Below are 57,671 nucleotides of genomic sequence, written 5' to 3' on the forward strand. Positions count from 1 at the left end.
CTTTCAGATATTCTGCTATACCATGCTGCATGGCCGAGTTAACACTGAATACCAAATACTGATGCACTTTTTTAAACTCATGCATTAAATAAGCAGGGGCAAGGCAATAGCCTATTTTCCAGCCGGTTGCATGCAATAATTTACCAAAGGATGCGACTATAAAACTACGCTGCTGTAATTCGGGATAACGGGCCATGCTGTGATGAACTTCGCCATCATAGATCAAATGCTCATAAACCTCATCGCTCAATATTAATATATCCTGGTGTTTTACAATAGCGCTTAAGGCATCAATATCTTCCTGGTGCAATATGGTAGCTGTGGGGTTATGCGGCGAGTTTAGTATAATAAGCTTGGTACGGTTGTTTATCAGCTTTTTAACCATGTCCCAATCAATGCGATAGTTATTGGCAGGCTCCAGCTCCAGCGACTTTACAATACCGCCCGCCAGCTTTATAGCCGGGGCATAGCAATCAAAAGCCGGTTCAAACACAATCACCTCATCATTAGGATTTATAACAGCTGTAATTGCGGTAAATATAGCTTGTGTGCCACCGGCAGTAACAGCTATTTCTGTATCCGGATCGTAATCGGCATTATATAGTTTTTTTGTTTTACGGGCTATCTCATCGCGCAGGGCCTTTACACCAGCCATTGGGGCGTACTGGTTATGGCCGTCTTTCATGGCTTTGTTTACCAGCTCAATTAATTCGGGCGAGCAATCATAATCAGGGAAACCCTGCGATAAATTTATTGCACCAACCTCTGCCGCCAATGCAGACATGGTGGTAAAAATGGTAGTACCTACCTGGGGTAGTTTAGATATAATAGTAGTCATGCACTGCTAAAATATGTAAAAACTATGTTAAACTGGTTTGAAAAGGGAATAATGACACTATTTACATATCCCAAACAGGGGTGACTGAAACAGCTAACCACACTACCTATGCACCTTATAATTCACCAATACCTAAGATGTTTAGGCGTGTTTCACTTCAGGTGTTTCACTCTAATTATTCAAAAAGTACGAAATAAACATAATTAGCTTATTTACATATAGTTAAATATATTCAGCTAAAGTATTTGTACTGTCGCAAAGTGTTTCACTTTGTTTTTTAAAGTATTGTATTTCAATTACTTATCAAAAAGAGTGTTTCAAAGTGTTTTACTTTTTAGTGAAACAAACACAGTTTTCAACGCTATTATTTACCTTAGTAAAATGAAAAGATACCTGCCATTTATTTTAGTAGCCTTTATTATAGCAGCCTGTAATTCGCCCAAACCTAACGAGGCGCCGGTAATTGGATTTGTTGATGCTTTTGAAGATGCAACCATAGCGCAAGCAAGGGTAGGTTTTACCGATGCACTTAAGGAGAATGGCTTTAGCGAAGATAAGAATACCATCCAAATACAATACCGTAATGCGCAGGGTAATATCCCTACACTAACACAGATCGTAAATTACTTTGTATCAGAGAATGTGACTTTGCTGGCAACCTGTACCACGCTGTCGTCTGTCACCGCGGTACAAAACACCAAAACCATCCCAATCTTCGAAATGGTGTCGCCAACGCCCGAGCGGATGAAGGTTGTTGGTGCCGATGGTAAGGCGCCTGCCAATTTATTTGGTGCTGTAGAGGATCTGGAATATATCGACACTTCGTTTTCTATCATTCCTAAACTACTAAAGCCAAAAGGACCTAAGCTGGTAATCGGCATGATCTATAACCAGGCCGAGCCGCAATCGGCCGACGCGATGCAACGTATTAAGGGATTAGCTGATAAATTGAATGTTACGTTGATAGCCTTGCCGTTAAATTCTTCTGCCGACGCCCAACTGGTAACCCAGGCCTTATTAGGCAAGCATATCGACGCCTTTTTTGCCAACCCTGATAATACCGTGTTTGCATCATTTGAAACTATCGTTAAAAATTGTAACCAGGCCAACGTACCCATCTTCACCAGCGAGGCAGGCTTGGTGCAACGCGGGGCTGTAGCTGCCTTTGGCGCCGATATCTATCAATGGGGGTACCAGACAGGCCTGCAAGCCGCACAGTACCTTAAAACGCATAAAACAGATGGACTGAAGCCAGAGATGGTGAAGATCAGGAAACGGGTTTATAACCCCGCTGCTGTTAAGAGGTATAACATAGCCATACCTTCAAACTTTGAAGCTGTAAAATAATGGATTTTTACCTTACCGCTTTATTGCAGGGACTTTGTTTTTCGGGGATAGCGTTGGGGATCTATATCTCCATGAAGATCTTTAATATCCCTGATATTACCAGCAATGGCAGCTATACCTTAGGCGGTGTAGTAACTGCAATTTTGCTTACGCGACATGTACCTGGTTACCTGGTGTTGCCTGCCGTAATATTTGCCGGCGGTTTATCGGGTGCTATAACTGGTGTTATTCATACCAAATTAAAGATCAATCCACTGCTCGCCGGTATATTGGTAATGACGGCATTATATTCCATTAATCTAACATTGATGGGCCGATCTAATTTACCGTTGATAGGGACCTGGTCGGTATTTACATTTATGCAGATAGTTGGAAATGTTAATCAAAATACGCTATTGCTATTAGGTTTCATCGTATTAGCCATTATGCTCCTGATAGGATACTTGCTAAAGACTGATTTTGGCATCGCCATGCGCGCTACGGGTAACAGCGAATCGATGATAAGAGCGTTAGGCGTTAATACCGACCGAATGAAGATCATCGGTTTAGCACTTGCTAATGCACTTACTGCTGTAAGCGGTTATTTGATAACCCAATTCCAGGGCTTTGCCGATATTAATATGGGCATAGGCGTCGTGATAATAGGGTTGGGGTCGGTTATTATTGCTGAGGTATTGATTAACTGGTTACATGTGGTATCTATTTGGGTAATTTTGGCGTTAGTTTTGGCAGGTGCGGTCATATTTCAGTTAGTATTGGCTATTACGTTGAACATAGGTGTTGATGCAAATTTGTTACAGCTGGTAACTGCAATTTTTGTATTGTTAATTGTAAGTTTACCACGATTATACCGAGTTAAAGATTAAACCATCCAATAAAAATGAAAGTATTATATAAAAATTGCCCTGCGGTGCTTGTAGCACTTTTTGTGTTTGTAACTTGTTTGTTTTCCGGCCTTTATGTCCGGGCTGCATCACAGTATTATTACCAGATAAAGATCTATCACTTTAAAACCGCAGCACAGGAAGCCCGCTTAGACGCCTATTTCCAAAACGCTTATATACCAGCCTTACACAAGGCAGGTGTTAAAAACGTAGGTGTTTTTAAAGTATTAAAACAGGATAGCCTGGATAAAAAGATCTACGTATACATACCCTACAAAACCTGGGACGCATTAGAAAACACTGATCAAAAGCTATTGAAAGACCAGGAATATCTCGAGGCAGGTAAAGATTATCTGGAAGCACCATCTAACAATTCAGCCTATACCCGAATAGAAACTATCGTGCTCCGCGCGTTCCCGGGAGCACCGGAACCCGGTATGCCAAATCTAACGGCAAAGAAAGCTGATAGAATCTACGAGTTGCGCAGTTATGAAAGCGCCACCGAAAAATATAATGCCAGTAAAGTAAAAATGTTTAATGTGGGCGATGAGATAGGCATATTTAAAGGCTACAACTTTAACGCCATATTTTATGCCGAAGTTATAGCCGGTAGCCATATGCCAAACCTGATGTATATGACCACATTTAACGGTTTACAGGACAATAAAGATAAATGGAAGTTATTTTTCGCTGACGAGAAATTTAAAGCATTAGGAAAAATGGCCGAGTACCAAAAGAATGTATCGAAATCCGAAAGCTTGTTTCTTTATCCTGCTGATTATTCTGATTATTAAATCAGTTTAGGAAATAACACAACAAAAAAAGCGCCGCATACATTAGTGTGCGGCGCTTTTTTGTTATTTTGTGATCATTATGAGACCGGTTAATGTTAGTATGAATAAAAATAGGCTTGAGGCTTTTAGTGATGGCGTTATAGCCATCATCATTACCATAATGGTATTGGAACTAAAGGTACCCCAGGGACACGACCTTGAAGCTTTAAAGCCAATGTGGCCTGTATTTGCCAGTTATGTAATGAGCTTTGTATACGTTGGTATTTATTGGAATAATCACCACCATATGCTGCACGCCATAAAATCAATAAATGGGTCTGTACTCTGGGCAAATATGCACTTACTATTCTGGCTATCGGTAGTGCCATTTGTAACTAACTGGCTTGGCGAAAGCCATTTTAGTGAGATATGGCCCGTTGTTTTATATGGATTTGTACTTTTAATGAATGCTATAGCCTATTCCATCCTCATGGTATTATTAGTTAAACATGAAGGAGAGAAATCTCTGCTTGCTGACGCAGTAGGCGGTGATTGGAAAGGAAAGATCTCCATTGCTTGCTACTTTTCGGCTATCGCATTGGCATGGATAAGTACCTATTTAAGTTTGGCTTTATATATATTGGTAGCCTGCATGTGGTTTATCCCCGACAGGAGAATAGAAAAAAGACTGGCGGATGATCAACATAATCATTAATCAACCTTTAGTATGTTTTATATTGTCCCCTCCAATACTGGTCGGCTATCTCTGGTGCCACCATTATTAGCAGTTATCCCTGCCAGAAATTTTATGCTGATAGCGTTGTTTTCAAAATTGCAGATTATCAGGTCGGAGTTTGGTGTTTCATAATATTGTAAGGTAATTACGAATGTTTTATCAGTGGTCCAAACACCGGCAGCGACAATCTTTCTGGCTGTATTATTTTTAGTTGATACGCCAGGTGTTGGAGTCTCGCCTTTTATCCATTTGTTTAGTCCGCAGGTTATATTTTGTTCTGTTTGGGGACCTTTTAATACAAAGCTGCACACATCAGCATTAAATGTTATTAATGCCTGGTTTATAGTAAGTGCGTTGTCTTTAATATTAAAAATTTTACCTGATACCTGTGCTTGGGTGTTTTGCCCGAAATCAGTCTTAGCCGGTAATAATGTTAAGGTGGCCAATTTTTGTTTTAAAGCATTTTGGTTAGCGATATCGGCAGGCAAAGTTGAGGGCTTTATACCCGGGAGTAAATAATCCCACACGTAGTTAAGTGTTTTCTGCATGTCCTGGACTTCGCTGGTTATAGCTATTACCGTATTCAGGTCGCGCGATACCAAACAATACTGACCCTGCGCGCCATCACCACGAAAGAAGTTATGCCTGCACCGCCAAAATTGGTAACAATAACCCTGCTGCCAATCGCTAACAGACACATCCTGTCCTTTCACAGGCGTATTTGGTACTTTATAAGTTGTAGCCTCATGCGCCCAAGTTGCAGGTAATACCTGTTTACCGTTCCACATTCCGTTTTGCAGGTAAAGCATACCTAACTTAGCAATATCCTCTGTTTTTACACGCAAACCAAAGCCACCGGTGTTAATACCCTGCGGACTAACTTCCCAATCGATCCCGCTTATTCCTAATGGTTTAAACAGCCTTGGGGTTAAATAATCAAATAAGGTTTTGCCGCTAACTTTAGTTATAATGGCCGATAGCATGTAAGTTGCCCCGGTATCATATAAAAAGTAGGTACCCGGCTGATGCGTAACAGGGGTTGACAAAAAGGTCTTTGTCCAAACTCCATTCTCACGGCGCATAGGTCCCGCGGTATCTGCATCGTGCCCGGTGGTCATGGTAAGTAGGTGTTTTACCTGCATATCTATTAAATATGGTGCAGGGTTTGCAGGTATATCATCCGGGAAAAATTTGGTTATTTTATCCTCTACACTCAATAAACCCTCGCTCACGGCAAACCCTATGGCTGTTGAGGTGAAGCTTTTGCTTAATGAATTCAACACATGTTTTAGATCTGGTTTGTAGGGATCCCACCAGCCTTCGGCAACTACATTGCCATTACGGATAACCAATAAGCTATGCAGCCCAAGTTTACCTGCCTCTGCTTTATTAATAAACGCTAATATGCTTGCCGAACTGATACCCTGTTGCTCGGGCGTACTTTTACGGAAAGTGTAAGCTGCCGGGGATGCAAATAAAGACTGGCCAAATATAGGTGCCAGGCTAAGCCCGGCAACACCGATAGCGGTGTTTTTTAAAAAATCTCTACGTTGAATGGACATGATAATAGGTTTATTAATCGGTTTTTAAATTATGCCATTGAATAGCCAAATAATAACATTGTTGGTTATTGTTATTTATGGGACGGTGCAAGCTGCCCGATGCCAGGTAAATACAATCGCCTGCATGTGCATCTTTCAGATCCTGATTTATAGTTTCTAATACGCCGCCGGTTAACATTAGTATTATTTCTTCAACACGGTGAGTATGTGGGGCATGGCTTGCATAGCCAGGGTTTAGCGCTGTCGCATGTATTTCAAAACGCTCAAACATAGATGTTGGCCTGTCAAACAATGATCTTGTTTCGCCTTTCACAGATTTATTGACCTTCAGCAGATCCCAGTTTTTAATAAATGACGGACCTGCATTGTAACCACGTTGGATATTTACCGGATTTGTTGACTGATAACCTAAAACAAACCAGCTTACAGGTTTATCTGAATGATTTTTAAAACTGATCTGATCACCAGCTAAAACTAATGCAATACTGCCGGGGCCAACTGTTTGTGCGGTATCTTTAAGTATTAAACTAACTGTACCATTTTTTACAACAATTAACTGTTCAAGGTTATTGTCAACCGGCAGGGTATAAGTTTTACCCGCGTTAAGCGTTATTGTGTAAATATCAAGTGTCTGCAGGTCTAAAGTTGTGCCTTTTAATACCTGGCTTTCCTCTACATCGCTACTAAGTTTTATGGCTTTTGCCGGGCTGTAAACACCAGACGGTAACATATTGGTTTGCGCTATAGCACATACCGACACAGCCAGTATAAAAACAGTAAGTAAAAGCTTCATTTATAAGGTTATAATTAACTTATAAATGTAGCATAATTATCCAAAAATTGAGTGAGTGCAGGTACTTTAGAAAAAAGTACATTAAATAAATTGATGCCCAGTATAGCAGTACAGATCCCCACCAAAACATCTAAAATATAATGATGACTGGTATAAACAGCGGTAAGCCAAATACCTACCATAACGGTGGCCAAAATAAACTTACCAAAGCCTACATGATTTTTAAACGCATAGTAAACCACGATAATAGGATAGGCCGAATGCAGCGATGGCATTGCTGCAAATACATTTGAGCCCTTTTGGTAGATCGACTGGAAGATATTAACGTTAAAGTAGTGATCAAACCTTATCAATCCACCGGTACTGCCTGGTGTGTGCGGAAGAAAAACAAAACCATGTTCCTGGATATACCAGGGCGGTGCAGCAGGGAAGGAATAATATATTACAAATCCTAAAAGGTTAACCACCAAAAAAGTCATGGCGAAAGAAAGGAACTCGCGCCTGTTCTTGAAAAATAAATAAGCGCCAAAGCCAAGCGGTACGGGGATCCAGCAGATATAAAACAAGCCGGCAATGATATCCAATATAGTTGTAGCGTTTATCTTCCAGTATTCGTTAGGGGTAAGCAGGTGCCCCCGGTAATTTATTCCGAATAGATGTTTTTCGAAATTATAGAGGTCGGCAATATGTACGGTGCTTACGTTATAATTAGGGAATGCTTTCATGTAATCGAACAGGATCCAATACACAATAAAAACACTGAAACCCAAAATAAACTTGCGGGTAATGGCAGAAAGGTAGAAGCATACGTTAAATATAACCAGCAATACTACCTGATCTGATTTAAAACCGACAACCCATGAAGAAAGTAATAGGTAAGCAACAGATAAAAGCGTAACGGTTATTATTGATCTGGCATTTACAACCGGGCCATGATTAACCACTGCACTCATTATTATTTCTTAACAAAGTCTGAACGGAAAATTTTATCCCAAAGCGGAGAGCTTACACCAAAGCCTCTTTCCGGGGCTTGATAGTGGTGCAGCATATGGTGCTGTTTTATTTTTTTCCAGATGTTACCTTTAAAGTTAAAATGATGTATAGCATAGTGCGATATATCATAAAACAAATAACCCAATATAAAACCCGGGAAGAAACCAAATATGTAATTAGCAGGCAATATAGCGTCAAACAAAAAGTAAAACGCGGTAGCCAAAGGTATACTAACTGATGGGGGTAATACCAAGCGTTTTGCGTCGCTTGGATAATCATGATGCACACCGTGGAAAATAAAGTGCAAACGTAAGCCCAGTTTGTTTTTTGGAACATAATGGAATACAAAGCGGTGCATAATGTACTCTGTAAATGTCCACACAAAAAGGCCGATCAAGAAAAACTCAATATAAGTTACTATGCCAATGTTTTTTACAAAGAACGCTATGTAAGTACTGGCCAACATAACCGGTACAAAAATAAATACCGGTACCAGGTAATGAACTTTTGATAAAGCTTCCAAAAGGTCGCTTTTAAACATTCTTGTTGATTCCTGTGAATTTGATATGAAATTTTTTGCCATAGTAAATCAGGGTTTAAAACGTTCTATAATTTCTCTGCCTGTGTTTTGATCTGTTCCTCTTAGCTCTACATATACCACGTTTGGTAACCAGAAAGAGCCTCCTTCTATTTTTACAAATAAGCGGTTAAGCATCATTTGTTTTTGCGCAACTGTTGCGAAGATATGATATTTTCCGTCGTTTGCCTTCATCAAAAGCAATGGAAATTTTTTGTATGATACAAATCTGACATCAAATTGATCGTTCGCCAATTTCTTTGTTATTACGCCATAAGCAAATTTACGCTGTATATAACTCAGTTCTTCTTTTTGCCCTTTTTCTGCATATCTTATCCAATATACATGTAACGGATTTTCGTCATCTATCTTACCACCGGGTGCATTTAATTCATAAATAATGGTATTGGTGTTAGCAGTACGCTGCATATAAAACAACCTGCCCACGCTTTCGGCCGGTATAGGAAATTTATCCTCAGCATCAGTAATAACTGTAGTGGATTTGGTTGCTGGTTTATCAACGTTTTTGCTTACCGGTAAATAAGAACAAAAAGCAGTTAATAAAAATATAACAGATAATTTCATCAATTGGTAACGTTATTTTTTTCTTGCGACTCAAGGCTTTTTTTTGCGTCTCTTAACCTGTTAAACGCGGTAATATTTGTTAATGCAGCCAGTATGGTAATAGGAATAGTAAAGATAGACATGGTTTCAAAAACATGATACTTTATGCCGGGCGCATATAATTTATAATTACCACCAATATATTGTGAACTGACACCGCATATTATGGCAAATAAGCCAATAGTAACCACACGTTCTGGCCGTTGCATTAAACCGCCTTTACATTCAATGCCCAAACCTTCTGCACGGGCTCTTACATAACTTACCATCATTGAACCAATTAAGGCTATAAAAGCAAATATCGAGCTTAAAAAGTAGTGCTGGGCAACCAGGTAATAACATATGCCAAAAAACATGATCAGTTCGCTATACCTGTCTAATACTGAATCATATAAAGCGCCGAATGTCGATTTCATATTACCCAAGCGCGCAACCTGCCCGTCAAGCATGTCAAATAAGCCGGCAAATAAAATAAGCGCGCCTGCCCAGCCTATATAGCTCAGATCGCCACGATTGCCTTCTTCGCCACCTATAATAAATATTACAGCAACACCAATGTTTAATACAAAACCGATTGAGGTAACCGCGTTAGGAGTAAGGCCCAGTTTTATTAAAACTTTAACAAAAGGGTCTATAACCTTATAGATACCTAACTGCAGGTTTGTACGTATGGATGTTTGTTGTTCCATTATTAAAAATCAAATTTTGCTCTTACCCGTATACCAAATGGCGACACGTTTGGATGATCCAGATAATTAAATCTCTTAACCGCATCAACCCGTATAAATTTAAATATATTTTCGACACCAACGCTACCCTCAACATATGGCGTACTGCCTAATGAATAAGTAATCGGTTCGCCGGTGCTTGTTACCGGGAATTGATATAATGAAGGATGAAGCACCGGGTTGTTGTTGTTGCTTAATTGCCCATAAATAGCTTTAAATGATGCAACTTCGCGTAGTTTAAGCGCCTTTAACAACGGGATCTTGTTGAAAAAGAAACCCATAAAATGCTGATCAAGATTTATTGATATGTATTGGTCACTCACAAACTCTAAAAAGTTCATTAAGTTGTATGAGTACAAGTCGTAGTTAAAGCTTTGATTAGCACGGAAAATGGTTAACAATGGGTAAGGCACCTGGCCAAAAGTTTTTCCACCTTCGATAAAGCCATCCACATAACCAAATTGCGATAAGTAAGTACGCTTATCAATACGCATGTGTACTGTCCTGTAATTATACGCGCCGCCAAATACGTTTTTGAAACCCTGCGTATAATCAAGGCTCATTATCGGGTCTGGTCCAGGTATTGGCCTGCGGTAAATTTTGCCCTGGAAAAATTTCTCATTGGGCGCATAACGTAATGTTAACGTAGCTTCTGATGTGGTAAGATCATTTATCTTACCTGTATTATTAATAAAGTATAAAGACCCGGCTGGTGATTGTGTCCATTTTTTTAATAATAGCTGGTATGAGAAATGACTCTCGTATTCATGCATGTATTCAAACTTATAAAAGTCATTATATAAGTACTTATCATTAACACCGCGCTTAAATGACAACAAAAAGTTATCCTGTTGCACAAACTGTAAAGCTGCGCCCGGTATCTTAGTATCGCGCTGAAAGCTTGCCCTTAGGTAATTTTGAGGGAATTTATAGATAGACTTATCATTAAGTGAATAAGTAGCGCTTAAAAAGCCTTTCCATTTTTTATCCTTGAAACCGTAGGCTCCGTATGTTTCAAAATAGTAACGCTTACTTAACTCAGGCGTGGTACGGCCGCCAAATCGTAATTTTAAACCCTCAACCGGGTTAAAGCTGTAAAATGTATTCGATGGACCGATCTCAAATCCCGGAAAAGTTTTATAACCGGCAAATAACAGTGTCAAAATATCCACAGTGCGCTGAAACGACTTCATGTGCGATAAGCTGTCAATGTTTTTATAAACTTTTGATTCGGCCGTGGTTAAAGTATCTAAACGGTTTTGTGTCCAAAATTGCTCGCTTCTATGCTTTACTTCCTCTGATAATTCTGACTCATCAGGTTTTGCAACGTAAGCGGTATCAACCTGTGGTTTGTTAACCACATAGTTTTTATACGTAAGTGTACGTACACCAAAAAAACCACCTGATTTCTTTTTATTTGTACCAAAATCTGCCAGTGTATTACTTTTACTCAGGTGATAACGGCCATCAGGGCTTTTCTCAAAATCAAGGTTGACAGTCATCGACTTAACAAAGTTAAGGTTGATGTTTTTATTAATGCCTAACTGGGCTTTTTGCACAGCGTAATTGCTATCAAGCGTAATATATATTTTACCCTGGAAAAGCAAATCCTGGGTATTACGCGGCGTAAAGCTCAATTCAACCAGTTTTTTATTATCCTCGGTAGTTATGGTGTCAGATATAAAATACTTGTAAAAAGTAGGGGCGCCGTTAGCAATGGGGCTTAAAAAGTTATTGGTGATCAGGTTGATGCTGTTATCATAGATATCGACCTTGTTATACATGTATTTAAAGAACTGGCCGATACCTTCATTATCTATAGCGCCGCCAAAATCAACATTACGTTGGCCAAGTACTACTGTTCTTTCCTTCTCTGGATTTTTACGATAGTAATATTGCGAGATCTTTTCATCCAAAAATACCGGTAGTAATGATGTGCCCGGTACGGTTGTGCTATCGCGGTTATCTAAAACAAACTTGTATTTTTTGAAGAATTTTTTCTCAGCTATCTTGGAACTCAGGTTGGCGATGGAGAATTGCATCTTATCGTACTCTTTATACTCCACATAATTATAATGCTCCGGGCGATTTAGTTCCCTGTGCGCAATTACCTGGCGTATTAGTTCAACCGCAGGGTTGCCTTTGTTACGATAACGCGGCTTTTTACCTGATTTTATCTCTACTTCGTTAAGCTCCTGCTGCGAAGGAATCATCCTTATATTAACAACCTGAGCTTTACCCGGTACAATGTTTATAATAACATCTTTGTAACCTATAAAGCTTGCTTTGATCTGTGTTACCTGCCTGCTGGTTGCCAAAGAATAGCGGCCGTCATTATCTGTAGGCCCGGCAATAGTAGTTGCCGCAAAACCCACGGTAACAAAGGGCATTGGCTCATTATTTTTAGTGCCGCCATCGGTAACAACACCGGTAACGCGTGTAGACTGTGCGAATAATGCTGAGGTGAAAAATAATAAGAAAGCTATAAATGAAAACTTTCGGTATAAACTTTTAAAATCCATGTATTTACAAATACAAACTTGGTTTGCTGGCCCCTTGTTTTTAGAACTTACGCTTATATTGCAGAATAAGTTTTGAAGCAATTTATGCTATCGTAAGGCACGTTATCAAGCTTGATAATTAGGTGGCAAAGGTAAGTAAATACTATAGACTTCTGTGGTCAGAAAGTCAAATAAAGGCGTGGAATTAACAAAATTTAACAGGTTTTACTAAACGCTGACATTAGAAAAATTTCAGCCATACGATTATCTGTAATACGATATTGGCGTATACACCTGCCAGCACATCATCGGCCATAACCCCCCAGCCCCCGGGTAAGGCTTCAAGCCTGCGGATAAGCAAGGGCTTTAAAATATCAAAAAACCTGAACAGGATAAAGCCAATTAAAATATAGGGGATAGTAACAGGTACAAATAAAACACTAATAAACATGCCTGCTAACTCATCAATAACTACGCGGCCGTGGTCTTTGCCCCACAATGGCTCAACCATATTTCCGCTCCATATACCCAAGGCTGTTACCAAAGCAATAAGCAAGATAGCGTAGGGGATAACCGGGTCATTTTTAAAAAGAAAATACCAGCATATACAACCAAAAAAGGCCGCTATTGTCCCAACACCTTTACCTAAGTAACCAATGCCAAAAACAGTAGCGGCCAGTTTATGAAACAGCATATATATATTAGCTTTAATAGTTAATTAATTATAACTGGTAATGTAGATAACGTTATTATAGCCATTTATTATCCCGGTACCATTTTAGCGTTTCGGTTAAACCTGCCGCTAATGGATATTGTGGGTAAAATCCAAGCTCGTGCTTTGCCAGTTCAATACTGCATGACCAGTTAATCGCAGTTAACTCGTCAAGTTTTTCGAGGTTTAAGATAGGGGCCGTATTTCTCAAAGAACTTACTTTTTCTGATACAGCCGCTATTAATTTTACAAAATTTACCAAAAGATGAATTTTGAGCGTTCTAACATTCAAAATAGTCCTGGTTAGCTGGCCCAATTCATACTTATTATAAAAATTGCCATCGCTTAAATTGTAGCTGCCGTTACCGCCGGCATATACCGACCTTACGCTGGCCCGGGCTAAATCAGTTACATAAATAAAGCTTAGCTTTTGCACGCCACGGCCAATGTAGGCTTCAAGGCGTTTGCTTACCTGTTTAAAGAAGATAAAAATTCCCGTATCGCGCGGGCCATACACTGCGGTGGGGCGTAAAATAATATAATTTAAATCCTTTATTGCTCTTAGCTTATGCTCGGCCAATAGCTTGCTTTTGCCGTAGGCTGTAATAGGATTGGGCTGGGTATCTTCGGTTATGATACCATTTATGCTTTTTAAGGGCCCTATTGCAGCAAGGCTGCTTATCAGTACAAACTTTTTTAAGTTAATGCCCGACTGCACAGCGGCATTGGCCAGGTTCGCGGTATAATCAGCGTTTATCAGATCGTACTCATTGGCTGATATAGCGCGGGTTACGCCTGCAGCGTGAATGATGTAATCGTATTGCTTATCCTGCAACTCAGTTTTTAAAGATTCAATATCGCTGTAATCTAGGTACACATATTTTACGGGCAGATCTTTAAGATGTTCTACCTTGCTGTGTTTCCTGATCGCAGCATATACTTCGAGATTATTATGCAGCGCCTCGACGATAAGGTGATAACCTACAAAGCCGCTGGCACCGGTTATTAAAACCTTCTCTTTCATATTTGCTTTTGGTACATCCTGTACTTTTTATAAGGATCTCCTTTTATAGCGATGATGGCCTCGTTGATCAGGGTGTTGTTCTCCAGTGTCCAACCGGCTTCGGCCCATTTTAGCCCTCTTGCAGTATAATTTTTAATAATGGTACCATATAAAACAGCCTCGATCCCCATTTTACGATACCCATCAATTACGCCCAGGGCATAAATGCGCAAACTTTGGATCTTCTTTTTGCCAAACAGTAGCTTAAATATCCCCGTAGGGAATAAGCGCCCCTTTTTTATGGTCCTGAATATCTCGTTATAATTAAGCAATGCTAAACCAAAGGCTACTATTTTGCCATTCTGCTCGGCAACTAACGCAAAGTCAGGGTCAAGTATCAGTTTTAAGTCTTTTGCTAACCAATCAAACTCTTCGTCAGTTAAAGGCACAAAGCCTGTGTTCTGATCCCATGCCGAATTATATACTTCCCGAAGTTTTACTGTTTCTTCCTTAAAGTTTTTGAGATCAACTTTACGAATGATGATGTTGTTACGTTTTAAGCGCTCCTGCAAAGCATTAAGCAGCCTTACCGATTTATCATCATAATTATTACCATCCCAATGCCAGGCAATCAGGTCTACGTCTTTTTCAAAACCAAAACCGTCTATTAAACGGGCATAATAAGGCGCATTATAGGTTTGCATTAATACGGGGGGGCTGTCAAAACCCTCAACTAACAAACCACATGGCTCGTTGGTCGAAAAATTTACCGGCCCTAAAAATTTGCCGGTTATGCCATTGTCCTTTAACCAATCTGTCGCGGTTTTAAACAGGAGGTTGGCGGTGTCCTGGTCGTTTATACAATCAAAAAAACCAAAGAATCCGTCGTTTACGTTATTGTACTCGTTATGGGCATTGTTTAAAATAGCAGCTATCCGGCCAACTATTTTATCCCCATCATACGCTAAAAAACACTGTAGCTTATTATGCTTATGAAAAGGGTGCTTGGTTAACAGATCGCGTTGTGCTATAAATAATTCAGGCACATAGTTTGGATCATCCTGGTACAGGTCATGCGGGAAATCAATAAATGCTGTAAGTTCCTGTTTAGAAATTACCGGTATTATCTTTTTCATGTGGATGGTAGAGTTTATTGGTAGTAAACAAAAAATGCGGCCATCTTTTAAATGGCCGCATCCTATATAGTGTTTAATTATATTTTTTCTTTAACGTGTAGTTCAACGCCCACATCTTTAAAGGCTTTAGTTATCTTTTCAACCGCCTCTTCAATTTGCGCAAATGTATGCGTTGCCATTAATGAGAAACGCAGTAAAGACGAATCGGACGGCACTGCCGGCGACACAACCGGGTTAACAAATACACCCGATGATTGCAGGTGTTTGGTAACCAGGAAGGTTTTATCGTTATCCCTGACATAGATAGGCAGGATAGGGCTTTCTGTAGGGCCAAGGTCAAATCCTTCTTCCAGCAACAATTTCATAGCATAGTTGGTATTGTCCCAAAGTTTCTGGATCCGCTCAGGTTCTGACTCTATAATATCTAAAGCAGCTATAACGCTGGCCACAGAGCCAGGGGTCATACTTGCACTAAACATCAATGAACGGGCACGATGTTTCATGTAATCAATCGTAGCATGATCAGCAGCAATGAAGCCTCCTAATGATGCTAATGATTTACTGAAAGTACCCATTATAAGATCAACATCATCAGTTAAATTAAAGTGCGACGAAGTACCTGCACCATTGTGGCCAATAACACCCAGGCTATGGGCATCGTCAACCATAATGTTAACACCGTATTTATCAGCTAACTCAACAATCTCTGGTAATTTAACAATATCGCCTTCCATACTGAAGATACCATCAACAGCAATAACCTTTACAGCCTCTTCTGGCAACATGGCCAGCTTGCGCTCTAAATCTGCCATGTTATTGTGGGCATATTTTATAACTTTTGAAAATGATAAACGACTGCCGTCAATTAAAGAGGCATGATCATATTCGTCTAATATCAAATAATCGTTACGGCCTGTTACGCATGATAAAACACCCAGGTTAACCTGGAAACCTGTACTAAATAGTACAGCATCTTCTTTACCAACATAGGTTGCCAATCTCTTCTCTAACTCAACATGTATATCAAGTGTCCCATTTAAAAATCTTGATCCTGCACATCCTGAACCATATTTGTCAATTGCTTTTTTAGATGCTTCTTTGATCTTTGGGTGATTGGTAAGGCCAAGATAAGAGTTAGATCCAAACATTAATACACGCTTGCCATCTATAATTACTTCCGTATCCTGTCCAGACTCAATAGGCCTAAAGTAAGGATACAGTCCTTTCTCCCTGATCATTGCTGCATCTTTAAATTGCGCAATTTTCTCATGTAGTTTTTTAACCATGTATTAACCCTGCTTAAATTTTTTGTAAAAATACCATGAATAAGTTTATAACCTATATTTAGTATGTAATTTTTTTAAACATTCCACTTTTCTCAAAGTGTAATGCATTTCCCACTCGGCAAATTAATTAATTTTTTTGTTTAAATAACGCCTTTATTTTTCATTTTTTTAAAAAAACCGCTAATAACATCGTTAATGATAGGTTTTATGTAGTATTTACGTAAAAATCTTGAGGCATATTTCTGTTTGAATTTTCAATATCTCATATTCGCACTTCCTAATAATTTAGACGGAAAAAACCAGGATTCCCCTTCCCTGAATTTTTGTTTACAGATCCGCCGATCATTTCTATATATGAAAAAAATACACTTATTGTTGATAATTAATTTTATCCTTATTTTAAATACCACTTCAATTTTTGCTCAAAGCGGTGCTGACAGTATACCTAACGTTGTAACATTAAAAGAAAGTATCCTGTATGCGTTACGCAACCAACCTGCTATAAGGCAAGCTGCCATAGATCAGCAGATAAATGAACGCGATATCCGCATAGGTTTATCGGGCTGGTTGCCACAACTAAATTCCTCAGCTGCTTATAACCATTATTTTAAAGGAAGCCCGGTTGCTTCAACTACGCCGGGTGTGGTATCAAGTATTGACGAGTTTTCGAGCTTAGGATTACAGGCCAGCCAGGTTATATATAATAATGATGTATTGCTTGCCTCAAAAGCTTCTAAATACTCACGGTTATATTATGAGCAAAATACCCAAAGCAGCCAGATCAATGTAGTATCAGATGTCAGCAAGGCTTTTTTTGATGTGCTGTTATCGCAAAAACAACTTAATATTATTAATGAGAATATTACCCGCCTGCAAAGAAGTTTAAAAGATGCCTACAACAGGTACCAGGCAGGGGTTGTTGATAAAATAGATTATAAACAAGCTACCATAGCCTTAAACAATGAGCTGGCTGTACGCAAACAAACTACCGAAACCATTAACAGCAAGCTTGCTTATCTAAAACAAATAATGGGGGTAAACCCGGCGCAGAATATAAGCCTTGCTTACGATTCGACCAGTTACGAAAAAGAGACCTTTATAGATACCAACCAAACGTTGAATGTAAATAACCGGATAGAGTACCAGTTATTGCAAACGCAAAAGAACCTTAAAAACCTTAATGTCGACTATTACCGCTGGGGGTTTTTGCCCTCGCTATCGGCTATAGGTAGTTATAATTTAGCATATCTAAATACCCATGCTTCTGATCTTTACAGCAATGCTTTTCCCACCGGCTATGCAGGGTTATCACTGACATTGCCTATTTTCCAGGGTGGAAGGCGATTGCAGAACCTGAGCAAGGCAAGGTTGCAGATCCAGCGGACAGATTTGGATATTGTTAACTCGCAAAACACGATTAGCACACAGTATATACAGGCATTAGCCAGTTATAAGAGTAATTACAACAATTACCAAACGCTTAAACAAAACGTTGCCCTGGCAAGGGATGTATATAATGTAGTAAGCCTGCAATACCGCGAAGGCGTAAAAACTTACCTGGATGTTATTGTATCGCAGTCTGATCTGCGTACATCAGAATTGAATTACTACAATTCACTGTTCCAGGTACTGTCAAGCAAAATTGATTTAAAAAGAGCATTAGGCATACTTAGTGTTGAATAATTATTACTGAACGACAACAAATTACCATCCATACAAATGAAAAAAAAGCACCTATTTTGGTTAGCCCCGGTTGCTATGTTAGCCATTGCATCATGTAAAGACAACACGGCAGTACAGGCTATACCACCAACTCCCGTAAACACAGCCGAGGCGCAAACCGGAGACGCCGTTTATTACGACCAATATCAGGGAACTGTTGTATCATTAAATAACGTAGAACTGCGCAGTCAGGTATCGGGCTTTATAACCGGTATATATTTTAAGGAGGGCGAAATTGTAAACAAAGGCCAGGTGCTTTATGAGATTGATAAGCGCAAATACCAGGCATCATTACTACAGGCGCAGGCTAATTTGGCCAGTGCAAATGCTAATCTGTCAAAAGCACAAAAAGATTTGGACAGGTATAATATGCTGTTAAAAAATGATGCTGTTGCCCGCCAAACGGTAGATCAGGCTACCGCTGTTTATGAAAGTAGTAAAAGCCAGGTTGAAGTAGCTAAAGCCGCAATATCATCAGCTAAGACAGATCTTTCTTACGCAACTATTACTGCACCGGTTACCGGGCGGATAGGTATATCTCAGGTTAGATTAGGATCACAGGTAGGTGCCGGTACTACCTTGTTAAATACGGTATCAAGCGAAAATCCGATAGGAGTTGATATTGTGATAAACGAGCAGGACATCAATCGTTTTTATGATCTGCAGAAAAGCAGCACCGATTCAACATTCAGGCTCCAGCTTTCAGACGGCGTTACTATATATAATAAGCCGGGTAAAGTTTTAGCTATTGACCGGGGGGTAAATAACCAAACCGGATCAATCAAAGTAAGGGTGCAGTTCCCTAATGATAAGGGGATCTTAAAGGATGGCATGAGTGCGGCGTTAAAGGTGCTGAACAATAAATCAGGCAACCGGGTAATTATACCATACCGCGCAGTAACCGAACAGATGGGCGAGTTCTTTGTGTTTGTTGTAAAGGATACTACTATGGCCGATAAAGCAAATCCTAATAAAACCAAACGCGATACTATTGCCTTGCAGCGAAAAGTATCGGTAGGTCCGCGCCTTACAGATAAGATTGTGATCATGAATGGTGTTAATGCTGGTGATAAGATCATAACAGACGGTTTTGCACGCTTGCGCGATAGTGGCAGGGTTGCCTTAGGTGCGCCAACAACGCCACCGGCTAAACCGGCAAAGAACTAATTACGGTTATTTTTAAACAGATTTAGATGATCGCAGAGACTTTTATAAAAAGACCCGTTACGGCAATTGTTATTTCGATAGTAATTGTGATAGTTGGTATTTTGGCTATCAGCAGCTTGCCGATAGGGCAATATCCCGAGATAACGCCGCCAACGGTAACCATAACCGGTAACTATACCGGCGCGGATGCGCTAACGGTTGAGCAAACCGTGGCAACACCAATTGAAACCCAGGTTAACGGTACACCGGGAATGACCTACCTGCAAAGTAACAGCAGTAATAACGGCGCGTTAAGTATGACCGCTAATTTTGAAGTAGGTACTGATATTAATATAGCAGCATTGGACGTGCAGAACCGTGTAGGCATTGCCCTTCCAACCTTACCTCAGGAAGTACAACGTTTGGGCCTTACAGTAAGGAAAAAAAATCCAAGTATATTAATGTTGGTGGCGATATATTCGCCTAACGGGATGCATAATGTTACATTTTTAGATAACTATGCCAACGTATTTATTAAGGATGCATTACTGCGTGCCAAAGGTGTGGGCGATGTGGTATCTCGCGCGGATGATTTCAGTATGCGGATTTGGCTAAAGCCGGATAAGCTGGCGTCGTTAGGTATGACCCCTGCTGATGTAACCGCCGCACTTAATGAACAAAATGCGCAGGTAGCGGCGGGTACTATTGGTGCAACACCGCAGGAACACGGACAAACCTTTGAATATTCTGTACTTGTAAAGGGCCGTTTGGCAAAACCAGAGGAGTTTGGTAATGTAGTTGTACGTACGCAACCCGGTACAGGCGCTGTAGTACATTTAAAAGATGTGGCACGTATAGAGTTAGGTAAGTTTAACTATGCCGGTAACTCGTTTGTTGATGGTAAAAGGGCATCGTACCTTTTAGTTTACCAGGCGCCAAACAGTAACGCTATCGAGACTGCCGAGAATGTTTATGCTACCATGGCCCAGTTAAAAAAAGCATTCCCAACCGGGGTTGATTATGTGGTGCCGTTCGAGTCTATCACCGTAGTAAAGGTTTCGGTACATGAGGTTATAGAAACATTGGTTATAGCTTTAGTGCTGGTAATCATCGTGGTGTTCTTATTCCTGCAAAGCTGGCGGACTACCTTGATACCTGTATTAGCTATCCCGGTATCTATTATAGGTACTTTTATATTCTTTATACCATTGCATTTTACCATTAATACACTTACACTGTTTGGATTTGTATTGGCCATAGGTATTGTGGTGGATGACGCGATTGTGGTGGTTGAGGCCGTACAGCATTACATGGACGAAAAAGGCATGTCGCCGCAGGATGCTACGTTGCATGCTATGCGCGATATATCCGCGCCGGTAATTGCCATAGCTTTAATATTAGCTGCGGTGTTTGTACCGGTAGGGTTTGTTCCCGGCATTGTGGGCAGGTTGTACCAGCAGTTTGCCATAACCATTGCTATATCAGTATTGATATCGGCATTTGTAGCTTTATCATTAACACCGGCATTATGCGTGTTATTATTAAAACCGCACAAGATAGACGCTAAATCAGGTGGCCTGGATAAATTCTTTTTCATATTCAACAGTTGGTTTGAGCGTGTTACAGTTAAATATCGTAACGGTGTTGATAAAGGAATCAAAAATTCTAAATTCGTCATCATCATATTAGTTTGTATCGTGATAGGTACCATATTGCTTTTCAAAGGCAAGCCTACCGGGTTTATACCTACAGAGGATGAAGGCCGTATTTATATAACCTATGATCTGCCCGAAGGGTCATCAACCGAGCGAACGGTAGCTTTACTGCATACCATGATGGATACGCTGGATAAGGTTCCGGAGATTGCACATTATGCAGCTTTAGGCGGCTTAAACGTAGTTAGTTTTGCTACTAAATCAAACAGTGCCACCATATTCGTTCAGCTTAAAAAATGGGATGAGCGTAAATTAACGTCATTACAACTGGTGCCTATACTAACTAAAAAGCTGGGCATGTTTAAAGAGGCCAATGTTACCGTTATACCACCACCGGCTATCCCAGGACTTGGCTCGACCGCCGGTTTCTCATTCATTTTAGAAGAAAAACAGGCTGGCGGAGATATCAAAAACTTTGAAGCTGTTATGAACAAGTTTGTAGCAGAAGTGAATAAACAACCAGAAATTGGTAAGGCATTCTCCTTCTTCACCGCGCGCACACCGGCTTACCAGTTAACTATCGACCGCGAAAAAGCTAAGCGGATAGGCGTGCAAATATCAGATATCAACAATGCTCTGCAAACTTATATGGGTAGCGCGTACATTAACGATTTCACCATTTATGGACGTAACTTTAGGGTACTGGCCCAGGCCGATACCAATTATCGTACTAACATGGATAACCTTGGTCAGTACTTCGTACGCAACTCGGCTGGTACAATGGTGCCTTTAAGTACGCTTACATCTTATAAGATGATAGAGAACTCGCCATTAATATCACATTATAATTTATTCAGATCAGCCGAGATACTGGGTAGCCCTAAACCGGGATACAGTAGCGGTGATGCATTAACCGCATTAGAACGCGTTGCAGCCGAGTCGCTGCCACAGGGATATGGCTATGAATTTTCCGGCTTAAGCCGCGAGGAGAAATTGTCAGGATCAAAAACAGTATACATTTTCGCTTTATCAATAGCGTTTGTATTCCTGTTCCTGGCTGCATTGTATGAGAGCTGGTCGGTACCATTCTCAGTACTATTGGCCGTACCGTTGGGTGCTTTCGGGGCGATACTGTTCCTGACATTTAATAAATCATTAGCCGATAACATTTATGCGCAAATAGGTTTGATAACGCTCATAGGTTTGGCGGCCAAGAACGCCATCCTGATTGTTGAGTTTGCAAAAGAGCGGGTTGATGCCGGTATGGACCTTGAAAAAGCTACGCTGGAAGCCGTTAAGCTTCGTTTAAGGCCGATTATTATGACATCGATGGCATTTATCCTGGGTGTTGCGCCGTTGCTGTTTGCATCAGGTGCAGGTGCCGAGGCTCGTAAAACAATAGGGTGGACCGTATTTGGCGGGATGCTTACTGCGACATCATTGGCGATATTTATCGTTCCGGTATTGTTCTTCCTGATAACAAGGTTTGCTTATGGTAAAGAAAAGCTGGCCGAGTTGGCAAAAAAATATAAAGAAGATTCAGATATCCTACATTAATCATTTATCTGATAAGAAAAAACGGCCTTACCAAAATAAGGTCGTTTTTTGTTTAAAATCCATTTTTTAATTACCTGTAATAGGTATTTGTATAGTTTAGGGTACAGTTTTTCAGTATATAAATGATATTAGCCCCAATAATTACTACACAATTTAAAGCAATAACGACATTGCCAACCACCTACGCTAATAAATTTTTTTTGTTTTTTTTAATAGTACGATCATTTGCAAGGGTTACACTTTTCTTTACTCATTATCAGCGCATAAGCTATTAACATTTGTTAATAACCTAACAGGTGCAGTTGTATCCACATTTGTCCTTTAAATGTTAAAAAAACTAAAAAATGGCATAGTGGCAAAGTATTTGATTAAGTGCAGATATTAATATTTTATATCTATTTACTTATTTACTAAAGAGAAACACAACAATGAAAAAGTTAACAAATTTAGCGGCAGCGGCTTTAACGGGTGTTGCGCTATTAATCGGAGCTACTGTAAAAGCACAAACAACTACCACTCCACCAAGCAAATTACGCTTTGGTATAGGCCTTGAAGCAGGCGCTCCAACTGGCGACATGCATAACTACTCGAATGTTGAAATAGGCGGTACCGCACGTTTACAGTATAATACAAGCGATCATTTTGCTTTGATGCTGACTTCAGGATATTATAATTTCTTCGGAAAGGATTATTCTGCAACTGTTGGTGGTGTAACAACTACAGTTAAGGGATCAAGTGCAGGCATGATACCTGTAAAAGCTGGTTTCAAAGCATTTTTTGCAGATCAATTTTATTTCTCTGCAGAAGCAGGTGCCGGAATTGAAACAAAAGGTGCCAAAAACACTAAGCTAATATTAGCTCCAGGTTTAGGTTGGGCTAATCAAAAATGGGATGTTGGCGTACGTTACGAAGATTTTTCTGGTCAGAACAACAGCTACGGTATAGTAGGTCTGCGTTTGGCTTACGGATTTGAATTGTAATCAATCTTATTTAAAAGTAAAAAGCCCCTATGCAAATTGCATAGGGGCTTTTTTATAGGGTTAAAAGGTTAAACTAATTTACCCAAGGCAGCTTTTATCCTCGCCATTGCTTCAACCAATTTTTCTTCGGACGCTGCATAGGACATGCGGATAGATTTTTTATCGCCGAATGAATCACCGCCCACAGTTGATACATGCGCTTCTTCCAATAAATAGATGCTTAATTCATCGGCATCATTAATGGTTTTGCCATTGTAGCTTTTACCAAAGTAATAAGTAACATCCGGGAAGAAGTAAAACGCGCCATCAGGCAGGTTTACTTTAACACCGTCAAGCTCGGTCATTAATTTATATACAATGTCGCGGCGACGTCTAAAGGCTTCACGCATTTCCAGTACAGTTTCTAATCCGCCTTCGTAAGCGGCAATACCGGCACGCTGGCTGATAGATGATGTACCGGAAGTGATTTGGCCTTGTAATTTATCACAGGCTGCTGCTATCTCTTTATTTGAAGCCGAGTAGCCCAAACGCCAGCCAGTCATAGCAAAAGCTTTACTCCAGCCGTTGATAATAACTACACGGTCTTTAACGCTTGCAAACTGCGCGATAGACTCATGTTTATCTACAAAGTTGATATGTTCGTAGATCTCATCAGATATGATATAGATGTCCGGGTATTTTTCAAATACTTTAACCAGGCCTGCTAACTCTTCTTTATTATAAACACTACCGGTAGGGTTACATGGCGATGAGAACAGGAACACCTTGGTTTTAGGTGTTATAGCCGCTTCTAATTGCGCGGGCGTGATTTTAAAATCCTGCTCAACAGCGGTATCAATAAAAACGCTTTCGCCTTCAACCAGTTTTACCACTTCCGAGTAGGACACCCAGTAAGGGGTAGGGATGATTACCTCATCGCCGGGGTTTACCAAACAAAACAATACGTTGGCAATTGATTGCTTGGCACCGGTTGAAACCACGATCTGGCTGAAATCATAATCAAGGCCATTCTCGTTCTTCAGCTTGGCAGCAACAGCTTTACGCAGTTCAGGATATCCCGGCACCGGGGTATAATAGGTGTAGTTATCATCCATTGCCTTCTTAGCGGCTTCCTTAACGTGCTTGGGGGTATTAAAATCCGGTTCGCCAAAGCTAAGGTTGATCACATCAACACCTTTAGCGGCAAGTTCGCGGCCCATTTTGGCCATTTTAATAGTAGCTGATTCTGACAGGTTGTTGATCCTGTTACTTAATGCACTCATAGTATGTGTTTATTGTTTGCGGCAAATATAGGTTTTTAGAGGTAAAAGGTGAAGCGGAAAAAGGTAAAAGGTTATACCATTTTACCGCCGGTTGTATCCTCACAAACGGCCGCATTTTTGCAATTAGTGATCAAACAACTTATTCTCCGTCATTGTCAGGATAACCAAGACTTTTCAAAAATTCTTTTCGCCAGGCAAAAACGGTAGGGGTGTATGCGGGATGGTCAAATATAAAGTGTCCTCCTTGCTCCAGGGTTTTTAATTCAAATATGTTACCGGCGGCCGTCATTAACGCTGCAAACTTTTGCACCGAAGGGTAAGGTACATTCTGATCTGATGCGCTATGCACCAGCAACATTGGCGGCAAATGGGGTTTTACCAGATTGTTAGGAGATATTCCTTTTGTAAGATCTTTGTTTTTAAGATCCTTTCTTATCCATGCAGTTTTCTCATCGGTAAGGTCATACACGCCCGAATTAACTAAAAGAACGTTGGGGACCGGGCTGAATTTCAGATGATCACTTTTTTCATTCCATCCGTTAGCTAGCGCTGTAGCAAGAACCAGGTGGCCTCCTGCAGAGTTTCCGGTGGCCACGATGCGCCCGGTATCGATATTCAATTCAGTCCCATGTTCTCTCAACCACCGAATGGCTGAGCGGGCATCCATTACGGCAGAGAATGGCAGGGTTCCCTGAGAGCCGTAGATACGATACTCTACCGAACATGCTATCCATCCCTTTTCTGCGTATTTTCGGCATGCTTCAAAATGCCATGAAGCCTGACCTTCTGACCAACTGCCGCCGTGAAAAAACACGATAGCTGGTTTTTTAGTATTTCCAGCTAATCCGTTTTGAAAAATGTGAATATCCAACCCATAAGTACCAATGCGCTTATATTCCCGTACCTGGTGGTCTTTTAAGTCATTATAAGAGTTTCGATATACTTCCTCAAGCTTTGCGATAAAAGAGCTGTCCCGGCATTGTTTTTTAAAAGCCTGATAGAGCTTTATGGTTTGTTTGACACCGTTGTGAGTTATATGATCTGATAAAAGATGATACCTATGGTAATTTATACATTGTTGATTTGTAATATACTTAGGCAGCAGATTCCACATGGCATAAAGCCGCTTGTTATAAAGCCCTTTATAGATTGGATTATTTAATTCTGCATTGATTTTATAACCTAAAAAACTTCTAATAAAAGGCATCAGGTCTGAATTATCCAACAGTGAGGGATCATTAAAAAGCTGTCGATCGCTTTTTACTTTGCCATCTATAATAGGATAAGACTTCGGGTGTTCATTTGTATAAATTTCATGATTTTGAGGGTATTCAATCAGTATTTTATCAAAATACATTTTGATTTCGAATTGCTGGGCTGCAATATAAACTTCCGGAAGTTTTGATTTATAAGTATCGAGTAAGGAATAAAAGCCTTTTGCTGCCGAGTCTATTTTCACTGCAAACGCTTTTTCAGAGAGCTGATGCATACGCACGTAGTAGGGATAAAAAGCGTTCGAGAATTTTTTTCCGAGTATTTTCTGCTCAGCCAGATACTGATTCTTTACACGTTCTATTTGTAAGCTGTCCTGAGCTGCCAATCGAGAGAATGTACTAATGAAAATAATAAGTGTTATCAGCTTTTTCATTTATAGATTTCTATAATGACGCAAGTAAAGTAAAAAAGGTTACATTGTTAAATTTGCTGTTTAAAATTGGTATAAAATTCTATAGTTAATTAAGTTTATTACGGTCGTTTTACCGCCGTTTATGTCCTCACCAACGGCAGCATTTCTGCAATTAGTTGTCTGTGAGGACAAAGACAACGGCCGAGAAACTAAAAGGAACAATTACCTGTATTTCCCGTTTGATATTTATAAATTTGACGCATAATAAAGCCACTTTGCAGGAACAAAAAAAGATCATTCTTATTTCGCTAATTACCGGTATTGTGTTAATGCTGGCTAAGTTTACAGCATATATATTAACCAACTCCAATTTTGTACTTACAGATGCTGCCGAAAGTATTGTTAATGTAATTGCAAGTTCATTTGCCTTCTTTAGTATCTATCTTTCATCACAACCGCGGGATGAGAACCACCCTTATGGCCATGGCAAGATAGAGCACTTTTCTGTTTTTATTGAAGGGGCGTTGATCTTTGTTGCCGGCACCGTCATCATTATTAAATCTGTTTACGGAATATTTCATCCAAACACGATACATGATTTATTGATAGGCGCAATTATTATTGGTATTACCGGTGCAGTTAACGGTGCGTTAGGTTATTACATGATAGCAAAAGGCAAATCGTTGCCATCTATAACTATCGAGGCTGATGGTCATCATTTAATAACCGATATGGTAACCAGCATCGGCCTGGTGATTGGCTTGCTATTAATCCATTTTACTAAAATATTGATGTTGGATAGTATTTTATCCATACTGGTAGGAGGGTACATAATTTTTACCGGTTACAAACTGGTTAGGCGATCAGTAGCCGGTTTAATGGACGAAACCGACGTTGAAGTGGTTACTAAAGTAGTGCAGTTGTTAAATGATAAGCGTCGCGACGAATGGATAGATATTCACAACTTCAGGGCGCAAAAATATGGTAATGAGTTGCATATTGACTGCCATTTAACCTTGCCATATTATTTTGACCTGAACAAGGTACATGAAGAGGTATCGCTGGTTGATAAACTGATAAACAACGATGTTACTAAAACAGAATTATTTATACATGCCGACCCATGCCTGCCCAATTGCTGCCATTACTGTAATATGCCCAACTGCCCGGTAAGGGCCGAGGCTAAAACAGAAGATATTGTGTGGACGATGGACAGGGTTATCCGCAATAAAAAACACTTTGAATAATGGCGTTATTTAATGTACGTGTTTACGGCCTGCTGATAAATGATGAGCAGGAAATACTGATAAGCGACGAGCAGGAATATGGTATGCAATTTACCAAGTTCCCGGGCGGTGGCTTAGAGCTTGGCGAGGGGCTGGTAGAAGGGCTTAAACGCGAGTTTGTAGAGGAATGCAATGTGGAAGTAGCGGTGAGCAGTCATTTTTACACTACGGATTTCTTTGTGAAATCAGTCTTTAACGATTCGCAGATCATCAGCGTATATTATATAGTAAAGAACTTATCGCCGTTAGAACTGGCATTTAAAGCCGTTGCTTTTGATTTTGACGGTGAAGGAGAAATATTACAATCGTTTAGATGGATTAAATTGTCAGAGTTGAGGGTTGATGATTTTACCTTCCCGACAGACCAGCACGTTGCAAAACTTTTAATAGCTAATTTATGAGTTTAGTTGAGCGCGACCTTAAAGTTATATGGCATCCCTACACACAGATGCAAACTGCGCAGCCGCCGGTGCCGATAGTTAGGGGAGAAGGCGCCTGTTTATACGACGAGGACGGTAAGAAATATATTGACGCCGTATCATCCTGGTGGGTTAATATCCACGGGCACGCGCATCCTTACATCGCCAAAAAAGTAGCCGAACAGTTAACTAAGTTGGAGCACGTAATATTTGCGGGCTTTACGCACCCAACTGCGGTCGAGCTGGCAGAACGATTATTGGCAATACTTCCTGATAATCAACAAAAAGCATTTTATTCTGATAATGGCTCGACAGCTACCGAAGTAGCCATAAAGATGTGCCTGCAGTACTGGAACAACCAGGGAAACCAGCGTACTAAGATACTGGCATTTAAAAACGCCTATCACGGTGATACTTTTGGCGCTATGGCAGTAAGCGGCCGCAGCGCTTTTACCGCCCCGTTTGATTCGCTACTGTTCGAAGTAGAATTTATTGATTTGCCGGAGGAGAATAACATAGGTAGTATCAAGTATTTAGTATCAAGTATCAAGAATGAACTCGCCTGTTTTATATTTGAACCGTTGGTGCAGGGTGCAAGTGGTATGCTGATGTATGAAGCGCGGTACCTAAACCAACTGATGGCACATTGCCGCAAAGAGGGAGTGCTGTTAATAGCAGATGAGGTATTTACCGGTTTTGGGCGCACAGGCAAGCGTTTTGCCTGCGACCATATAACCGAGCAGCCGGACATTATGTGTTTCTCTAAGGGCCTTACAGGTGGCACCATGGCCCTGGGATTAACAACCTGTACCCAGGCTATATTTGACGCGTTTTTATCTGACGATAAGCTAAAGACATTATTTCATGGACACTCATTTACCGCTAACCCGGTGGCCTGCTCGGCGGCGTTGGCAAGTATGGACCTGTTTTTAGAAACAGAAACAACAGCTAACATTCAACGCATCACCGAAGCGCACAGCCAGTTTGCATTAAAGATCAAAGATCACCCTAAAATAAAAACCGTGCGCCAAACCGGGACTATCATAGCAATGGAATGGGAGACAGGTAACAATACATCCTATTTTAATTCGCTGCGCGACAGGTTATATCATTACTTTTTAGATGCGGGCATAATTTTGCGCCCTTTGGGTAACATTATTTATATTTTACCTCCGTATTGCATAACCAACGCCGACTTGAATTACATTTACAGCAAAATAGAACAGGCGCTGAAGGAGATATAAGCCCCTCCTAAATCCTCCCCGGTAGGGAGGACTTTGAAAACAAATGAATAGAGGGCATCAAGAAATTTAAACTAATATTAAACAAGAAGTCTCCCCTGCCGGGGGAGATTTAGAGGGGGCTTATGAGCTTACACAACATACTACCTACTATAATTGCCGATAACCAACTGCATGCACGATGGTTAAATACTTTATCGTTAATGGAAAATACCGGGGCGCGCAAAATTTCAGCCAGCGAGGACCCGACAACCGTTACCTATATCATACTAAAACATGCGGCCGAGGAGCATCGCCATGCATTTTACCTGAAAAAACAGATAGAAAAAACAGGTAAAGCATTTTGCCCAACCTATGCGGATGAATACCTGGTAGCATCAAACTACAGTAAATATTACCTGAATATGCTGGATGTGGAGGTATGCCGCTATTTGAAAACGGAACTGCATTTAACCGGTAAGGAATTACGCTTTGCCGCATACCTCTTAGTTACTTATGCTATTGAAGTGCGTGCGGATGAGCTTTATCCGATATACCAGGATGCATTGGATAATGCAGGCAGCAAGATCAATGTTAAGTCGATTATATTGGAAGAAGAGGGGCACCTTGAAGAAATGATCAATCAGCTTAAAACCTTCTCGCCGCAATGGCAGTTACATGCTGATAAAGCGGTGGCTATGGAAACCCGGTTGTTTAATGACTGGGTGGTTGCGTTGGGTGAGGAAGTGAATTAAACAGCCATACCTAAGATTCTTAGGCGTGTTTCACTTAGGGTGTTTCACTCCAAATTCTCTGAAATTAGTAAATTCGCATAAATACTTTATATACAACGCCTTAATACTATTTACTTAAAGTTTTTGTACTGTTGCAAAGTGTTTCACTCAAAAATGCAATTAACTTATTATCAGCATATTATAAAAAAGAGTGTTTCAAAGTGTTTCATTTTATTAGTGAAACACTAATAGGCCAGGTATTCGGTGAATACCAGTTGCATAAAGGCTTTGCCGGTGGTTAGCGCTTTGTCGGTACTAACGCCTTTATTCTTAACATAGATCACGCGCTGGCCAGAGCTATCGTACGATATTGCCTGGTTAGGCAGCATAAAGCCAAAGCCATTATCCCAATCAAAAAACGCAAACTCGGGCGCATAGGGGTTCAATAAGTTTTTAGACCATTTAAACTGATTGTGCGGCAGGTTAAGCTGAGCCAGCAGGGTAGCGGCTATATCAACCTGGTTGCCCAGCTTAGTAACCTTTGTACCGCGATATTCGGGTTTTACAGCATCGCCAAAAAATAGTAACGGGATATGGTATTTCTGCGGATCGTAAGCAGCAGCGGTGCTTTTAGGCAACCGGTGCCCGTGGTCGGCCACTAAGATAAATAAGGTATTTTTGTACCACAACTGCTTCTTAGCTTCCTTAAAATAAGCATTCAGGCACGAATCGGTAAACCGGGCCGTGCTTCTAAACTGATCTTCAACACCTTTGCCTTTAAAATGCGGCGGCCCGGGCAGCAGGAACGGCTCGTGGTTAGTTGATGATTGTAATAACGAGAACACTGGTTGGGTTTGCCTGCCCATATAAGCCAGGTGTTTGCCAAAAAGCACATTATCGTATGCGCCCCAGGTGGTGCCTACCTCGCTTGGCTTCATAGTCTTTTGGTCGATTATATGATCGGTTTTATGGTCGGCCATATAGGTATCAAAGTTCATGTAATCGCTGTTGCCGCCATAGAAGTATGAGGTGGTATAACCGGTACCTTTAAACTCATTCATCAGCGACGGAAGCTTTCGTTGCTTGAGTGTGTCAATAACAATAGTGCGGATAGCCTGCGATGGGAACGCGCTTAAAATAGCGATGATGCCCTTATCCGTACGGTCGCCCGCCGAATAGATGTTGTTAAAAAGTACACCCTGTTTAATGAAATTCTCGAAGTTTGGCGCATCACCTTTCTCGCCGCCTAATGATTCGATCAGGTCGGCCGTAAAGCTCTCTAACTGGATGATGACTACGTTAGGTTTATCCGTGTTCAGAATATGTATGGTAGTATCCTTAGTCGTCTTATAAGTTTCTGCTACCGTTTTTTCGGCATCGGCAGGCGTTAGAAACAAATAAGGATTGTAAGGCTTGCGTAAGTTTTCAAACACGTTGTTAAACAGATTCCACTCGGTGTTTTGGGCCGATAGGTCCAATATCTGGTTATCAGAAAAATAGCCCGCGCTTTGATTGATAGGATCTGGCGATAAAGTGCCTCTAATAAAAAGAAAGTTAACACCCACTAATAAAATAACAAACAGCACTTTGTTTTTGGTAGTTGTTACCGGCTTCCTAAACGAGTGATCAAGTATAAAATGAGCCAACACAATACCTGCAACCAACAAACCAAGCATAATAGTTAAATGCAAAGCAATTGGAGAGGATGCGGTGGAGGACATTGACTCGGCTGGCGAGTTATACAGCGTATCAAATGCCCTGAAGTTTACTTTTGCCCCCCATTCAATAAACAGGCCCAGGTCTACAACAGCAATTAAGCTGATGCAGAACAAACAGAACCAGGTATATACCTTTAGCCAGATGCTTTTAACAGGCTTATCGCTAACAAACCAGCCTATAATAAAAACCAATAGGGGGATCAATGCAATATAAGCCGTGGCCGATGCATCCATCCGGACGCCATAAATGAAGGTTTTTAAGATATCAAGAGAGGTGGTACCCTGAAGTTTGTCGTGGAAGTATATCTCGAAGGTGGCCCTTGTTAGCACAAAGAACAGCAGCCAAAAGATATAAAAACGGATAAAACTGTAAAGGCTTCTTAACATCGGATGGCAAAAATAACTATTTTACCATAAGGTTAAGAAGCCTTTAAAAAAATGTTATGTGGCTGACTATCGGCCGCCCATAGCTTTCAGGTCGTCAAGTGATATTTTTTCAAATCCAGCCAGGCCGAACATACCTGCCGGTATTTTCTCTTCGCTTACAGATTTTAACAGAACATTCACTGCCTGCCCTTGCTGTATAGCTGTAAACTGTACAGGTGTACCACCCGCGTCTTTAAAAGCTTTTGTTAGGCTAACAGCAGGTAGAGTAATATCATTAGTTACCCAGGCAGTGTAGCTGCTACCGCTTTTTGTATCCTTAACATCAACTTTTTTACAGTTAAACCCACTGATAACTTTGGTTTCGGTAGTTGGGGTAAAAGTGAATTTTGGTGCCGCTGCTATAGCTTGATCTATTTCATCAGGAGTCAAAACCGCTGCTTTCTTTATTGATGCTACCGGTACATCTACCAAAACAGCAAAGTAGCTACCTGAAGCGTTACCCACCATTTTTATGGCTGCCGGACCTTGCTGACTAACGACAGCGTTTGAGTCGGCCGTAAAGTAAAGTTTAGACTCGACTTCGCCTTGCGGAACTGTCATTTGATAAGTAACTACACCCTGTGTATAAGTTTTTTGAGCGCTTGCGTTAAATGCGATAGCCGTAAATGCCAGGCCTAAGGCAATTTTTAATTTAGTATTCATTTTTTGTTGTTTATAAGTCCAATTTAGTTGTTTATCACCTATTAAGCAAATTTTCGCTTTAATATATTTTTTTAATTAGATACGACTATTAAAGAATTGTTACGTTTAATCACCTTATAATTAATTCTTATACTTTTGGCTTCGGTGGAAAGATTAGTAACCAATTTATCGGTGTTACTGCCATCAATTATTAAGGTTTTGTAATCATAATTGGTATTAAGCTCTTTTATAGTGATATGCGGATTAGCGGCTATGTACAAATAATCAACTTTTAACTTTGCTGTTAATTTTTTATCCAGCATCGCCCTATTAAATATCAGGATCTTTTGATCATTGAATTGGATAAGGTTATTGTGCTGTTGCAAAAACGTAGCCTTAATATCGCGTTTTAAGTTGGATACCGTAGTATCTGTTATCTTACAACTATCCAAATAAGGTTGAATAGCGTATTGATAGTTTTTATCGGTTGGGCTGATATCAGTTAGTATAATTGCTTTGTCGCCATGCTTAAATACAATACCTAAATGCTTTCGCATATTTAAAAAAGTAATGCTATAAGCGTTGAAAGAGTTTAGCCGTTTGGCGCTTACGCTTATCGCCAACAAAAACATCAACATTAAACTCGTCTTTAGTAACCACGACTTCTTGTTATAAAAGAAATAAAATAGACAAATAATGACCACGCAGAGCATTATATACTCTGCATTAGTTAACCATATTTTGTTAATACTGGCAAAGGGGATATGTTCAATATAGGTTAGCACCTTATTCATTATTAATATTGATCTCTCCAATACCCAAGCCATGGTAACAGAAACTACAGGGATTTGCGGCAGTACCAAATAAGCCATGCCTGCACATAATATGATCTCCGCTGGAATCAATATAAACAAGTTACTCACTAAAAAGTAAACCGGGAACTGGTGGAAATACAGCGCACTTAACGGAAACGTAATAACCTGCGCAGCTATGGATACCGAACAAGCTGCCCATAACTTATTAACCCATTTATTTTTAAAGATTAACCATTTATAAACCAATGGCTGAAACACGATCAATCCGGCAACAGCCAGGTAGGAGAGTTGGAAACCAACATCAGTAATAAAAAATGGATCATAGAGTAAAAGCGCAAATGCCGAGAACGCCAGTATGTTTAAGGTATTGATATAACGGCTATAGGTTTTGCCGATAATGATCAGCGATATCATTACCGCCGCCCGGCATACGGCAGGCGAGAAGCCGGTAAGCATGGCGTAATACCAGATCAATGATATGATCAAAACGGCCTTAATAGCTTTACCATGTTTGTATCGCCCTAAAAAGCCAAACAGAATATTTAACAACAAATAAATTACCGCCACATGCCCGCCCGAAACTGATAAGATATGGATGGTGCCTGTTTTAGAATAAGCCTGAAGTATTTCACTACTCAAATCGGCTTTATAGCCTAATATCAATGTTGACGCAATAGCGATAGCCGAAGTATCGTGCATATTAAGTTTTAACTTTTCGACCAGACGCTGCCTTAATCTTAATGAGTAGGCTATTACCGGATTACCTGCATTGTGATTCAATACCCTGTATTGTCCGGGATATAGAAAGATCTGATGATAAATGTTCTGATTAGCCAGGTACTTTTTATAATTAAACTCGGCAGGATTAAAGGGTGGATCAACTAAGTTATAGGTAGCGGGAATCAGTATTTCATCGCCATAATAAAGGTTGTTTGCCATAATATCTTTAATGGACACCAGTAAAGTGCCCGACGATGTAGATACATGCCTGGTACTATCAATCCGCCGCTCAACTTTGGCGGTAAATCGTACCAGTCCGTTTTTTATGTTTGGTTCATTATTGATCTTTATCAGGAGATATTTAGCCGGAGTTTTAGAGAAATGCTTATCGCTGTTTAACTCATTATATTGGATAACACTAAACCAACCGCTTAAAAACAAGATTAAGGTGATCAATGAACCGCCAATCCATCGCAGCTTATATAAACCGAAACGTGCGTAGTTAAGATTGAGAATTATAAAGGTTGATCCAAAGAAGAGGAGCAGGCCGAGTATCCATCCTAAATAATTAACAGACCAAAAAGATAAACCCATAGTTATCCCCAATAAAAAAGGAAGGATGAGCACTACAAATGGTATTTCGCCTTTATGATTAGCAAGCATTACCTAACTGTGATTAAGATTGATGAGCCTAATTTAATCAAGGCAATCCATAAATCCTATATAATCATAGTTCAGACTATAATTGATCCCTAACTTCCAGTAAAAATTTCTTTAGGTTTTCTAACGAATGGATGACACGCTGGCTGTCCTTGCTTTCATTCAGGTTGCCTTTTAAATGATCTTTTGCACCGGTTAGGGTATAGCCTTTATCGCGTATCAGGTGGAAGATGATCTTGAGGTTTTCAATATCCTCCGGCGTAAACAGGCGGTTGCCTTTCTTGTTCTTCTTGGGTTGAAGCACATCAAACTCTTTCTCGTAAAAACGTATCATTGATGGGTTAACATCAAACATGGCCGTAACCTCGCCCATGGTATAATACATTTTGCTTATTTCGTGTTCCCTGTAAGCCATGCACAAATGTAAGTGATAATTTCGGAATTCGGATTTTCGATTTTGGATTTGTGATAAAGTAACCGAATGAACTTTACTGCACATTTTTTCACAAAAATTACTCAAAATTTCACACTTTTGCGATTATGACCGCTAACGAAATACGACAGGCTTTTCTTGATTTTTTTGCTTCTAAAGGGCACACCATAGTGCCTTCTGCACCTATTGTTGTTAAAAACGACCCGACACTGATGTTTACCAACGCAGGTATGAACCAGTTTAAGGATATATTTTTAGGTGAAGCGCCTGCCAAATCGCCGCGGGTTGCGGACACGCAGCGTTGCTTGCGTGTGTCTGGTAAACATAACGACCTGGAAGAGGTGGGTATTGATACCTATCACCATACTATGTTCGAGATGCTGGGCAACTGGAGCTTTGGCGATTACTTTAAGAAAGAAGCTATTGAATGGAGCTGGGAGTTATTGACCGAAGTATATAAAATAGATAAGAACCGCCTTTACGTAACCATTTTTGAAGGTGATGATAAAGAAGGTCTGCCAAAAGATCAGGAAGCGTTTGATTTCTGGAAAGCTTATGTACCCGAAGATCACATCCTTTTAGGTAATAAAAAAGACAATTTCTGGGAAATGGGCGAGACCGGTCCGTGCGGACCTTGCTCTGAGATCCATTACGACAACCGTACCGATGCCGAGCGTGCAAAGGTTAGCGGCGCTACTTTGGTTAATGCGGATGATCCGCAGGTTATTGAGATCTGGAACAACGTATTCATGCAGTTTAACCGTTTAAAGAATGGTTCATTACAACCATTGCCTGCACAACACGTAGATACAGGTATGGGCTTCGAGCGTTTAGTGCGGGTGATACAGGGTAAACAAAGCAACTATGACAGCGATGTATTTAGCCCGATGATTGAGTTTATCGCTCAAAAATCAGGTAAGCCCTATAACGCTGCCGCTGTACCAGGCGATGCCGATTGGAACACAGCCGTTGCTATGCGTGTACTGGCAGATCACATTCGTGCGGTTAGCTTTACTATTGCTGATGGTCAATTGCCATCAAACAATAAAGCAGGCTATGTTATCCGCAGAATTTTGCGTCGCGCTGTTAGATATTCTTACCAATACTTAGAGTTTAAAGAACCATTTTTAAACCAATTGGTGCCTTTATTGGCCGATCAGTTTAAAGGTGTGTTTGATGAGTTATATAGCCAGAAGGATTTTGTGCAGAAAGTGATTTTGGAGGAAGAGGTATCTTTCTTGAGGACATTAGGAAAAGGAATAAACATATTGACTGGATATATTACTTATACAAATGATATACAAGATTTTTTGAATAAGAATTATGAAAAACCTTGGGAAAATATAAAAATTGTTGAAGTTGTTAATTATGGAACAGATGCTGGAAATAAGACTTCAAAAGAAACTTACCATACTGCTGACATTATAATTAACACAAACTTTGTGGTGCTAAATTTGGCGCAGTTTATTTCCAATTATATAGATAGACCCATCAATGGCGGCTTTTCTGTAAGTGAATTAGAGCAAGTCATTAATAATAAGACCGACTATCATGAAGCTTATAATGCACTGAAAAATTATATCGATAGAATTCACCCTCCTGGTCAATTACCAGGAGAAATTGCATTTGAATTGTCCGATACATACGGATTTCCAATCGATTTAACAGAGCTGATGGCCCGCGATTTTAACTGGGCCGTTGATACAGTAGGTTTTGAAAAGGCCCTTCAAGAACAAAAGACTCGCTCACGTGCTGCATCAGCTGTTGATACTGAAGATTGGGTTACCTTAAAAGATGATGAAACCGTTTTCACCGGTTATGATGAAACCGAAAGTATAGCACACGTAACCAAATACCGCAAGGTAACTGCCAAGGGCAAAGAACAATACCAGTTGGTATTGGATAAAACACCCTTCTACGCCGAAAGTGGCGGCCAGGTGGGCGATACCGGCGAACTGGTTTTCCCGGATGGCGAGGTAGTTTATGTTACCGATACCAAGAAAGAGAACGGGCTGATAGTTCACTATATAGATAAACTCCCGGACGATATTGACGATGCCTTAACGGCCATAGTAGATAAAGATCGCCGCAACAACATTATGAATAATCACAGCGCTACGCACTTGTTGCATGCCGCCATGAAACAGGTATTGGGCACACACGTAAACCAAAAAGGATCGTTAGTTAACAGCGATTACCTGCGGTTTGACTTTTCGCACTTCGCTAAAGTTACCGATGAAGAACTGGCGCATATAGAAGCCATAGTAAACGAAAAAGTACGCGAGAACATCGCCCTTAATGAGCAACGTAACGTGCCTTATGATATAGCCATAACCAGTGGAGTAACTGCTCTATTCGGCGAAAAGTATGGCGACTTTGTACGGGTGATAACTTTCGACGAAAAGTTTAGTAAAGAACTTTGCGGCGGCACGCACGTAAAAGCTACCGGCGCTATTGGTTACTTTAAGATCGTGTCAGAAAGCGCGGTTGCTGCCGGAGTACGCCGTATCGAGGCAATAACCGGTTTAGGTGCTGAGAATTTTATAAACGAACAAACCAAGCTGGTTTACCAGGTTAAAGAGTTGCTGAAGAATCCTAAGGATATTGCCAAAAGCATTGAGGGTTTATTAGAAGAGAATGCCCGGTTAAAGAAAGAGATAGAGAAATCAATTTTAGAAAAATCATCAGGCTTAAAGGATGAGTTAGCTAAAACTGCTGTAGCTATTAATGGTGTAAACTTCATTGCCCAAAAGGTTGAGTTACCGAATGCCGACGCTATCAAGAACCTGGCTTATAATTTAAAGGATATCGTACCTAACCTTTACCTGGTGTTAACTGCCGTGATAGATGGCAAGCCAAACATTACGGTAATGATAGCCGATAACCTGGTAAAAGAAAAAGGCTTAAACGCGGGCAGCATCATCCGCGAACTGGCTAAAGAGGTACAAGGCGGGGGCGGCGGCCAGCCGTTTTTTGCGACTGCCGGTGGTAAGGACGTAAACGGATTGCCTGCTGTATTAGAAAAAGCAAAAGGCTTTATTGCATAAAACTTTTGTCATTGCGAGCGCAGCACGGTAATAGCACGGAGAACAGTGTGTGTAATGCCATCGTTCGGAATGACATATAAATAATTATATTTGGCCTTGATAAGCACAAATATTGCTCATCTTTTAATTTATGACACTTCTACCTGTAGAAATAGCCGAAAAGTATGAATTAGTTGTTGGATTAGAGGTTCATGCGCAGCTATCTACATTAAGCAAATCTTTCTCGCCCGATTCTGCCGCTTTTGGGGCCGAGCCTAATCATCACATTAGTGCGATATCATTGGGCCACCCGGGTACTTTGCCGCGGATAAATAAACGCATGGTTGAATATGCGGTTAAAATGGGTTTGGCTTGTAATTGTACTATCAACTTAAATAACAGCTTTGCGCGTAAAAATTATTTCTACGCCGATCTGCCCAAAGGTTACCAGATAACCCAGGATCAGCACGCTATTTGTTTAGGCGGATCTGTAACGGTTCGGTTGGCAAACGGCACTACTAAGGATCTGGCTATTCACCACATCCACATGGAGGAAGATGCCGGCAAGAGCATGCACGATAATCATCATGCCGATTCGTTGATCGACCTGAACAGGGCAGGGGTACCGCTGATAGAAATTGTATCGCAACCTGATATGCGCAGTGCCGAAGAAGCAGGCCAGTTTTTAACCGAGATCCGCAAAACATTGCGCTATTTGGATATTTGCGATGGTAATATGGAAGAAGGCAGCATGCGTTGCGATGCCAATATTTCTGTTCGCCTGAAAGGCGCTATCGAATATGGCAACCGTTGCGAAGTGAAAAATCTAAACTCAATCCGTAATGTGCAGCGTGCTATCGAGCATGAGTTTGCGCGCCAGGTAAGAGCTATCGAGGCCGGCGAGCATATCGACCAAAATACGTTAAACTTTAATGCTGATACCGGCGAAACATCTGTACTGCGATCCAAAGAAATGGCTAACGATTACCGCTATTTCCCTGAGCCGGATTTGATGCCATTGGTTTTAGATCATGCTTATGTTGAAAATATTCGTAAGGTTTTGCCTGCTTTACCGACTGAGCTATATAAAAAGTATATGGAGCTTGGTTTATCAGATTATGATGCTTCGGTAATTACTGCCGATAGGGAAGTTGTGTTGTATTTTGAAGAATTGATTAAGCATACCTCAAACTATAAAGCCGCTGCACACTTAATGATGGGCGCAGTTAAATCATACCTAAACGAAAACGGTCAGCATATTACCGACCTGCATATCGAGCCAATTAATTTGGCGGGTATTATAAAATTGGTTGATGACGGTAAGATCAATAACACCATCGCTTCACATAAGCTATTCCCTGCGCTGGTTAAATCGCCGGGCAAAACTGCCGAAGCTTTGGCTGCCGAACTGAACTTATTGATCACTGCAGATAGTAGTGATGTAAGCCAATATATTAAAGATGCCCTGGCAAAATTCCCGGACAAGGTTATAGAATACCAAAAGGGTAAAAAAGGCGTTTTGGGTCTGTTTATGGGCGAGATCATGAAAAGCTCGAAAGGAAAGATCGATCCGCAGGCCACCAACAAATTATTAATCAAAGAATTAGAATCAAAATAAGATGATGCGTTCAGCAATTTACAGCGTAATAGCTTTGGTATTAGTATTAGCCTCATGTAAGGATGAGTCGGTATTTAAAATAGCAGGAACCCTGCAAAACCCGGGTAAAGTAAAAAAGGTTTACCTTTTAGAGGCAGATAGCGCGCAGATAAATATAATCGATTCTGTTGCCGTTAATGATGCCGGTAAATTTGAATTTAAACATTCAACACCGTTCGCTAATTTATATAAACTGCGCGTTGGTACCTCCATATTTGACCTGATAGCTAAAAACGGTGATGCTATCGAGTTCTCGACAGACGTGAACGATAAAACCGGTGCATACGATGTAAAGGGTTCTGAAAATTCTGATAAGATCAAGGAGTTTAATAAGCTTAGCCTTTATTATGGCAGCTTAAACGGTAAAGTAGTTGATGAGTACCAAACCAAACTGGAAGCTACCGGGAAAGAGGATTCGTTATTAAAGGTTTACCGCCCGTTGTTTGTAAAAAACATGGATGCTTACAGCAACGCGGTATTAAAGTTTGTTAACGATAATAAAAATTCGCTGGCTTCATTCTACGCCATATCGTCTATCGAGCCTATGAAGTATGAGCAGCAAATGGTTGATTATGCCGATTACCTGAAAGCAAATGGTACTTTTAGCGATAACCCTGCGGTACAACATTTTGTGCGCCAGATGATGGCGGTAAAGCCATTGTCTATCGGCCATAAAGCGCCTGATTTTACTTCAATGACACTGGATGATAAACCTGTTAAGCTTTCAGACTATAAAGGCAAATACGTAATGATAGACTTTTGGGCATCCTGGTGCGGCCCTTGCCGTGCCGAAAACCCCAATGTGGTTAAAGCTTATAATGCTTTTAAAGATAAAGGCTTTAACATATTAGGTGTGTCGCTTGACGTAGGCAAACCCGAGTGGAAAAAAGCGATCGAAGCTGATAAATTAACCTGGACACATGTATCAGACCTGAAACGTTTTGAAGGCCCTACCGAATTTTTGTATCACATTGAGGCTATCCCTACCAATTATATCATTGACCCACAGGGAATTATTGTTGCCAAGAACCTGAGCGGGACCGCCCTTGTCGACTTTTTAAACAAAACGTTTAGTAAGCCTATATAATATGTTAAGATAATACGGCGGTTAACAATTTGTTAATATTAACTTTACGGTAAGCTTTTTTTAAGTACATACTTTTATAACAAATTTATAATCGTCTATGAGCACCTCAACCAAACAAAAGATACTGATAGTTGACGATGAGCCGGATATTTTAGAGCTTATTGAGTATAACTTAAAAAAAGAAGGCTACCAGGTATTTACAGCCCGTAATGGCCAGGAAGCTGTTACCGAAGCTAAAAGATCATTACCCGACCTTATTGTGTTAGATATAATGATGCCTAAAATGGATGGCATAGAAGCCTGCCGTATTATGCGCACCATGCCCGAGTTTAAAAATACCTTTATGGTATTCCTGACTGCCCGCAGCGAAGAATATTCTGAGATTGCAGGTTTTAATGTTGGTGCTGATGATTATATAGCTAAACCTATAAAGCCACGCGCATTGGTTAGCCGCATAAACGCCATACTGCGCCGCAACGCGCCTGCAGAAGATATTAGCGATAACAAATTAGAGATTGGCGAGCTGGTTATCGACCGTGAAGCCTACCTGGTTTTCAAAAAAGGCGAAAAGGTTGTATTAGCCAAAAAAGAATTTGAATTATTATACCTACTGGCTTCAAAACCGGGCAAGGTTTATACCCGCGAGGTGATATTAAAAAACATCTGGGAAGATTCGGTAGTGGTTACTAACCGTACCATCGATGTACACATACGTAAGCTGCGCGAAAAACTGGGCGACGATATAGTTGCTACGGTAAAAGGCGTAGGTTATAAATTTGAAGCATAAACAAAAAGGCCCCGAATATCGGGGCTTTTTTGTTTTGAGGGAACTAAACTTACAATACCGGTTTCTTTTTTGCCTTGCTTGCAGCAGGTGCTGTTTTTGTACCTGCTGATTTTTTAGCGCTTGCAGTTACTGCTTTAGCTTTAGTATCAGCTTTTGCTTTAACAGCGGCTACTTCTTTTTTTGCTTTAGCAGAGATATCTTTTGCTTTTGCATCAGCTTTAGTTTTAACATCAGCAGCTTTGGCTTTTACCTCTTTAACTTTTGTATCGGCTTTAGCCTTAACCTCTTTTACAGCTGTTTTTGCTTTAGCAGTTGTATCGGCAACTTTTGCTTTAACTGCGGTTTTAGCAGCGGTCACTTTTTTAGTGGCAGCTTTTTTAGCGGGAGCGACTTTTTTGGTCAGGTCCTCTATTTTATCTTCAGCAGCTTCTTTTATATCTTCGGCTTTGTCTTTGGTACCGTCCCAAAGCTCTTCAATGGTTTCTTTCACCTTCTCGAAAAATCCCTTTTCTTCAGGTTTGGTTGGTTTGTTACTCATGTTGTTTTATTGTTAGATTGAATAATATGTTTTTCAAAATACAATAACCGCACCAACAGGCGTTTGTTTGTGTTTTAGCGGCTATAACGTATGTTAAACAGATAAATGCGTAAAAAACCGTACTTTTACCGCCTATTATTTTATACATGAAGATTCCAAAATTTACCGACCTGATTCTGTTTGAGGATGATGACCTGATCGTAATTAACAAGCCTGCCTTTATCAGCTCGCTTGATGAGCGTGAGGGCGGCGAGATCAATATACTGCGTTTAGCTAAAGAGTATTCGGACGACGCACAGATATGCCACCGCCTGGATAAAGAGACCTCTGGTGCCTTAATAATAGCCAAGAACCCAGAAGCTTACCGCACGGTATCTATGCAGTTTGAAAAGCGCCAGGTTAATAAGGTTTATCATGCTGTAATTGACGGTACCCATATATTTGAAAAGTTATTGGTTGATCTGCCGATATTAAACGTAGGCAAAGGCAACGTAACTATCAGCCGCCAGGAAGGCAAAAGAGCCGAAACCTGGTTCCAGTCGATAAAATTCTTTAAGCATTATACATTGGTAGAGTGCCGGCCGGTAACCGGCCGTATGCACCAGATCCGGATTCACCTGGCTACTCAACGAGCTTCCATCGCCGGTGACGAGATGTATAAAGGCAAACCGGTTTTCCTGTCAGCCATTAAACGTAAATATCATTTAGGTAAAGACCAGGAAGAGCTGCCTATCATGAAACGATTTGCATTGCACGCTTACGAAGTTACTTTCAAGAAGATGGATGGCACATCCATAACCATACACGCACCATACCCAAAGGACTTTGAAACGCTGTTAAAGTTATTGGAGAAGTTTGATTCTTAAAGAAGTTATGAGTGATGAGTATTGAGTTATGAGTAAGTAAAACTCAAAACCTATCACTCAAAACTCAGTACTATTTGATCATTACCCCCGGCTTATTCACCACGGGCAGTTTTATAAAATTAGCATCAATAATACTCTCGGGCAGGAAGATGAATTTTTTGTCGTAGATCTGTTTGCCTATGTAATAGCTAACCCAGTACTCGTTGTTTAAGCCAAAGGTTTGTTCGTCGATCATCTCGACTTGTTTGTAGCTACCATTTTCAATAACCGGGAACATGTGGCGCAAGGTAGAGGTTTTAACGTGTTCGCCATCCTTCTCGCCATAACCTTTTGAGGTGATCAGCACATTTTCAATCGGCTCTTTTTTTAGGTTGATAAGATATACGTGAAACGTTTTACTTTCGGCATTCTCACCCTCTAAAGCCACAGCCACAGCAATATCAGTTACGTTATTTTCGGGGAGGTCTTTTATCATGGTAGTTTTGAGTTTTGGGTTGTGAGTTATGAGTATTGAGTAATAACCTTCACCTCATCACTCAATACTCACAACTCATTACTTCTTCTTAGCGAATTTCTTACCGCCTTTTTTAGGCGCTTTGGCATCTGCGGCAGCTAATGCTTTTACCTGCTCGAATGTTAGCGTTAGCGGGTCGGTAACATCCTTTGGGATCTTAACGTTTTGTTTGCCAAATTCAATATAAGGCCCCCAACGACCGTTTAATATTTTAAACGTCGGATCCTCATCAAACGCCTTAATCAGTTTTTCGGCATCTTTTTTACGTTTCTCCAATATCAACTCAATCGCCTGTTCTTCGGTAACATCCAGCGGATCAATTTCCTTAGGTAAGGATACAAAGGCGCTGTTATGGCTGATGTACGGGCCAAAGCGGCCGATGGCAACCTTCATTGGTTTGTTCTCGAACTCACCAACAACTTTAGGCAGTTTAAACAGCTCGAGCGCTTCCTCTAAAGTAATGGTTTCAATGCTTTGGCCGGTGCGTAAGCTGGCGTATAATGGTTTGTAGTCCTTATTATCGTCGCTGGCATTTTCGCCTACCTGTACAAACGGGCCGTAGCGGCCTATGCGTACAGATACTTTCTCGCCCTTTTCGGGATGTACACCTAAGTCGCGTACCCCGGTGGCTTTATCGGCGGTTTCAATCGTGCTTTGTACGTCGGCATGAAATGGTTTGTAAAAATTACCGATCATGGTGGTCCATTCTTCCAATCCGGCGGCTATCTCATCAAATTGTTTCTCGACCTTGGCGGTAAAGTTAAAATCAACAATACCCTTAAAGTGCTGTACCAGGAAATCATTAACTACCGAACCTATATCCGTAGGAAATAATTTACCACGCTCTGCACCAGTATTCTCGGTACGCTCTTCTTTAGCTATGTTTTTATCTTTCAGCGTCAATACCCTGAATTTACGTTGCTTGCCTTCGCGTTCTTCTTTTACCACATAACCACGGTTTTGTATGGTTGATATAGTAGGGGCGTAGGTTGATGGACGGCCAATACCTAACTCTTCCAACTTCTTAACCAGGCTGGCCTCGGTGTATCGTGCGGGTGGGCGCGAGAAGCGTTCGGTTGCAGTCATTTCTTCCAGGTCCAGGCGCTGGCCCTTGGTTAAAGGTGGCAGCATGGCGTTGTCGCCATCCTGTTGGGTATCATCCTCGTCGTCATCCGATTCCAGGTAAACTTTAAGAAAACCATCAAATTTCATCACCTCGCCATTGGCGGTTAACTCGTCTTTACGTGTTGATATACCGATCTTTGCAGTGGTTTTCTCAAACTGAGCTTCACTCATTTGTGATGCTATCGCACGTTTCCAGATCAGCTCATATAAACGTTTTTCGCTGCCATCGCCTTCAATGGTATGGTTACTAAAATAGGTAGGGCGGATAGCTTCGTGAGCTTCCTGTGCGCCTGCGCTTTTAGTTTTATATTTTCTATGCTGATGATATTTATCGCCGTAGGCTGACGTAATTTGCTGTTGCGCGGCAGCTAACGCGGTGTCAGACAAGTTAACAGAATCGGTACGCATATAAGTAATATGCCCGGCTTCGTATAATTTCTGCGCGATCTGCATCGTACGGGAAACAGAGTATCCCAATTTACGGCTTGCTTCCTGTTGCAGGGTAGATGTAGTAAACGGTGCAGCCGGCGAGCGCTTTGCAGGCCTGGTCTCTAACGAGTTTACATTAAAATCAGCACCGATACAATCTGTCAGGAATTTCTCGGCATCTTCCTGTTTGCTATACCGCTCGGCTAACTCGGCTTTAAATGCCTGCCTGCCTTTACCAAATATGGCTACTATTTTAAACGCTGCTTCTGACTGGAATTTATTGATCTCGCGCTCGCGCTCTACTATTATACGTACCGCGACTGATTGTACACGGCCTGCAGACAGTGAAGGCTTAACCTTTTTCCATAATACCGGTGATAGCTCAAAACCCACTAATCTGTCTAAAACACGGCGCGCCTGTTGTGCATTTACCAGGTTATAATCTATTTTCCGGGGATTATCTATGGCGGCCATAATAGCCGGTTTGGTTATCTCATGGAAAACGATCCGTTTTGTGGTAGCGTCTTTTAAATTTAAAGTTTCAAATAAGTGCCATGATATGGCCTCTCCCTCGCGGTCCTCATCGGACGCTAACCAAACCATTTCGGCTTCTTTAGCTAATTTCTTTAACTCGCTAACTACCTGCTTCTTATCGGCAGGTACCTCATAGGTTTGTTTGAAATTATTGGCTACGTCAATAGCATCTTCTGATTTAACCAGATCACGGATATGCCCGTAACTCGACTTAACGGTGAAGTCTTTTCCCAGGTATCCCTCAATGGTTTTAGCTTTCGCCGGAGATTCTACTATCAGTAAATTTTTAGCCATTTAGTCCAATTATTTTTTGCAAATAAAACATAAAGAAAACGAAACGCAAACTTTGTCCCGAGTTTAATTTTTTCCTTCAACGGAAAATGTAATAATAGGAATGCGAGAGAGGGTGAGATCTTACATTAAAAACCCACCACCAAGCAGGTCATTGCCTTCATAAAAAACAGCCGACTGGCCTGGGGCAATGCCCGATACCATGTGCGTGAAATCCACTTTCATGTGTTCGCCCATTTGTAAAATGGTGCTTTCGGCACCGGCATCTTTATATCTTATTTTGGTGATAGCGTTTAAAGGCTCGGTAATGCTGGCGTATTTAACCAGGTTTAAGTTTTTAACCCAGGCTTGTTTCTTTTGCAGTTCATCCTCGGTACCTAAAACTACGGTATTGGTAACGGGGTCTATATGCGTTACAAACATTGGATGGCCCAAAGCTATACCCAAACCACGCCGCTGGCCGATGGTATAGAATGGATAACCTTGATGCTTGCCCACTATAGTGCCGTCTGTTAGCGTAAAGTTACCACCGGCAACACGTTGCTCAAGGTCCTCTACTTTGTGTCTTAAAAAGGCTCTATAGTCGTTATCCGGTACAAAGCATATCTCGTAGCTTTCGCTTTTGCCGGCCAGCTCTATCTGGCCCATGTCTAACGCCATTTGCCTGATCTCGGGCTTAGAGAAACTACCTAACGGAAATTTGGTACGCGCCAGGTTTTCCTGCGAAACGCCCCAAAGCACGTAGGATTGATCTTTATTTTCGTCTTTACCTTTTGATATTACGTAACGGCCGCTATCCTGTAAACGGATATTAGCATAGTGGCCGGTTGCAATAAACTCGCAATCCAGCTTATCGGCACGCTTTAATAATGCTTCCCATTTAATATGGGTATTACATAGCACGCATGGGTTAGGGGTGCGGCCGGCAAGGTATTCGTCAACAAAGTTGTCAATTACAAAATCGCCAAACTCGTTACGGATATCCAATATATAATGGGGGAAACCATAACCTACAGCTAATGACCGGGCATCATTAATACTGTCCAGGCTGCAACAGCCGGTTTCTTTAGAGCTGCCACCTGCCGAAGCATAGTCCCAGGTTTTCATGGTTAGGCCAATAACTTCATAGCCCTGCTCATGCAGCATCACTGCCGCCACCGAACTATCAACGCCACCGCTCATTGCCACTAATATCCTTCCGTGCTTACTCATATTGGCGGCAAAGATACGGCTTTCAAATTTATGTTGATGATAGGAGTTAGTCAGTTAAGGGTAAAAAGGAGCAAGGGCAGATTATGAACGTACCTGTCCATCGCCTTTAACCAGCCACTTATAGCTGGTTAACTCCTGCAAACCCATTGGTCCGCGGGCGTGCAGTTTTTGTGTGCTGATACCAATTTCGGCACCCAGGCCAAACTGCGCGCCATCTGTAAAAGCGGTGGAAGCATTTACGTAAACTGCTGCGGCATCAACCCGGTTTAAAAAGGTTTCCATATTTTTTGTATTTTCAGTAATGATAGCTTCGCTGTGTTTTGAACTATGTGTCGCGATATGATCCAGCGCTTGTTGAAAGCTATCAACCGTTTTTATAGCCATTTTCATGGATAAAAATTCTGTGCCAAAATGCTCCGGCCCGGCTTTAAATAATAGCGCAGCAGGGTAGTGGTGCTGTAATGCCGCATAAGCTTCGTCATCCGCATAAATTGTTACACCGGCATTGCCTAACGGTTTGGCTATTTGCGGCAGATCGGCTAAACGGTCAGCATGAATGATAGCACAATCCAAAGCATTACATACGCTAACCCGGCGCGTTTTTGAGTTAAAGATGATATCAGTTCCTTTTTTCAGATCGGCAAACTCATCAAAATAGGTATGTACAATACCCGCGCCGGTTTCAATAACGGGCACTTTGCTGTTTTTGCGCACGCTGTCTATCAACCCTTGGCTGCCGCGGGGGATAATTACATCAACAAAACCAACCGCCTGCATTAATGCTTCGGCAGCTTCGCGTTCTTTAGGCAGCAAAACTGCTACGTTTATATCAATGTTATGTTTAGTTAATACGTTATGAATGACCGCAATAATAGCCTGGTTTGAATAAACAGCATCGCTGCCGCCTTTTAAAATACAAACGTTCCCGGTTTTAAAACAAAGCGCGAATACATCAAAAGTGACATTAGGCCTTGCCTCATATATCACCCCAATTACGCCCAATGGAACGCTGATTTTTGAGATGTGTAACCCATTAGGCATTGTTTTTTCTGACAGGATATGTCCCAGCGGATTTTCCAGGCGCGATACGTTAATTATGTCATCAGCTATCCCCTTAATTCGCTCGGTTGTAAGCTTTAGCCTGTCGTAGTTTGGATTGGCGGGGTCCATCCGGTCAAGGTCTTTTTTATTCTCGGCTAACAAGTAATCCGTTTGCGCAACAGCCGCGGCAGCCAGGTCGGTTAAAACCTGGTTAATGGCATCGGGCGACAGGTTTAAATTACGTGCAGCCAACTGTGCGTTTTCAAAATATTGGTTATAGCTCATGGTAGTTAGCTTGTTAAATAAAGATAATCATAATGCACCAGCGGTTTTTGGTTTTTCTGGCCGATGCTTTCTTTGGCTTTATCGGCGCCATATTCGGCAATGCCTAAACCTATGGTTTCATTTTGTTCATCAACCAGTTTAATGATCTCGCCTTTTTTAAAGTCGGTTAATATAGCAACAACACCAACGGGTAATAAACTGGTAGCCTTGTTAGATATTAACGCGGCTTTGGCCCCGCCGTTAACCTGTACCACACCAGTAGCCGATTTTTCGGAATGAGCTATCCATTTCTTTTTCTCGGACGCGGTTTTGTTAGGCACAAAGCGGGTATGTTTGGCGGTGCCGTTAAGCACATCCAATAAAATATTATCCGTAGTGCCATTAGCAATATGCACGGCTATACCCAGTTTAGCTGTTTTTTGAGCCATGTGCGATTTGGTGATCATGCCGCCACGCCCAAACTGCGACCGGCCCGATGTTACAAACGAAGCAAAATCTATCCCGGTGTCTACAACTTCGGTAATTATTGCCGACCCTTTATCATCAGGGTTGCCATCAAAGATCCCATCAACGTTAGTTAATATTATCAGCGCCTGTGCATTGAGCATAGATGCTATTAACCCCGCAAGCTCATCATTATCGGTAAACATCAGTTCGGTTACAGATACCACATCATTCTCATTTACTATGGGTATTACCTGGTGCTGTAATAATATTTCCAGGCAGTTTTTCATATTTAAATAATGCTGGCGGCCTTTAAAATCCTCGGTAGTTACCAGCACCTGAGCACATAGCATCTCATGCTTTTCAAATAGCTGCGCATAAGTATTTATCAGTTTAACCTGGCCGATGGATGCAAGCAGCTGGCGCGTTGCTATAGCGTCGTTTTTATCAGAAACGGTAATTAAGCTCCGGCCTGAGGCAACGGCACCTGAAGATACCAATGTAACCTCGATGCCCTGTTTTTTTATGGAGACGATCTGCTCAACCAACTTGCTTATCCGCTGCTGATCGGGGAGGCCGTTGCTTTGCGTTAATACATTCGAGCCTATTTTTATTACTATCCGTTTGTAGTGAAAAGTCATTATTTAATATCAATATCAGCACAAATATTGCATTATTTAACGGTTTTGAATAGAGTTTTAACTGAAATTGATTAAAAATTGACTTGAATGGCACAGTTCAGACCGTTAAAAATGCTATTTCTGTAAAATTAGGCGTAAAACAGTAAAAAAGCAGATTAAAAATTAAAATTCCAGGTAAAAAATAATTGTCAGAATAGGAGAGGCCATTGCTCATGTAACTCACCTAAAAAAAAATTTCAAAAATAATTTGGAGTTTGATTTATTTAAATACTTTTGTCTACTTATTCTATAGACTTTATGTATTTAATTAAAACACTACACCTGCCATCTACACAAATGCACATCGCTTCCGGATGTTGCTGTTGTTAATCAACAACAAATCATACTATTCATATTCTACAATTTTTAATCAACTCAATTCTTAATTATATATAAACATGAAACCTATTTCGTATTTGAAAAAAACCTTACTCTTAACTTTTTTACTTCTTTCGTCGGCTGCTGTTTTTGCACAAAAAACATTAACCGGTGTTATAAAAGATAGCAAAGGCACCCCGGTACCACATGCAACGGTGGTAATAAGAGGCACCAAAGTTGGCACCAGCGCCGACGAAAATGGCCAGTTCTCTATAACACCAACCATAGCGGCACCATTTTACATCAGAGTAAGTTCTGTTGGCTACAAACCACAGGATTTCCAGATCTTAACCGTACAGGATACACCTATAACGTTTGAACTGATAAGCGACGACCAGTTAACCGAGATAGTGGTTACCTCGCGCCGCCGTAAAGAACTTTTACAGGATGTTCCTATTCCAATTTCGGTAGTAGGTGGTAAACAAATTGATGAGGCCGGTGCATTTAACGTTAACCTGGTTAAGCAATTTGTACCTTCATTACAATTGTACACTTCAAATCCGCGCAATACAGGCATTAATATCCGTGGTATCGGTTCACCGTTTGGTTTAACAAATGATGGCCTTGACCCCGGCGTTGGTGTATATGTAGACGGTGTTTACTACGCTCGCCCTGCAGTTGCAACGTTTGACTTTATCGACGTAGAAAACATCGAAGTATTACGCGGGCCGCAAGGTACCTTATTTGGTAAAAACACAGCCGCAGGCGCTTTTAATATTACAACACGTAAACCAAGCTTTACTCCGGGTGCAACTTTCGAAACCAGTTTTGGTAACTTCGGGTACGTTCAGGCTAAAGCAGCGGTAACAGGCCCTTTAACAAAAAATATCGCGGCACGCATATCATTCTCGGGTACACAGCGCGATGGCTTGGTTCAAAACGTTCGTACAGGACGTGCAACTAACGACCTTAATAACTTAGGTGCCCGTGTGCAATTCCTATACAAACCATCTGAAGATGTTGCTATTACTTTATCAGGTGACGTGTCTGACCAAAAACCTGATGGTTATGCCCAGGTAATTGCCGGTGTTGCACCAACTAAACGTGCCGCTTATCGCCAGTTTAATGCAATCATTGCAGATTTGGGTTACACGCTGCCATCAACAAACGCTTTTGATCGTGTTATAGATCATGATACACCATGGAGATCAGGTAACCAATTGGGTGGTGTTTCATTAAATGGTGATTTCAAAATAGGTCCGGGTACTTTAACCTCGACTACTGCCTATCGTTACTGGAACTGGGATCCATCAAACGACAGGGATTTTACAGGTTTACCGGTATTGGCAAAATCACAAAATCCTGCAAAACATCATAACTGGTCGCAAGAAGTGCGCTATGCGGGTAATTTTGCTGAAAAGCTTAGCGGTGTAGTTGGCTTGTTTTACCTTGACCAGGTAGTTAATATTACCGGTACAGAGGAGTCTGGCGCAGCGCAGTACCGCTTCGCTAAAAGCTCAACCGGTAACAACGCCAATACACCGGGCGTAACCAACGATCAACTATGGGCTACACCAGGTTTGCTGGAAGGATATGGTATTTATACCGATGCTTCTATTAAATCAAAAAGCGCGGCAGCGTTTGCCAGTATTGATTATGAACTTTTTAAAGGTTTCCATATTATCCCGGGTGGTCGTATCAACTACGATAAAAAGGATGTGTACTATAACCGCGTCGCCAAAGGCGGTTTAGATATTGCTAACAGTAGCTATAGCGCTGCCGTAAAAGCGGAACTTGTAAAGATAAAGAATGGCGTATATAGCAGTCAAAATTATGCGACCAATGTTGACGAGAAAAACTTCACTTATTCTTTAACTGCCGCTTACAGGCCAAATGCACAACTTAACGCTTTCGCAACTTACTCAACAAGCTATAAGCCGGTAGGTGTAAACGTGGCGGGCTTGCCATCGCCAGAGGCCGGCAAAACCATATTAGACTATGCTGTGATCAAGCCTGAGAAAACAAAACACGTTGAGTTTGGCATTAAAAGCACACCATTGCCTAACCTGATCTTGAATCTTACTTTCCATCACTCAGATATCGACAATTACCAGACAAACGTTCAATCGCCGGATTTAACCGTTAATCGTGGGTATATTGCCAATGCTGAAAAAGTAAATGTAAAAGGTATAGAATTTGATGGCAGCTACAGAGTTTCACAAAGTGTCTCGGTATACGGATCTGTTGCCTATACGGATGCCAAATATGTGAAATTTACCGATGCACCACTTGCATTAGAAGAAACCGGTTTATTACCTCCATTTAAAGATATTTCGGGCACAATACTTCCCGGTGTTTCAAAATGGGCAGGGTCATTAGGCGGCGAGTTTGCTACCGATGCTAAATTTATAAATAATACTACATCAAAATTCTTTGTGGCAATTGATGAATCTTTCCGTTCATCGTTCTCTTCAAGTGCAACGCCTTCGGCTTATTTAAATATTGCCGGTTATGGTTTACTTAATGCACGTTTGGGCTTTAAAGCTACACACGGTTTAGGTGCTTATATCTGGGGCCGTAACATACTTAACCAAAACTATTTTGAGCAATTATTACCGGCAGGTGGTAACGCGGGCCAGTATGCAGGTGTACTTGGCGACCAACGTACGGTTGGTGTAACATTACGCTATTCTTTATAACGATCTTTTCTTTAGGTTTATAATTGGTAAAGCGGGTTCAGGGTCTCCTGACCCGCTTTTTTCTTATAACCGTGCGGACTTAGATTTTTTTATTAAGCCACGCTTCCGGCAGTATTTAATCTCTTGTGATAAAAAATATACGAGCAGGCTAAAACAGCAATTAATACCAACATAAATGCCCAATCTTTAAAAGCAAAGCCAGAAGCATAAAAAGAATATGTTGCGCCAATAAGATCAAACATAAAGCCTGCATACGCCCATTCTTTAAGTCGGGGGAAGCCCGGAGTAAGGATAGCTATTACGCCCAATACTTTGGCTACTGCTAATAGATGTAACACATATGGCCTATACCCAATTGCATCGAGCATTTTAGCACCTTCGGGGTTTTCCATAAAACTTGTAGCAGCCGAAAAAAGCATCATACCTAATATCAATCCGGTACTAACCCAGTAAATAATGTTGATCGTTGTTTTGTTCATGTTAAGTGTAGTTAGGTTTTTAATTGTTTAATAGCCTGATACGGCTTTTCGTTGACTAATATAACAGGATTTATAATAATATGGAACTGATGTTAAAATGTGTCATACTTTATAAAAATGGTATTTGGCCGATGCGCCTATATACAGTATATCACTGCTAACCACATAAAACGACCGATTAGGTCGTAAAAAAGAATTGCTAACGTTAGGGTTAGCTGGTAAATGTATTTCATAAGATGTGGCAGATAAGCAAATAGCTGCAAAAGTGTCTCAAATAGATAATGGGATGGTAAGTTTTTGCACTCATTTATATCAACAGGTATAACGTATCCAACTTTCCTACAGATTGTTTACTGAAATTGCTTTAAAAACAATCATGAAAAAGTTTAGCTATTTATTGATGACGGCAATGCTGGCATCATCATTTGGTTTGCAGGCACAAACTAAAACCGGCTTTCATATCCTAAAAGATATTCCTATTGGCAGCAGTGGCGGCTGGGACTATATAACTGTCGACGGTGCAGATAAACGCATGTTTGTGTCACATGGCACGCAGGTTAATATTTTAAGCACCGCCGGCGATTCGATAGGTGTTATCCCCAATACGGCCGGTGTTCATGGTATCGCGCTTATCAAATCATTAGGTAAAGGCTATACCAGCAATGGCAGGGCCAATACGGTTTCTGTTTTTGATCTGCAGACCTATAAAGTTTTAAATGATATCCCCGTAGGGCAAAACCCCGATGCTATTTTTTATGATGATTTTTCAAAAAAGATAATCACCTGTAATGGCCGTAGTAAGGACGCTACCATAATAGACCCCGCTACCAATAAAGTAGTAGCAACGGTGGCTTTGGGCGATAAACCCGAAACAGCGGTGTCAGACGGCAAGGGTAAGATATTTGTAAACGGCGAAACCACCGGCGCTATCATTGTATTTGATGCCACTACCTATAAAGAAATTGCCCGTTATAAAATTGATGGGGGCGAAGAACCAACCGGCTTAGCTATCGACCGCGTCACCAACCGTTTATTTATAGCCTGCGCCGGATCAAAAACCATGGTAATAATGAATGCTGCCAACGGTAAAACCGTAGCGAAGTTCCCCATAGGGGATTCGGATGGATTGGTATTCGACCCGCAATCAAAAATGATTTACGCGGCCAATACCGGCGGAACGATAAGCGCGGTAAAGGAAATAGCAGCAGATAAATATGAGTTTGTTGAAACCATTGCTTCCGAGCCCAGCGCCCGTACCATTGGGATAGACTATACCACGCATCACCTGTTTTTACCGGCAGCTAAAACAGAACCCAACCCAAATGGCGGAAGGCCAAAACAAATACCCGGTTCCTTCCACGTAATTGAAGTAGGTAAATAACCCCTTTTATATATATTCCTGTTTAGGCCGCTTACTGATTACAGTAGCGGCTTTTTGCTTAAAATCCAACCGTAAAAGTATGCCTGGTCTGGGTATAGCTATACGTTAAGTTCAGCCCGTAATTCTCGCAGATCTGCCGCGCCAAAGTTAAACCTAACCCGCTGCCTTCAGACTCGGGCGCTTTGTGGAAACGCTGGAATATCTGCTGCGTATCCAACGCCACCGGCTTACCGGTATTGCTTATCACAAGTTCCCGGCCGGCCAGGGTAATAAAAATATCCCCGCCGCGCAGGTTATGCCGCACGGCGTTAGTAAGCAAGTTGTTTAACAGTATATCTAATACAACTTTGCTTGTGCTGGTTTGTACATCTTCCAATTGGCTATGCAGCGTTAACTGTTTACCGGCAAATATTTCCTGGAACTCACTTAGCGCATCCTCAACGGCTACTTTAACAATTACTTGCTCCTGATCGTTTATCAGTTTGTTCTCTATTTTAGTAAGCAACAGCATCGCCTTGTTTAAGCGGGTAAGCTTGCCTACGGTGTTATACACATCGTTTATAAGAGCGCCTTGTTTTTCGGTTAGGTTGCTGGTTTGTATCAGGGTATCCAGTTTTGAGTTCATCACCGCTATGGGTGTCATCAGCTCATGCGATGCATTTTCTATGAAGCTTTTAAGCTCCTGGTAGTCCTGCCGTACACGGGTTGACATGGCCGAGATCTCCTGGTTCATGTCTTTAAACTCTTCAATATTGGTTTGCAGGCCGTTGATGGTGTCGTGGTCGGTAAGGTTAAATAGCTTGATCTGCGCCAGCATATCATAAAATGGCAGCCAAAGGTTGCGGATCACCAGCCGGTTAATCACAATAAGCACCACTATCAATATTAAAATGATACCCAGCGTTATCAAAAATATTAACTGTATCAGGTCCTCGGTCTCTACTTTTGATTCGATAATGTTAATGCGGTAATTTATCCCATTAACCATAACCGAACTAATGAGCCCGCGGCCCGACTCGTGGTCATGATCCTTCTCGTTCCAATAATTTATATTAATAAATTGCCGTTGTATAGGTTTTTTTCCGGCAGGTTTAAAGGTGATCTTCAGATCCTCCGACTTAAATATCTGCGGTAGCTGCCGGTTGGCTTTTACGTAATCAAAGATCTCGTTTTCTTCAACCAGCAGGTCCTTATCAACCTGGTCTGTTAAAATATAGCTGATAGTGAAATAGTATACAACACCGGTGATAATAATAACCAGTATGGTGGTTATTAAACTAATGCGGTTGTATTTGTCAAGAAGCTTCAATTAGTCAGAAAATTTATAACCCATACCATAGGCCGAATAAATATAGTCTTTACAGCCGGCATCGATCATTTTTTTACGCAGGTTTTTAATGTGCGAGTATATAAAATCAAAGTTATCGGCCATGTCAATACCATCGCCCCATAAATGTTCGGCCAAAGCATTTTTAGATATTACCTTGCCTTTGTTAGCTATAAAATACAATAGCAAACCGTACTCGCGCCTGGTTAATTTCACCGGCTCGTTATGGATCAAAACCGATCTTGCCAGCACATCCATTTGTATTTCACGAAAAACAACCAGCTGGTTACCGTCAAATGATTTGCGGCGCACTATGGCCAACACCCTGGCGCGCAGTTCTGATAGGTGGAAGGGTTTGGTTAAATAGTCGTCGGCACCAAGGTCAAAACCGCGCAGGCGGTCGTCAAGCGAGTTTTTGGCCGATACAATGAGTACGCCATCCACGAAACGGTTTTGTTTAAGCTCCTGTAATATATCAAGCCCGTTACCGCCGGGTAGGGTAATATCTAAAATAATACAATCGTAACGGTACACGTTTATCTTTTGCAGGGCCGATGGGTAATCGTTTACCGTTTCGCAAACATCCCCGGCTTCGGCAAAATATTCGCGGATGCTTTCCCTCAGTCCCGCTTCATCTTCAACTACCAGTATCTTCACAGTATTTTTTTATTTAAAATTAGCTTAAAAATCTGTAGGAAACCTGTAAATATGTTTCCTATAGATTTCCTACAAAATGTATCCAATATATCTACAACTTCATTAAGTAAGCTTGTTTAAAATCCAATTATATGAAAAAAATATTTTTTAATACAGCTATCTGCTGTTTGCTGCTAACCGGTATGGTAGTGGCACAAAAAGTTAAAAACAGCCACGTGCCCGCTGCGGCGGTTAAGGCGCTAATGCAAAAATACCCGGCGGCAGCAAAAATTAACTGGGAAAAAGAGCACGGTAATTACGAAGCTAACTGGGGCGGTAAATCGGGCGAGGATATGTCCGTAATGTTTACCCCGGCGGGTGCTTTTGTTGAACAGGTAGAGGCCATTGCGGTAAGTGCATTGCCTGCAGGTATAGCCACGTATGTTAAGGCAAACTACAAAGGTGCCAAAATAACCGAAGCCGGTAAAGTAACAAACGCAAAAGGCACGGTAATGTACGAAGCTGAAGTAAAAGGTAAGGACCTTATTTTTAACGAAAAAGGCGGTTTTTTAAAAGTAGATTGATACCCCTGCGCAACGCCGGGCGATGGCCTGGCGTTGTTTGCTTTTCTACATTCTTATCTGTCCGGATTTATTATTTGATCGGTTGCACAAAACGCAGGCTATTGCCGTCGTTATCGGTGACATAAAACTCACGCCTGCCCCAGGTTTGATCGGTTGGCCCCTGGTGCACCGGCGAATTAGGTTTATTACTATTATCCAGCCCACGGCTTTTGTAAA

Annotated in this window: 48 protein-coding genes (2 of these 48 only partly in view); 20 read left to right on the top strand and 28 right to left on the bottom strand. The window is 41.1% G+C overall.

Annotated elements, in window-relative coordinates; genetic code table 11:
• Positions 1-838, bottom strand: partial view of a methionine aminotransferase gene (locus tag ABIB50_RS03660; RefSeq protein WP_429377346.1) — the 5' portion only. Its footprint begins 317 nt before the window's first position; 838 of the gene's 1,155 nt are visible here — the first part of the coding sequence; the start codon lies at positions 836-838; its stop codon lies beyond the left edge, outside the window.
• Positions 839-1,219: 381 nt separating this feature from the next.
• Between ABIB50_RS03660 and ABIB50_RS03665 the strand changes: the two genes are divergently transcribed.
• The 4 genes from ABIB50_RS03665 (at position 1,220) to ABIB50_RS03680 (ending at position 4,557) form a co-directional block, all read left to right on the top strand.
• Positions 1,220-2,185, top strand: a complete 966-nt coding sequence (locus ABIB50_RS03665; RefSeq protein WP_429377348.1) for an ABC transporter substrate-binding protein — start codon at positions 1,220-1,222, stop codon at positions 2,183-2,185.
• Positions 2,185-3,051: an ABC transporter permease gene (locus tag ABIB50_RS03670; RefSeq protein WP_429377350.1), complete on the top strand. Its 867-nt coding sequence runs from the start codon at positions 2,185-2,187 to the stop codon at positions 3,049-3,051. Before ABIB50_RS03665 ends, ABIB50_RS03670 begins: the two co-directional genes overlap by 1 nt.
• Positions 3,052-3,065: 14 nt before the next feature.
• Positions 3,066-3,863, top strand: a complete 798-nt coding sequence (locus ABIB50_RS03675; protein ID WP_429377352.1) for an NIPSNAP family protein — start codon at positions 3,066-3,068, stop codon at positions 3,861-3,863.
• Positions 3,864-3,963: 100 nt separating this feature from the next.
• Entirely contained in the window at positions 3,964-4,557 is a 594-nt protein-coding gene (locus ABIB50_RS03680; protein WP_429377354.1) for a TMEM175 family protein, read from the top strand.
• Between the two features lie 17 nt (positions 4,558-4,574).
• On the opposite strand, the gene ABIB50_RS03685 is transcribed toward ABIB50_RS03680, so the two are convergent.
• The 11 genes from ABIB50_RS03685 to spt all read right to left on the bottom strand — a co-directional run bounded on the left by ABIB50_RS03685 (position 4,575) and on the right by spt (position 16,493).
• The gene (locus ABIB50_RS03685; protein ID WP_429377356.1) at positions 4,575-6,140 is read right to left on the bottom strand and encodes a serine hydrolase domain-containing protein; all 1,566 of its coding nucleotides are present in this window, start codon (positions 6,138-6,140) and stop codon (positions 4,575-4,577) included.
• Positions 6,141-6,153: 13 nt separating this feature from the next.
• Positions 6,154-6,933 (bottom strand): cupin domain-containing protein, encoded by a 780-nt coding sequence (locus ABIB50_RS03690; RefSeq protein ID WP_429377358.1) that lies wholly within the window; start codon positions 6,931-6,933, stop codon positions 6,154-6,156.
• Between the two features lie 14 nt (positions 6,934-6,947).
• Positions 6,948-7,886 carry a phosphatase PAP2 family protein gene (locus tag ABIB50_RS03695; protein ID WP_429377360.1) on the bottom strand — a complete coding sequence of 313 codons (939 nt, stop codon included), beginning with the start codon at positions 7,884-7,886 and terminating at the stop codon, positions 6,948-6,950.
• Positions 7,887-7,888: 2 nt separating this feature from the next.
• Positions 7,889-8,509, bottom strand: a complete 621-nt coding sequence (locus tag ABIB50_RS03700; protein ID WP_429377361.1) for a sterol desaturase family protein — start codon at positions 8,507-8,509, stop codon at positions 7,889-7,891.
• Between the two features lie 6 nt (positions 8,510-8,515).
• Positions 8,516-9,088 carry a DUF4833 domain-containing protein gene (locus tag ABIB50_RS03705; RefSeq protein WP_429377363.1) on the bottom strand — a complete coding sequence of 191 codons (573 nt, stop codon included), beginning with the start codon at positions 9,086-9,088 and terminating at the stop codon, positions 8,516-8,518.
• Complete coding sequence (locus tag ABIB50_RS03710; protein ID WP_429377365.1) at positions 9,088-9,816, bottom strand: CDP-alcohol phosphatidyltransferase family protein; 729 nt, start codon at positions 9,814-9,816, stop codon at positions 9,088-9,090. The genes ABIB50_RS03705 and ABIB50_RS03710 overlap by 1 nt, the downstream gene beginning before the upstream one ends.
• Positions 9,817-9,818: 2 nt before the next feature.
• A complete protein-coding gene (locus ABIB50_RS03715) occupies positions 9,819-12,377 on the bottom strand; it encodes a DUF5686 family protein (RefSeq protein ID WP_429377369.1) in 2,559 nt (852 codons plus the stop codon).
• 220 nt (positions 12,378-12,597) lie between these two features.
• Entirely contained in the window at positions 12,598-13,050 is a 453-nt protein-coding gene (locus tag ABIB50_RS03720) for a phosphatidylglycerophosphatase A family protein (protein ID WP_429377371.1), read from the bottom strand.
• Between the two features lie 55 nt (positions 13,051-13,105).
• The gene (locus tag ABIB50_RS03725; protein ID WP_429377373.1) at positions 13,106-14,092 is read right to left on the bottom strand and encodes an NAD-dependent epimerase/dehydratase family protein; all 987 of its coding nucleotides are present in this window, start codon (positions 14,090-14,092) and stop codon (positions 13,106-13,108) included.
• Complete coding sequence (locus ABIB50_RS03730; protein WP_429377375.1) at positions 14,089-15,207, bottom strand: hypothetical protein; 1,119 nt, start codon at positions 15,205-15,207, stop codon at positions 14,089-14,091. Before ABIB50_RS03730 ends, ABIB50_RS03725 begins: the two co-directional genes overlap by 4 nt.
• Positions 15,208-15,284: 77 nt before the next feature.
• Complete coding sequence (spt, locus tag ABIB50_RS03735; protein WP_429377377.1) at positions 15,285-16,493, bottom strand: serine palmitoyltransferase; 1,209 nt, start codon at positions 16,491-16,493, stop codon at positions 15,285-15,287.
• Positions 16,494-16,847: 354 nt separating this feature from the next.
• On the opposite strand from spt, the gene ABIB50_RS03740 reads away from it, so the two are divergent.
• The 4 genes from ABIB50_RS03740 to ABIB50_RS03755 all read left to right on the top strand — a co-directional run bounded on the left by ABIB50_RS03740 (position 16,848) and on the right by ABIB50_RS03755 (position 23,553).
• Entirely contained in the window at positions 16,848-18,176 is a 1,329-nt protein-coding gene (locus tag ABIB50_RS03740; protein ID WP_429377379.1) for a TolC family protein, read from the top strand.
• A gap of 36 nt (positions 18,177-18,212) precedes the next feature.
• Positions 18,213-19,382, top strand: coding sequence for an efflux RND transporter periplasmic adaptor subunit (locus tag ABIB50_RS03745; protein WP_429377381.1), 1,170 nt, complete (start codon positions 18,213-18,215; stop codon positions 19,380-19,382).
• A 26-nt stretch (positions 19,383-19,408) separates the two neighbouring features.
• Positions 19,409-22,573: an efflux RND transporter permease subunit gene (locus ABIB50_RS03750; RefSeq protein ID WP_429377383.1), complete on the top strand. Its 3,165-nt coding sequence runs from the start codon at positions 19,409-19,411 to the stop codon at positions 22,571-22,573.
• Positions 22,574-23,001: 428 nt separating this feature from the next.
• Positions 23,002-23,553 carry a hypothetical protein gene (locus ABIB50_RS03755; protein WP_429377384.1) on the top strand — a complete coding sequence of 184 codons (552 nt, stop codon included), beginning with the start codon at positions 23,002-23,004 and terminating at the stop codon, positions 23,551-23,553.
• Positions 23,554-23,621: 68 nt separating this feature from the next.
• Here ABIB50_RS03755 and ABIB50_RS03760 read toward each other — a convergent pair whose 3' ends face one another.
• Positions 23,622-24,815 (bottom strand): pyridoxal phosphate-dependent aminotransferase, encoded by a 1,194-nt coding sequence (locus tag ABIB50_RS03760; RefSeq protein WP_429377385.1) that lies wholly within the window; start codon positions 24,813-24,815, stop codon positions 23,622-23,624.
• Positions 24,816-24,954: 139 nt separating this feature from the next.
• The gene (locus tag ABIB50_RS03765) at positions 24,955-26,463 is read right to left on the bottom strand and encodes an alpha/beta hydrolase (protein WP_429377387.1); all 1,509 of its coding nucleotides are present in this window, start codon (positions 26,461-26,463) and stop codon (positions 24,955-24,957) included.
• A gap of 254 nt (positions 26,464-26,717) precedes the next feature.
• Between ABIB50_RS03765 and ABIB50_RS03770 the strand changes: the two genes are divergently transcribed.
• The 4 genes from ABIB50_RS03770 to ABIB50_RS03785 all read left to right on the top strand — a co-directional run bounded on the left by ABIB50_RS03770 (position 26,718) and on the right by ABIB50_RS03785 (position 30,122).
• The gene (locus ABIB50_RS03770; RefSeq protein ID WP_429377463.1) at positions 26,718-27,689 is read left to right on the top strand and encodes a cation diffusion facilitator family transporter; all 972 of its coding nucleotides are present in this window, start codon (positions 26,718-26,720) and stop codon (positions 27,687-27,689) included.
• Entirely contained in the window at positions 27,689-28,129 is a 441-nt protein-coding gene (locus ABIB50_RS03775) for an NUDIX domain-containing protein (RefSeq protein ID WP_429377388.1), read from the top strand. Before ABIB50_RS03770 ends, ABIB50_RS03775 begins: the two co-directional genes overlap by 1 nt.
• On the top strand, positions 28,126-29,391 hold the full coding sequence (gene bioA / locus ABIB50_RS03780) for an adenosylmethionine--8-amino-7-oxononanoate transaminase (protein ID WP_429377389.1): 1,266 nt from the start codon (positions 28,126-28,128) through the stop codon (positions 29,389-29,391). Before ABIB50_RS03775 ends, bioA begins: the two co-directional genes overlap by 4 nt.
• Before the next feature lie 122 nt (positions 29,392-29,513).
• A complete protein-coding gene (locus ABIB50_RS03785; protein ID WP_429377390.1) occupies positions 29,514-30,122 on the top strand; it encodes a hypothetical protein in 609 nt (202 codons plus the stop codon).
• Positions 30,123-30,346: 224 nt separating this feature from the next.
• Here ABIB50_RS03785 and ABIB50_RS03790 read toward each other — a convergent pair whose 3' ends face one another.
• From ABIB50_RS03790 to ABIB50_RS03805, 4 genes are all read right to left on the bottom strand, one after another.
• Positions 30,347-32,206, bottom strand: coding sequence for an LTA synthase family protein (locus ABIB50_RS03790; protein WP_429377392.1), 1,860 nt, complete (start codon positions 32,204-32,206; stop codon positions 30,347-30,349).
• Between the two features lie 66 nt (positions 32,207-32,272).
• Complete coding sequence (locus ABIB50_RS03795) at positions 32,273-32,908, bottom strand: hypothetical protein (RefSeq protein WP_429377393.1); 636 nt, start codon at positions 32,906-32,908, stop codon at positions 32,273-32,275.
• A gap of 71 nt (positions 32,909-32,979) precedes the next feature.
• A complete protein-coding gene (locus ABIB50_RS03800) occupies positions 32,980-35,085 on the bottom strand; it encodes a ComEC/Rec2 family competence protein (protein ID WP_429377394.1) in 2,106 nt (701 codons plus the stop codon).
• A gap of 76 nt (positions 35,086-35,161) precedes the next feature.
• The gene (locus tag ABIB50_RS03805; RefSeq protein WP_429377395.1) at positions 35,162-35,497 is read right to left on the bottom strand and encodes a MerR family transcriptional regulator; all 336 of its coding nucleotides are present in this window, start codon (positions 35,495-35,497) and stop codon (positions 35,162-35,164) included.
• 125 nt (positions 35,498-35,622) lie between these two features.
• Here ABIB50_RS03805 and alaS point away from each other — a divergent pair, with 125 nt between their 5' ends.
• From alaS to ABIB50_RS03825, 4 genes are all read left to right on the top strand, one after another.
• A complete protein-coding gene (gene alaS / locus ABIB50_RS03810; RefSeq protein WP_429377397.1) occupies positions 35,623-38,562 on the top strand; it encodes an alanine--tRNA ligase in 2,940 nt (979 codons plus the stop codon).
• Positions 38,563-38,692: 130 nt separating this feature from the next.
• Positions 38,693-40,159 (top strand): Asp-tRNA(Asn)/Glu-tRNA(Gln) amidotransferase subunit GatB, encoded by a 1,467-nt coding sequence (gene gatB / locus ABIB50_RS03815; protein WP_429377399.1) that lies wholly within the window; start codon positions 38,693-38,695, stop codon positions 40,157-40,159.
• Between the two features lies 1 nt (position 40,160).
• Positions 40,161-41,285 (top strand): redoxin domain-containing protein, encoded by a 1,125-nt coding sequence (locus ABIB50_RS03820; protein ID WP_429377400.1) that lies wholly within the window; start codon positions 40,161-40,163, stop codon positions 41,283-41,285.
• A gap of 97 nt (positions 41,286-41,382) precedes the next feature.
• Positions 41,383-42,072 (top strand): response regulator transcription factor, encoded by a 690-nt coding sequence (locus tag ABIB50_RS03825; protein ID WP_429377401.1) that lies wholly within the window; start codon positions 41,383-41,385, stop codon positions 42,070-42,072.
• A 49-nt stretch (positions 42,073-42,121) separates the two neighbouring features.
• On the opposite strand, the gene ABIB50_RS03830 is transcribed toward ABIB50_RS03825, so the two are convergent.
• A complete protein-coding gene (locus ABIB50_RS03830; RefSeq protein ID WP_429377402.1) occupies positions 42,122-42,610 on the bottom strand; it encodes a hypothetical protein in 489 nt (162 codons plus the stop codon).
• Positions 42,611-42,756: 146 nt separating this feature from the next.
• Here ABIB50_RS03830 and ABIB50_RS03835 point away from each other — a divergent pair, with 146 nt between their 5' ends.
• The gene (locus ABIB50_RS03835; protein ID WP_429377403.1) at positions 42,757-43,476 is read left to right on the top strand and encodes an RluA family pseudouridine synthase; all 720 of its coding nucleotides are present in this window, start codon (positions 42,757-42,759) and stop codon (positions 43,474-43,476) included.
• Positions 43,477-43,546: 70 nt separating this feature from the next.
• Here the strand turns inward: ABIB50_RS03835 and ABIB50_RS03840 are convergent, their stop codons facing one another.
• The 5 genes from ABIB50_RS03840 to proB all read right to left on the bottom strand — a co-directional run bounded on the left by ABIB50_RS03840 (position 43,547) and on the right by proB (position 49,992).
• Complete coding sequence (locus ABIB50_RS03840) at positions 43,547-43,951, bottom strand: hypothetical protein (protein WP_429377404.1); 405 nt, start codon at positions 43,949-43,951, stop codon at positions 43,547-43,549.
• Positions 43,952-44,029: 78 nt separating this feature from the next.
• A complete protein-coding gene (gene topA, locus ABIB50_RS03845; RefSeq protein ID WP_429377405.1) occupies positions 44,030-46,372 on the bottom strand; it encodes a type I DNA topoisomerase in 2,343 nt (780 codons plus the stop codon).
• 120 nt (positions 46,373-46,492) lie between these two features.
• Positions 46,493-47,581: a tRNA 2-thiouridine(34) synthase MnmA gene (gene mnmA, locus ABIB50_RS03850; protein ID WP_429377406.1), complete on the bottom strand. Its 1,089-nt coding sequence runs from the start codon at positions 47,579-47,581 to the stop codon at positions 46,493-46,495.
• 81 nt (positions 47,582-47,662) lie between these two features.
• On the bottom strand, positions 47,663-48,907 hold the full coding sequence (locus ABIB50_RS03855; RefSeq protein ID WP_429377408.1) for a glutamate-5-semialdehyde dehydrogenase: 1,245 nt from the start codon (positions 48,905-48,907) through the stop codon (positions 47,663-47,665).
• A gap of 5 nt (positions 48,908-48,912) precedes the next feature.
• Positions 48,913-49,992 carry a glutamate 5-kinase gene (gene proB, locus ABIB50_RS03860; RefSeq protein WP_429377410.1) on the bottom strand — a complete coding sequence of 360 codons (1,080 nt, stop codon included), beginning with the start codon at positions 49,990-49,992 and terminating at the stop codon, positions 48,913-48,915.
• A 437-nt stretch (positions 49,993-50,429) separates the two neighbouring features.
• On the opposite strand from proB, the gene ABIB50_RS03865 reads away from it, so the two are divergent.
• Entirely contained in the window at positions 50,430-53,048 is a 2,619-nt protein-coding gene (locus ABIB50_RS03865; protein WP_429377412.1) for a TonB-dependent receptor, read from the top strand.
• Positions 53,049-53,140: 92 nt separating this feature from the next.
• On the opposite strand, the gene ABIB50_RS03870 is transcribed toward ABIB50_RS03865, so the two are convergent.
• Positions 53,141-53,527, bottom strand: a complete 387-nt coding sequence (locus tag ABIB50_RS03870; protein ID WP_429377414.1) for a DoxX family protein — start codon at positions 53,525-53,527, stop codon at positions 53,141-53,143.
• A gap of 376 nt (positions 53,528-53,903) precedes the next feature.
• On the opposite strand from ABIB50_RS03870, the gene ABIB50_RS03875 reads away from it, so the two are divergent.
• Entirely contained in the window at positions 53,904-54,908 is a 1,005-nt protein-coding gene (locus tag ABIB50_RS03875; RefSeq protein ID WP_429377415.1) for a YncE family protein, read from the top strand.
• Between the two features lie 58 nt (positions 54,909-54,966).
• On the opposite strand, the gene ABIB50_RS03880 is transcribed toward ABIB50_RS03875, so the two are convergent.
• Positions 54,967-56,217: a sensor histidine kinase gene (locus tag ABIB50_RS03880; RefSeq protein WP_429377416.1), complete on the bottom strand. Its 1,251-nt coding sequence runs from the start codon at positions 56,215-56,217 to the stop codon at positions 54,967-54,969.
• A complete protein-coding gene (locus ABIB50_RS03885) occupies positions 56,218-56,892 on the bottom strand; it encodes a response regulator transcription factor (protein WP_429377418.1) in 675 nt (224 codons plus the stop codon).
• A gap of 131 nt (positions 56,893-57,023) precedes the next feature.
• Here ABIB50_RS03885 and ABIB50_RS03890 point away from each other — a divergent pair, with 131 nt between their 5' ends.
• Positions 57,024-57,455 carry a PepSY-like domain-containing protein gene (locus tag ABIB50_RS03890; RefSeq protein ID WP_429377419.1) on the top strand — a complete coding sequence of 144 codons (432 nt, stop codon included), beginning with the start codon at positions 57,024-57,026 and terminating at the stop codon, positions 57,453-57,455.
• A 70-nt stretch (positions 57,456-57,525) separates the two neighbouring features.
• Here ABIB50_RS03890 and ABIB50_RS03895 read toward each other — a convergent pair whose 3' ends face one another.
• Positions 57,526-57,671, bottom strand: the end of a protein-coding gene (locus ABIB50_RS03895; RefSeq protein ID WP_429377420.1) for a VOC family protein. The gene runs 226 nt beyond the window's last position; 146 of the gene's 372 nt are visible here — the last part of the coding sequence; its start codon lies off the right edge, out of view; it ends in the stop codon at positions 57,526-57,528.

The sequence above is a fragment of the Mucilaginibacter sp. UYCu711 genome (assembly GCF_050433825.1).
Taxonomy (GTDB): Bacteria; Bacteroidota; Bacteroidia; order Sphingobacteriales; family Sphingobacteriaceae; genus Mucilaginibacter.

Bases quoted from the DNA above. Each gene is read 5' to 3' on its own strand.
- ABIB50_RS03665 (WP_429377348.1), top strand. From the start codon at position 1,220: ATGAAAAGATACCTGCCATTTATTTTAGTAGCCTTTATTATAGCAGCC.
- ABIB50_RS03670 (WP_429377350.1), top strand. From the start codon at position 2,185: ATGGATTTTTACCTTACCGCTTTATTGCAGGGACTTTGTTTTTCGGGG.
- ABIB50_RS03675 (WP_429377352.1), top strand. From the start codon at position 3,066: ATGAAAGTATTATATAAAAATTGCCCTGCGGTGCTTGTAGCACTTTTT.
- ABIB50_RS03680 (WP_429377354.1), top strand. From the start codon at position 3,964: ATGAATAAAAATAGGCTTGAGGCTTTTAGTGATGGCGTTATAGCCATC.
- ABIB50_RS03685 (WP_429377356.1), bottom strand. From the start codon at position 6,140: ATGTCCATTCAACGTAGAGATTTTTTAAAAAACACCGCTATCGGTGTT.
- ABIB50_RS03690 (WP_429377358.1), bottom strand. From the start codon at position 6,933: ATGAAGCTTTTACTTACTGTTTTTATACTGGCTGTGTCGGTATGTGCT.
- ABIB50_RS03695 (WP_429377360.1), bottom strand. From the start codon at position 7,886: ATGAGTGCAGTGGTTAATCATGGCCCGGTTGTAAATGCCAGATCAATA.
- ABIB50_RS03700 (WP_429377361.1), bottom strand. From the start codon at position 8,509: ATGGCAAAAAATTTCATATCAAATTCACAGGAATCAACAAGAATGTTT.
- ABIB50_RS03705 (WP_429377363.1), bottom strand. From the start codon at position 9,088: ATGAAATTATCTGTTATATTTTTATTAACTGCTTTTTGTTCTTATTTA.
- ABIB50_RS03710 (WP_429377365.1), bottom strand. From the start codon at position 9,816: ATGGAACAACAAACATCCATACGTACAAACCTGCAGTTAGGTATCTAT.
- ABIB50_RS03715 (WP_429377369.1), bottom strand. From the start codon at position 12,377: ATGGATTTTAAAAGTTTATACCGAAAGTTTTCATTTATAGCTTTCTTA.
- ABIB50_RS03720 (WP_429377371.1), bottom strand. From the start codon at position 13,050: ATGCTGTTTCATAAACTGGCCGCTACTGTTTTTGGCATTGGTTACTTA.
- ABIB50_RS03725 (WP_429377373.1), bottom strand. From the start codon at position 14,092: ATGAAAGAGAAGGTTTTAATAACCGGTGCCAGCGGCTTTGTAGGTTAT.
- ABIB50_RS03730 (WP_429377375.1), bottom strand. From the start codon at position 15,207: ATGAAAAAGATAATACCGGTAATTTCTAAACAGGAACTTACAGCATTT.
- spt (WP_429377377.1), bottom strand. From the start codon at position 16,493: ATGGTTAAAAAACTACATGAGAAAATTGCGCAATTTAAAGATGCAGCA.
- ABIB50_RS03740 (WP_429377379.1), top strand. From the start codon at position 16,848: ATGAAAAAAATACACTTATTGTTGATAATTAATTTTATCCTTATTTTA.
- ABIB50_RS03745 (WP_429377381.1), top strand. From the start codon at position 18,213: ATGAAAAAAAAGCACCTATTTTGGTTAGCCCCGGTTGCTATGTTAGCC.
- ABIB50_RS03750 (WP_429377383.1), top strand. From the start codon at position 19,409: ATGATCGCAGAGACTTTTATAAAAAGACCCGTTACGGCAATTGTTATT.
- ABIB50_RS03755 (WP_429377384.1), top strand. From the start codon at position 23,002: ATGAAAAAGTTAACAAATTTAGCGGCAGCGGCTTTAACGGGTGTTGCG.
- ABIB50_RS03760 (WP_429377385.1), bottom strand. From the start codon at position 24,815: ATGAGTGCATTAAGTAACAGGATCAACAACCTGTCAGAATCAGCTACT.
- ABIB50_RS03765 (WP_429377387.1), bottom strand. From the start codon at position 26,463: ATGAAAAAGCTGATAACACTTATTATTTTCATTAGTACATTCTCTCGA.
- ABIB50_RS03775 (WP_429377388.1), top strand. From the start codon at position 27,689: ATGGCGTTATTTAATGTACGTGTTTACGGCCTGCTGATAAATGATGAG.
- bioA (WP_429377389.1), top strand. From the start codon at position 28,126: ATGAGTTTAGTTGAGCGCGACCTTAAAGTTATATGGCATCCCTACACA.
- ABIB50_RS03785 (WP_429377390.1), top strand. From the start codon at position 29,514: ATGAGCTTACACAACATACTACCTACTATAATTGCCGATAACCAACTG.
- ABIB50_RS03790 (WP_429377392.1), bottom strand. From the start codon at position 32,206: ATGTTAAGAAGCCTTTACAGTTTTATCCGTTTTTATATCTTTTGGCTG.
- ABIB50_RS03795 (WP_429377393.1), bottom strand. From the start codon at position 32,908: ATGAATACTAAATTAAAAATTGCCTTAGGCCTGGCATTTACGGCTATC.
- ABIB50_RS03800 (WP_429377394.1), bottom strand. From the start codon at position 35,085: ATGCTTGCTAATCATAAAGGCGAAATACCATTTGTAGTGCTCATCCTT.
- ABIB50_RS03805 (WP_429377395.1), bottom strand. From the start codon at position 35,497: ATGGCTTACAGGGAACACGAAATAAGCAAAATGTATTATACCATGGGC.
- alaS (WP_429377397.1), top strand. From the start codon at position 35,623: ATGACCGCTAACGAAATACGACAGGCTTTTCTTGATTTTTTTGCTTCT.
- gatB (WP_429377399.1), top strand. From the start codon at position 38,693: ATGACACTTCTACCTGTAGAAATAGCCGAAAAGTATGAATTAGTTGTT.
- ABIB50_RS03820 (WP_429377400.1), top strand. From the start codon at position 40,161: ATGATGCGTTCAGCAATTTACAGCGTAATAGCTTTGGTATTAGTATTA.
- ABIB50_RS03825 (WP_429377401.1), top strand. From the start codon at position 41,383: ATGAGCACCTCAACCAAACAAAAGATACTGATAGTTGACGATGAGCCG.
- ABIB50_RS03830 (WP_429377402.1), bottom strand. From the start codon at position 42,610: ATGAGTAACAAACCAACCAAACCTGAAGAAAAGGGATTTTTCGAGAAG.
- ABIB50_RS03835 (WP_429377403.1), top strand. From the start codon at position 42,757: ATGAAGATTCCAAAATTTACCGACCTGATTCTGTTTGAGGATGATGAC.
- ABIB50_RS03840 (WP_429377404.1), bottom strand. From the start codon at position 43,951: ATGATAAAAGACCTCCCCGAAAATAACGTAACTGATATTGCTGTGGCT.
- topA (WP_429377405.1), bottom strand. From the start codon at position 46,372: ATGGCTAAAAATTTACTGATAGTAGAATCTCCGGCGAAAGCTAAAACC.
- mnmA (WP_429377406.1), bottom strand. From the start codon at position 47,581: ATGAGTAAGCACGGAAGGATATTAGTGGCAATGAGCGGTGGCGTTGAT.
- ABIB50_RS03855 (WP_429377408.1), bottom strand. From the start codon at position 48,907: ATGAGCTATAACCAATATTTTGAAAACGCACAGTTGGCTGCACGTAAT.
- proB (WP_429377410.1), bottom strand. From the start codon at position 49,992: ATGACTTTTCACTACAAACGGATAGTAATAAAAATAGGCTCGAATGTA.
- ABIB50_RS03865 (WP_429377412.1), top strand. From the start codon at position 50,430: ATGAAACCTATTTCGTATTTGAAAAAAACCTTACTCTTAACTTTTTTA.
- ABIB50_RS03870 (WP_429377414.1), bottom strand. From the start codon at position 53,527: ATGAACAAAACAACGATCAACATTATTTACTGGGTTAGTACCGGATTG.
- ABIB50_RS03875 (WP_429377415.1), top strand. From the start codon at position 53,904: ATGAAAAAGTTTAGCTATTTATTGATGACGGCAATGCTGGCATCATCA.
- ABIB50_RS03890 (WP_429377419.1), top strand. From the start codon at position 57,024: ATGAAAAAAATATTTTTTAATACAGCTATCTGCTGTTTGCTGCTAACC.